Annotated in this window: 54 protein-coding genes and 1 riboswitch; of the genes, 35 read left to right on the top strand and 19 right to left on the bottom strand. The window is 56.7% G+C overall.

What is annotated here, in order from left to right:
- Positions 1-348 precede the first annotated feature (348 nt).
- The 3 genes from ACIQT8_RS24420 to ACIQT8_RS24410 all read right to left on the bottom strand — a co-directional run bounded on the left by ACIQT8_RS24420 (position 349) and on the right by ACIQT8_RS24410 (position 2,657).
- Positions 349-561 carry a DUF2945 domain-containing protein gene (locus tag ACIQT8_RS24420; RefSeq protein WP_400970903.1) on the bottom strand — a complete coding sequence of 71 codons (213 nt, stop codon included), beginning with the start codon at positions 559-561 and terminating at the stop codon, positions 349-351.
- 156 nt (positions 562-717) lie between these two features.
- Positions 718-2,412, bottom strand: a complete 1,695-nt coding sequence (locus ACIQT8_RS24415; protein ID WP_400970900.1) for a dihydroxyacetone kinase family protein — start codon at positions 2,410-2,412, stop codon at positions 718-720.
- Entirely contained in the window at positions 2,409-2,657 is a 249-nt protein-coding gene (locus ACIQT8_RS24410; protein ID WP_400970898.1) for a hypothetical protein, read from the bottom strand. The genes ACIQT8_RS24415 and ACIQT8_RS24410 overlap by 4 nt, the downstream gene beginning before the upstream one ends.
- Between ACIQT8_RS24410 and ACIQT8_RS24405 the strand changes: the two genes are divergently transcribed.
- Positions 2,643-3,584 carry an aldo/keto reductase gene (locus ACIQT8_RS24405; RefSeq protein ID WP_400970895.1) on the top strand — a complete coding sequence of 314 codons (942 nt, stop codon included), beginning with the start codon at positions 2,643-2,645 and terminating at the stop codon, positions 3,582-3,584. The two genes, ACIQT8_RS24410 and ACIQT8_RS24405, sit on opposite strands and share 15 nt — an antisense overlap.
- 169 nt (positions 3,585-3,753) lie before the next feature.
- Positions 3,754-3,899, top strand: a riboswitch (FMN riboswitch).
- 116 nt (positions 3,900-4,015) lie between these two features.
- The gene (ribB, locus tag ACIQT8_RS24400) at positions 4,016-4,645 is read left to right on the top strand and encodes a 3,4-dihydroxy-2-butanone-4-phosphate synthase (RefSeq protein WP_400970892.1); all 630 of its coding nucleotides are present in this window, start codon (positions 4,016-4,018) and stop codon (positions 4,643-4,645) included.
- 144 nt (positions 4,646-4,789) lie between these two features.
- Here the strand turns inward: ribB and ACIQT8_RS24395 are convergent, their stop codons facing one another.
- The gene (locus ACIQT8_RS24395; RefSeq protein ID WP_262527140.1) at positions 4,790-5,317 is read right to left on the bottom strand and encodes an Lrp/AsnC family transcriptional regulator; all 528 of its coding nucleotides are present in this window, start codon (positions 5,315-5,317) and stop codon (positions 4,790-4,792) included.
- A gap of 125 nt (positions 5,318-5,442) precedes the next feature.
- Here ACIQT8_RS24395 and ACIQT8_RS24390 point away from each other — a divergent pair, with 125 nt between their 5' ends.
- Positions 5,443-6,381: a DMT family transporter gene (locus tag ACIQT8_RS24390; protein ID WP_400970888.1), complete on the top strand. Its 939-nt coding sequence runs from the start codon at positions 5,443-5,445 to the stop codon at positions 6,379-6,381.
- Between the two features lie 139 nt (positions 6,382-6,520).
- Here the strand turns inward: ACIQT8_RS24390 and ACIQT8_RS24385 are convergent, their stop codons facing one another.
- The 3 genes from ACIQT8_RS24385 to ACIQT8_RS24375 are packed head-to-tail and all read right to left on the bottom strand — an operon-like array spanning position 6,521 to position 8,873.
- On the bottom strand, positions 6,521-7,894 hold the full coding sequence (locus ACIQT8_RS24385) for a sensor histidine kinase (RefSeq protein WP_400970886.1): 1,374 nt from the start codon (positions 7,892-7,894) through the stop codon (positions 6,521-6,523).
- Positions 7,891-8,550 (bottom strand): response regulator transcription factor, encoded by a 660-nt coding sequence (locus ACIQT8_RS24380; RefSeq protein WP_400970883.1) that lies wholly within the window; start codon positions 8,548-8,550, stop codon positions 7,891-7,893. Before ACIQT8_RS24380 ends, ACIQT8_RS24385 begins: the two co-directional genes overlap by 4 nt.
- Before the next feature lie 5 nt (positions 8,551-8,555).
- Positions 8,556-8,873 carry a PepSY domain-containing protein gene (locus ACIQT8_RS24375; protein ID WP_400970880.1) on the bottom strand — a complete coding sequence of 106 codons (318 nt, stop codon included), beginning with the start codon at positions 8,871-8,873 and terminating at the stop codon, positions 8,556-8,558.
- 139 nt (positions 8,874-9,012) lie between these two features.
- Here ACIQT8_RS24375 and ACIQT8_RS24370 point away from each other — a divergent pair, with 139 nt between their 5' ends.
- Positions 9,013-9,300 (top strand): PepSY domain-containing protein, encoded by a 288-nt coding sequence (locus ACIQT8_RS24370; protein WP_400970877.1) that lies wholly within the window; start codon positions 9,013-9,015, stop codon positions 9,298-9,300.
- A gap of 76 nt (positions 9,301-9,376) precedes the next feature.
- Here ACIQT8_RS24370 and ACIQT8_RS24365 read toward each other — a convergent pair whose 3' ends face one another.
- Positions 9,377-11,446 carry an ATP-binding protein gene (locus ACIQT8_RS24365; protein WP_400970874.1) on the bottom strand — a complete coding sequence of 690 codons (2,070 nt, stop codon included), beginning with the start codon at positions 11,444-11,446 and terminating at the stop codon, positions 9,377-9,379.
- 229 nt (positions 11,447-11,675) lie between these two features.
- Positions 11,676-12,449: an SDR family oxidoreductase gene (locus tag ACIQT8_RS24360; protein WP_262527152.1), complete on the bottom strand. Its 774-nt coding sequence runs from the start codon at positions 12,447-12,449 to the stop codon at positions 11,676-11,678.
- An 87-nt stretch (positions 12,450-12,536) separates the two neighbouring features.
- Here ACIQT8_RS24360 and ACIQT8_RS24355 point away from each other — a divergent pair, with 87 nt between their 5' ends.
- From ACIQT8_RS24355 to ACIQT8_RS24305, 11 genes are all read left to right on the top strand, one after another.
- Positions 12,537-13,166 (top strand): TetR/AcrR family transcriptional regulator, encoded by a 630-nt coding sequence (locus ACIQT8_RS24355; protein ID WP_400970871.1) that lies wholly within the window; start codon positions 12,537-12,539, stop codon positions 13,164-13,166.
- Between the two features lie 101 nt (positions 13,167-13,267).
- A complete protein-coding gene (locus tag ACIQT8_RS24350) occupies positions 13,268-13,525 on the top strand; it encodes an acylphosphatase (RefSeq protein WP_138791610.1) in 258 nt (85 codons plus the stop codon).
- Between the two features lie 169 nt (positions 13,526-13,694).
- Positions 13,695-14,342 (top strand): Rieske 2Fe-2S domain-containing protein, encoded by a 648-nt coding sequence (locus ACIQT8_RS24345; RefSeq protein WP_400970869.1) that lies wholly within the window; start codon positions 13,695-13,697, stop codon positions 14,340-14,342.
- Positions 14,339-15,184 (top strand): aromatic ring-hydroxylating dioxygenase subunit alpha, encoded by an 846-nt coding sequence (locus ACIQT8_RS24340; protein WP_400970867.1) that lies wholly within the window; start codon positions 14,339-14,341, stop codon positions 15,182-15,184. The genes ACIQT8_RS24345 and ACIQT8_RS24340 overlap by 4 nt, the downstream gene beginning before the upstream one ends.
- The gene (locus tag ACIQT8_RS24335; RefSeq protein WP_400970865.1) at positions 15,181-15,840 is read left to right on the top strand and encodes a glutathione S-transferase family protein; all 660 of its coding nucleotides are present in this window, start codon (positions 15,181-15,183) and stop codon (positions 15,838-15,840) included. The genes ACIQT8_RS24340 and ACIQT8_RS24335 overlap by 4 nt, the downstream gene beginning before the upstream one ends.
- A 1-nt stretch (position 15,841) precedes the next feature.
- Complete coding sequence (locus ACIQT8_RS24330) at positions 15,842-17,221, top strand: amidohydrolase (RefSeq protein WP_400970863.1); 1,380 nt, start codon at positions 15,842-15,844, stop codon at positions 17,219-17,221.
- A gap of 23 nt (positions 17,222-17,244) precedes the next feature.
- Complete coding sequence (locus ACIQT8_RS24325; RefSeq protein WP_400970860.1) at positions 17,245-18,342, top strand: BMP family ABC transporter substrate-binding protein; 1,098 nt, start codon at positions 17,245-17,247, stop codon at positions 18,340-18,342.
- Positions 18,343-18,346: 4 nt separating this feature from the next.
- Positions 18,347-19,870, top strand: a complete 1,524-nt coding sequence (locus ACIQT8_RS24320) for an ABC transporter ATP-binding protein (protein WP_400970857.1) — start codon at positions 18,347-18,349, stop codon at positions 19,868-19,870.
- Positions 19,867-20,967, top strand: coding sequence for an ABC transporter permease (locus ACIQT8_RS24315; protein ID WP_400970854.1), 1,101 nt, complete (start codon positions 19,867-19,869; stop codon positions 20,965-20,967). The genes ACIQT8_RS24320 and ACIQT8_RS24315 overlap by 4 nt, the downstream gene beginning before the upstream one ends.
- 13 nt (positions 20,968-20,980) lie before the next feature.
- Positions 20,981-21,892: an ABC transporter permease gene (locus ACIQT8_RS24310; protein WP_400970851.1), complete on the top strand. Its 912-nt coding sequence runs from the start codon at positions 20,981-20,983 to the stop codon at positions 21,890-21,892.
- A 113-nt stretch (positions 21,893-22,005) separates the two neighbouring features.
- Positions 22,006-22,506: a cupin domain-containing protein gene (locus ACIQT8_RS24305; RefSeq protein WP_400970848.1), complete on the top strand. Its 501-nt coding sequence runs from the start codon at positions 22,006-22,008 to the stop codon at positions 22,504-22,506.
- Between the two features lie 157 nt (positions 22,507-22,663).
- On the opposite strand, the gene ACIQT8_RS24300 is transcribed toward ACIQT8_RS24305, so the two are convergent.
- Both ACIQT8_RS24300 and ACIQT8_RS24295 read right to left on the bottom strand, forming a co-directional pair.
- A complete protein-coding gene (locus ACIQT8_RS24300) occupies positions 22,664-23,206 on the bottom strand; it encodes a PAS domain-containing protein (RefSeq protein WP_400970845.1) in 543 nt (180 codons plus the stop codon).
- A gap of 254 nt (positions 23,207-23,460) precedes the next feature.
- On the bottom strand, positions 23,461-24,795 hold the full coding sequence (locus ACIQT8_RS24295; RefSeq protein WP_400970843.1) for a solute carrier family 23 protein: 1,335 nt from the start codon (positions 24,793-24,795) through the stop codon (positions 23,461-23,463).
- Positions 24,796-25,258: 463 nt separating this feature from the next.
- Between ACIQT8_RS24295 and ACIQT8_RS24290 the strand changes: the two genes are divergently transcribed.
- Both ACIQT8_RS24290 and ACIQT8_RS24285 read left to right on the top strand, forming a co-directional pair.
- Positions 25,259-25,540: a hypothetical protein gene (locus ACIQT8_RS24290; protein ID WP_400970840.1), complete on the top strand. Its 282-nt coding sequence runs from the start codon at positions 25,259-25,261 to the stop codon at positions 25,538-25,540.
- 284 nt (positions 25,541-25,824) lie between these two features.
- A complete protein-coding gene (locus ACIQT8_RS24285; protein ID WP_400970837.1) occupies positions 25,825-27,819 on the top strand; it encodes a hypothetical protein in 1,995 nt (664 codons plus the stop codon).
- Positions 27,820-27,940: 121 nt separating this feature from the next.
- On the opposite strand, the gene ACIQT8_RS24280 is transcribed toward ACIQT8_RS24285, so the two are convergent.
- Positions 27,941-29,101, bottom strand: coding sequence for an AAA family ATPase (locus tag ACIQT8_RS24280; RefSeq protein ID WP_400970835.1), 1,161 nt, complete (start codon positions 29,099-29,101; stop codon positions 27,941-27,943).
- A 440-nt stretch (positions 29,102-29,541) separates the two neighbouring features.
- Between ACIQT8_RS24280 and ligD the strand changes: the two genes are divergently transcribed.
- The 18 genes from ligD to ACIQT8_RS24190 all read left to right on the top strand — a co-directional run bounded on the left by ligD (position 29,542) and on the right by ACIQT8_RS24190 (position 50,287).
- Entirely contained in the window at positions 29,542-30,594 is a 1,053-nt protein-coding gene (ligD, locus tag ACIQT8_RS24275; RefSeq protein ID WP_400970832.1) for a non-homologous end-joining DNA ligase, read from the top strand.
- A 130-nt stretch (positions 30,595-30,724) separates the two neighbouring features.
- On the top strand, positions 30,725-30,964 hold the full coding sequence (locus tag ACIQT8_RS24270) for a tautomerase family protein (protein WP_400970829.1): 240 nt from the start codon (positions 30,725-30,727) through the stop codon (positions 30,962-30,964).
- 454 nt (positions 30,965-31,418) lie between these two features.
- Positions 31,419-33,602 carry a TonB-dependent hemoglobin/transferrin/lactoferrin family receptor gene (locus tag ACIQT8_RS24265; protein WP_400970826.1) on the top strand — a complete coding sequence of 728 codons (2,184 nt, stop codon included), beginning with the start codon at positions 31,419-31,421 and terminating at the stop codon, positions 33,600-33,602.
- A gap of 243 nt (positions 33,603-33,845) precedes the next feature.
- Positions 33,846-34,391 (top strand): RNA polymerase sigma factor, encoded by a 546-nt coding sequence (locus ACIQT8_RS24260; RefSeq protein WP_262527177.1) that lies wholly within the window; start codon positions 33,846-33,848, stop codon positions 34,389-34,391.
- Between the two features lie 98 nt (positions 34,392-34,489).
- On the top strand, positions 34,490-35,485 hold the full coding sequence (locus ACIQT8_RS24255; protein ID WP_400970822.1) for a FecR family protein: 996 nt from the start codon (positions 34,490-34,492) through the stop codon (positions 35,483-35,485).
- Positions 35,486-35,617: 132 nt separating this feature from the next.
- On the top strand, positions 35,618-37,900 hold the full coding sequence (locus ACIQT8_RS24250) for a TonB-dependent receptor domain-containing protein (RefSeq protein WP_400970819.1): 2,283 nt from the start codon (positions 35,618-35,620) through the stop codon (positions 37,898-37,900).
- Between the two features lie 17 nt (positions 37,901-37,917).
- A complete protein-coding gene (locus ACIQT8_RS24245; RefSeq protein ID WP_400970816.1) occupies positions 37,918-38,226 on the top strand; it encodes a DUF2218 domain-containing protein in 309 nt (102 codons plus the stop codon).
- A gap of 120 nt (positions 38,227-38,346) precedes the next feature.
- Positions 38,347-40,527 carry a TonB-dependent receptor gene (locus ACIQT8_RS24240; RefSeq protein ID WP_400971049.1) on the top strand — a complete coding sequence of 727 codons (2,181 nt, stop codon included), beginning with the start codon at positions 38,347-38,349 and terminating at the stop codon, positions 40,525-40,527.
- Positions 40,528-40,703: 176 nt separating this feature from the next.
- Positions 40,704-41,234, top strand: coding sequence for a 2'-5' RNA ligase family protein (locus tag ACIQT8_RS24235; RefSeq protein WP_400970813.1), 531 nt, complete (start codon positions 40,704-40,706; stop codon positions 41,232-41,234).
- 559 nt (positions 41,235-41,793) lie between these two features.
- Positions 41,794-42,783, top strand: a complete 990-nt coding sequence (locus ACIQT8_RS24230; RefSeq protein WP_400970810.1) for an ABC transporter substrate-binding protein — start codon at positions 41,794-41,796, stop codon at positions 42,781-42,783.
- 4 nt (positions 42,784-42,787) lie between these two features.
- Positions 42,788-43,561, top strand: coding sequence for an ABC transporter ATP-binding protein (locus tag ACIQT8_RS24225; RefSeq protein ID WP_138791588.1), 774 nt, complete (start codon positions 42,788-42,790; stop codon positions 43,559-43,561).
- Between the two features lie 4 nt (positions 43,562-43,565).
- Positions 43,566-44,360 (top strand): ABC transporter permease, encoded by a 795-nt coding sequence (locus ACIQT8_RS24220; RefSeq protein ID WP_400971046.1) that lies wholly within the window; start codon positions 43,566-43,568, stop codon positions 44,358-44,360.
- An 87-nt stretch (positions 44,361-44,447) separates the two neighbouring features.
- On the top strand, positions 44,448-45,443 hold the full coding sequence (locus ACIQT8_RS24215) for an isopenicillin N synthase family dioxygenase (RefSeq protein WP_400970807.1): 996 nt from the start codon (positions 44,448-44,450) through the stop codon (positions 45,441-45,443).
- Between the two features lie 2 nt (positions 45,444-45,445).
- Positions 45,446-46,417, top strand: a complete 972-nt coding sequence (locus ACIQT8_RS24210; protein ID WP_400971043.1) for a LysR family transcriptional regulator — start codon at positions 45,446-45,448, stop codon at positions 46,415-46,417.
- Positions 46,418-46,451: 34 nt separating this feature from the next.
- Positions 46,452-47,804: a cytosine deaminase gene (locus ACIQT8_RS24205; protein WP_400970804.1), complete on the top strand. Its 1,353-nt coding sequence runs from the start codon at positions 46,452-46,454 to the stop codon at positions 47,802-47,804.
- Between the two features lie 98 nt (positions 47,805-47,902).
- Positions 47,903-48,712, top strand: coding sequence for a cyclase family protein (locus ACIQT8_RS24200; protein WP_400970801.1), 810 nt, complete (start codon positions 47,903-47,905; stop codon positions 48,710-48,712).
- Between the two features lie 324 nt (positions 48,713-49,036).
- Positions 49,037-49,369, top strand: a complete 333-nt coding sequence (gene fdxA, locus ACIQT8_RS24195; RefSeq protein ID WP_138791582.1) for a ferredoxin — start codon at positions 49,037-49,039, stop codon at positions 49,367-49,369.
- A gap of 27 nt (positions 49,370-49,396) precedes the next feature.
- Entirely contained in the window at positions 49,397-50,287 is an 891-nt protein-coding gene (locus tag ACIQT8_RS24190) for a dihydrodipicolinate synthase family protein (protein WP_400970798.1), read from the top strand.
- Between the two features lie 84 nt (positions 50,288-50,371).
- On the opposite strand, the gene ACIQT8_RS24185 is transcribed toward ACIQT8_RS24190, so the two are convergent.
- The 7 genes from ACIQT8_RS24185 to ACIQT8_RS24155 are packed head-to-tail and all read right to left on the bottom strand — an operon-like array spanning position 50,372 to position 57,339.
- Complete coding sequence (locus ACIQT8_RS24185) at positions 50,372-51,295, bottom strand: LysR family transcriptional regulator (protein ID WP_400970795.1); 924 nt, start codon at positions 51,293-51,295, stop codon at positions 50,372-50,374.
- A 48-nt stretch (positions 51,296-51,343) separates the two neighbouring features.
- Entirely contained in the window at positions 51,344-52,120 is a 777-nt protein-coding gene (locus ACIQT8_RS24180) for an enoyl-CoA hydratase-related protein (protein WP_400970793.1), read from the bottom strand.
- Positions 52,117-53,274 carry a CaiB/BaiF CoA transferase family protein gene (locus tag ACIQT8_RS24175; protein ID WP_400970790.1) on the bottom strand — a complete coding sequence of 386 codons (1,158 nt, stop codon included), beginning with the start codon at positions 53,272-53,274 and terminating at the stop codon, positions 52,117-52,119. The genes ACIQT8_RS24180 and ACIQT8_RS24175 overlap by 4 nt, the downstream gene beginning before the upstream one ends.
- Entirely contained in the window at positions 53,271-54,629 is a 1,359-nt protein-coding gene (locus ACIQT8_RS24170) for an FAD-dependent oxidoreductase (RefSeq protein WP_400970787.1), read from the bottom strand. The genes ACIQT8_RS24175 and ACIQT8_RS24170 overlap by 4 nt, the downstream gene beginning before the upstream one ends.
- 24 nt (positions 54,630-54,653) lie before the next feature.
- Positions 54,654-55,490: an ABC transporter permease gene (locus ACIQT8_RS24165; protein ID WP_138791576.1), complete on the bottom strand. Its 837-nt coding sequence runs from the start codon at positions 55,488-55,490 to the stop codon at positions 54,654-54,656.
- Positions 55,487-56,299 carry an ABC transporter ATP-binding protein gene (locus ACIQT8_RS24160; protein WP_400970783.1) on the bottom strand — a complete coding sequence of 271 codons (813 nt, stop codon included), beginning with the start codon at positions 56,297-56,299 and terminating at the stop codon, positions 55,487-55,489. Before ACIQT8_RS24160 ends, ACIQT8_RS24165 begins: the two co-directional genes overlap by 4 nt.
- A 5-nt stretch (positions 56,300-56,304) precedes the next feature.
- Positions 56,305-57,339, bottom strand: coding sequence for an ABC transporter substrate-binding protein (locus ACIQT8_RS24155; RefSeq protein ID WP_400970781.1), 1,035 nt, complete (start codon positions 57,337-57,339; stop codon positions 56,305-56,307).
- Between the last annotated feature and the right edge of the window lie 332 nt (positions 57,340-57,671).

Genomic DNA, 57,671 nt, shown 5'->3' with positions numbered 1-57,671 from the left:
TCCATCTTGTGGCCCGCCATAAAGCGTAAGTTCTCAATGCCTGCGTTTATCGTGCCACCATTGGTCAAGTTCGCGTTCAAGCGTGACGTGATCCACCACTCCCTTAATATCCTGATCAATCAGAAACCGAGCGGCCAGAATCGCTTCCTGGCCTTCGATCCTTAGCCCATTCTCCGAGCAAAACCTGTTGAGGATACGTCTCATATGGAGCATAGCATTCGCCTCCGGTGTTAAAGCATAACGTTCGGCAGGCGTGATATTGGCGCTATGTCGCTGCAATGTGTTGAGACTGGCGAATATTGTAACAGACTGTGGCAAATGGCCGGCTCGTTACAAAAGCGCGCACTATCATCGCGTTTTTCTGAGCTGGTCCGGTTTATGGGCCGCGCGTTTGCCCGACTTTTCACTTTCGACAATGTATTGCGGCTCATCCTTCGTCGCCTTGACCTCGTGTCCCTTGATTTTCGTTGGAGAGGTCTGCTTGCGGACGACCTTGCCCGTCGTTTCACCCTGACTGGTGTTCCAGGCAACCTTGTCACCCTTGCTGAGGTGTTTTGGCATAAACCTTCTCCAGAAAAACGGCGGGATACATCTCGATCAGGGGCTCGGCGGCAACCGTGAAGCCTGAACGTGAGCTCGACGAGGTTTGTTCCCGATCAACGACAAGTCAGCGCTACCGTCGACCTCTCCATCGAGCGCACGGAACTGTCCCTGATGTCAGGGAATATCCGCCCTGATCGCTTCAAGCCAGACACCAACGGCGGCTGCGCCAGCGTCCGGATGCCCCAGGGCCCGATCCCCCAGGTAGCTTGCACGGCCAAGTCTCGGCTTCATTGATTTCGTAGCCTCCACTCCCCGAAGTCCGGCATCGACTGCGGAACTCCATGCTTCTGCAACCGAGGCACCGGCAGCAATTCTGTCGCTGAAGGTCTTAGCCGCCGGGTAGAGTGCATCGATCATCGTCCTGTCACCAGGCTTTGCACCACCGAGATCCGATATCGCCTGCACTGCCGCCACGAAGGCATCAGCCATCTGCCTGGCCGTCGGTTCATCAAAACCGGCAAGGTTGCGCGACGCGCACAAGAGACCGGTTGCATAGAAGGGCCCTGAACTTCCTCCGATGGCTTTGCGCATGGCGTTGCCCATGGCCTGCAATCCACCAGAAACATTCGCGAAGCTTTGAGCGTCAAGGTTTAGTACCGCCTGTCCGCCGCGAACCATGCTCGCGCCGAGGTCTCCATCGCCGGTAACGCTGTCGAGTTCCGTCAAGCTCGGCTCTGCCGCAATCAATGCCTCTGCGACCGATCGGGAAGTCTTCCACAATCGCTCACCTGCGGCAGTACGATCCAAGGAAACGACGGCCTGCTTTTCAGTTTTCACCGAAGGCATCACCCTTTGGCGGTTCACCTTGCCGCCACGTGGCCAGGCGCTGGCGTCCGTCGGCTCATCTATGAGGGCAAGAGTAGCGTCGTCCACCTGCACGAGGGAGAGAGAAAAGCCCGGCATATCAAGCGCGGAAAGGAATGTTCCCGCCCATGCTCTTTCCACCACAACGCCGTCCCTTTCCAGAAAAGCGATGGCTGATCGGGCAACGATTGCCAGTTCCATTGGCGGAGTTGCACCCAGACCGTTGACCAAGAGTGCTACGCGGTCACCTGTCTTCAGTCGACCATCCGCCTTGACCGTTTCCAGGACGAGAGCTGTCAATTCGTCTGCGGTACCGATCGGCATTCTGCGAACACCCTGCTCTCCATGAATGCCGAGACCAATCTCGATTTCCGTGTCTGCGAGAACAAAGCCTGGCTTTCCGACTGCAGGCAGCGTGCAGGAGCCAAGTGAGACCCCCATTGAGGAGAGGTTGCCCGCCGCTGCACGCGCGATACTGGCAACGTCGGCGAGATCAAGCCCCTGCTCCGCAGCAGCCCCCGCAATCTTGTGAACCAGAACAGTTCCGGCGATCCCCCGTCTGCGATCTGCGGGGACAGTGTCTTTCAGCGCAACATCATCAGCAACGACCACGATCTCGACAGGAATACCATCTGCACGTGCAAGTTCGGCTGCAAGACCGAAGTTCAGTCTGTCGCCCGTATAGTTTTTGACAATGATCAGGGCGCCTGCCGGTCCGGCGACCGCCTTGATTCCAGCGAGAACGGCATCTGTACTGGGTGACGTAAAGACATCACCGGCCACGGCGGCGGTCAGCATTCCGACACCGACATATCCCGCATGAGCGGGCTCGTGGCCACTTCCTCCCCCGGAAAGAACGGCAATTTTCCGCTCTCTTGCCTCGGGAAGGCCAGATCGTATGACAACGTTCTCATCAGCAAGCAGAGTAGAAGAAGGACTAAGCGCTACAACTCCCTCCAGCATGTCACGGACAACAGTGGACGGATCGTTGATAAGCTTTTTCATGCCTGGTTTTCCTCCATGCGCAAGCGGGAACACTTTTTCGCACTCTCGCGCGCTTCTGTCCAATTTTTACAACCATCAATCAAGAAGACGGTCATCCCCAAAGATGAGGTGCTACCGTCGGAGTGGTCGTCAACAGGATTGAATTCACCCTTGATTTCGCCTTCGGCTTCAGGATTCTGGAAAACAACATTAAGTTGATTGCTTCGATAACGACCCTGGATCTCTAGTGCATGGAATATCGTCAACTCGGCGCCCTACCGATCAGCCTTACTCGCGTCGGATACGGTACCGCCCGTATCCGCGATCCTCTCCGGGTGCCGGACTACAATTCTGCTCTTGAAGCTGCCTGGGGCTCGGATATCCGCTATTTCGATACGGCTCCTGGCTACGGCGTCGGGTTGTCCGAGCGATGCGTGGGCGACTTCCTGCGCAGGAAGGATCGCCAATCCTATGTTCTTTCGACAAAAATCGGCAAGATCCTGAAACCTGTGCAGGGCTGTCCGCCAGACGTGATGCCGTTCGAAATCTCTTATGATTATTCATATGACGGAGTAATGCGCTCCTTCGAATTCAGCCTCGCAAGGTTGGGGCTGTCCTCGATCGATCTGCTCCTCGCTGACGATATCGAGGTCTCTACGCTCGGCATCGCAGAATATCGCCGGCATTTGCCACGTTTCCTTGAGGGCGGAATTAGGGCGCTTGAAGAACTTAAAGCCAATGGCAACATCACCGGCTTCGGCATTGGCGTGAACGACGTTGGCGTTTGCCTTGACATCATGCATCGCGTGAAACTCGACTGCGTCATGCTTTCCGGGAAATACACCCTGATTGATCGCACTGCCGGAACACGGCTGCTCGACATATGCGAGAGAACCTCGACCCCGCTGATCATCGGTGGCATCTTTAACGGCGGTACTTTGCTGGAACAAAACCTGCCTGATCATGAGCAGGACCCGATCGCACCCTATGCAAAGCTGGCGCAAGGTATCGCACAAGAGGAAAAAATCAGCCTCGAAAGTGCCGCCCTGCAATTTCCCCTCCAGAACGCGTCAGTCGTATCGGCAATCCTCGGCACAACCAGTTCAGAGAGACTGCGCCGTATCGTCGCCTCCATGAATGATCCGATTCCCGATCATGCATGGTCCCGGTTCAATTCTGTCGCGCTGAATTGATCTATAGGTTTGGTGCATCAGAACGCACTAGCAGCCGCAACTGCGGACCGCTGCCTCATCGGGTAGATCGCCTTTTCAAAGGGAATTTTTGCGCGCCTCGCCTGCGTATTTTGGAATAACATTGCCTGCATGCAGGCTTGCCTTTTGCTGCGGCGCAAACCTATACTCGAAGTGTTCTCAGGGCGGGGTGTAATTCCCCACCGGCGGTATCGGAAGCAATTCCGGAGCCCGCGAGCGCTCCCGGGTAACCGGGAGGTCAGCAGATCCGGTGAAAGGCCGGAGCCGACGGTATAGTCCGGATGGAAGAGAGCAACGTGGCAGACACCCCTTCACGGGGTGTGTGGCGCTTGTTCGCCCAAGGGATGTTTGCGCCTGTTTTCGGACAGTCGTGAGTTTGATGCCAACTGGCATAACCCTTGAAAGGCATGGAAATGACAGTTTCGAAAATTGAAGATGCGATTGAAGCCATTCGCCGCGGTGAAATGGTTGTGGTCGTGGACGATCAGGATCGGGAAAACGAAGGCGACGTCGTGATTGCAGCCGATGCTGCTACGCCAAAAGACATCGCCTTCATGATGAACAATGCCCGTGGTCTGATCTGCGCGGCGATGGAAGGGGAGCGGCTGGATACGCTCGACATTCCGCTGATGGTGGCACGCAACACGGAATCGCTGAAGACTGCTTTCACAGTTTCGGTAGATTACATCCCGGGCACGACCACCGGCATTTCGGCTGCCGACCGTGCAGCAACGGTGCGGGCACTTGCACAGGGCGACGCGAGACCCGATGACTTCGCCCGCCCGGGCCATGTTTTCCCGCTACGTGCACATCCACAGGGTGTTCGTGCGCGTCCCGGCCACACGGAGGCCGCTGTCGAGCTTGCCCGCCTCGCGGGACGCGCGCCCGCCGGCGTGATCTGCGAAGTTGCCAACGACGACGGAACGATGGCTCGCCTGCCTCAACTGGAAGTCTTTGCCAAAAAGCACGGTCTGCTCGTCGTGACGATCGAGGATCTGATCGCTTTCCTTGACCGGAACGATGGCATGACCATCGCCGCCTGAAGTCACTTTGGCGTGGTCCCAGACGCACAATTGACCATCTGGGCCTACGTTCCCAATCCGGTTGGCCAGCGAAAGACGAACGTCATCGAGAGCCGGAAAGGATTCGATAAACGGCCCCGTGTCTTTGGACACGGGACGCGCCTTTCAAGCAGATTTTCCACGCAACGCTGCCTGCTGCGTTGCACCTTCACGCAAGTGTCCTGTCGGGAGTGCCGTCGTGTACTTGACCTGATTGAGAGCAAAGCTTGACCGGATGCTCGAGACGCCGGGGATCTGCGTCAGGCATTCCAGCACGAAGGTCTGGTACTTCAGGAGATCCTCGATAACCACCCTCAACAGGAAATCCGCTTCCCCCGTCATAAGGTAGCATTCCATCACCTCCGGCCTTCCACTGACAGCGTTGGTGAAGGTCTCCAAGGAATCCTTGTCCTGCTTCGTCAGCGAGACATGAACGAAAACGTTGACCGCTAGCCCGAGCTTCAACGGGTCGACCAGCGCAACAGCTCCACGAATGACACCGGCCGAGCGCATTTCGGACACACGCCGCCAGCAAGGTGAAGCCGATAGTCCGACCTTGTCGGCAAGCTCCGCGTTGCTGATCTCGGAGTTGCGCTGGAGTTCATCCAGAATGCGCAACGTGGCCTCATCCAGCACTATGCTTCCAATAGACATATTTAACCTACATAACGACTAAAACAGGTAAACCTATCCGATTTATACTGACGCAACGCGAAATGAGAAGAGATATTCCGCCATAAACCGGGATAAATTTCGGCAGCATTGAAGAGGTTGCCGAGATGAGCCCGAGCCAGAGAACTGTGATCACCCGAACCCTGGAGAACAGGTTTGGAGGGCATGCAGCAACTTATTTATGGCTGGGTGTCATGGTTCTCCTCTGGGGTCTGAGCTGGCCCGCAACCAAGCTGGCTCTCGGCACAGTTCCACCGCTGTGGCTCGCCTCCCTCAGGTTCGGTAGTGCCGGCATATGCCTTTTCGTTTTCGTTGCGTTTCGCGGAATGCTGCGGTTCCCACCCAAAAAAGACTGGCCCATCGTTGCTAGCATGGGCTTTCTGCAGATGATGGCTTTCACAGGTCTGGGTATGATCGCAATGACACATACAGACACGAGCCGTGCCGTCCTTTTGGCTTATACAACACCGCTCTGGGCAGTCTTACTGGGGTGGCTCCTTTTCAAGCAGGAGCCCTCTCGCCGCCAGTTGACCGCGCTTGGCGTTGGCCTTGCCGGCGTCGTGATCATCTGCTCTCCACTTGAACTTGACTGGACCAATTCGAAAACGATCGTAGGCAGTGCCTTCCTGTTAACGGGTGCTGTTTGCTGGTCGCTCGTCATCCTGCATATCAGGCGCCATTCGTGGACCGCCTCGCCTCTTTCGCTTGCCCCCTGGCAGATGCTGATTGCGACGGTCCCACTCAGTGCGTTTGCCTATTTCCTGGAGGGCGCCCCGACCGGTATCGCACTTGATCGCCGTGTCATTGAACTGCTGTTCTTCATCGGCCCTGTCGCGACCTCTGCCTGCTTCGTCATTTCGGCTGAATACGGGCGCAGGATAACGGCCTTTGCGATGTCTAATTTCACCCTTGGGGTTCCCTTGATCGGAATCTTGTCTTCGATTGCAATCCTGGGCAGCAGCATTACGCCACCCTTTGTTCTCGGCCTTGTTCTGGTAACTGCAGGCATGGTCCTTGCGGCGAAGGCGACGAGAAAGCCTGCCTGACACGATGGCTGCGACTGCACGCCGAACTTCAGATGATCGGTGCACGTCAACAAAGCCAAGAGACGGGTTACAGCATTGGCAGTGATCACGGGGCACTTTAGGCCACCTATCCTGTTCCCGGCTCCTCAGGGATTGATCCTCAAAAACCGACGGTCACCTGAAGGCCGGAGCCCTGGCAGTTTTCAATCGACAGCTCCAGGCCATAGACCGAGCAGATTTCCTTGACGATCGACAGCCCAAACCCGCTTCCAGGCACGTCAGTATCCAGTCGCACACCGCGCTCTGTCATCTGGCGTATCCTGTCAGGCGGGACGCCAGGTCCGTCATCTGCCACTGTCAGGCGGCGATCAGACCATGCCACTACAACAGTGGCCGATGCCCATTTTACGGCGTTCTCAAGGATATTGCCGATCAGCTCGCGTAGATCGTTAGGATCGACCGGAACCTCAACCGAGCTTTCCTCGACAGATATCCTCCAGTAGAGCGTTTCCCCCGCGGGAGTACGTTTCAATGTCCGCACGACCTGCCCGACAATCTTGCCGATATCTGCGTCTGACTGGCGCATTTCGGCGTCGATAACAATACGGCTTCTGGCAAGTTCGGCGTCGACATGGCCGCGCATCAAGATTACCAGGCGTTCAATCTCATCCGCAATTTCACTTTCACCCTTTTGCCGGAGGGTGAGAGCGTCATTGGCGAGTACCGTCAGCGGCGTCTTCAGACCGTGAGCGAGGTCGCCAGCCCTCGTGCGTGCTTTTGCAAGCGACTGCGCCTGGACATCCAGCAACCGGTCAACGGCTTTTTCCACCGGCTCGAATTCTACTGGCAACACGCCGTCAAGACGACCACTGCGCCGCTCACGGATGCGGTCCAGCCTTGTGGTCAGCGTTGCCAGCGGTTTCAATCCGAATACGACCTGCGCCACGGATGCACCGATCAGAAAAATTGCGAGACCAGCGATGTAAGGCAAAATATCAAAGGAAAAACGCCTGCTTGCGTCTTCAAGCGGCTGGCGGTCGGCTGCAACATTAATCAGCAAGCTTCGCAGCCCGCCAGGCGAAGGCACGAAAATCTGCCGCTGCTGTGCTGTCAGCATCGTGTTATCTGGGCCGGGGATAGCAAATCGCTGGAGGGAGCCATCGCCAGCCGGTTCGACCGGCACGGCAAGCGTGAAATCCCAAAGCGATTGCGAACGCATCGCTGTGGAAGTGCTACCTTCACTGATCTGCCAGTAAAGACCGCCGTAAGCCTCGGTAAAGCGCTTGTCGAAAAAACCGGACGGACGCTCAACGTGACCTTCGGCCGAAAACTGCAATGAAGCAGCGATGTTGTTGAGATGTCCGCTCAGCTCGGCATCAAGCCGCCGTTCGAGATTGGCCTTGAACAGAGAAATCATGAAGAGAGACGCAAGCGAAAGCGCCAGAGGCACCGTCACCAGCGAAACCAGCAGAAACCGGACTCTGATAGAAAGCGGACGCCCTCCAGATTCCCTCTTCGGTAAGCCAACTGTCATGCCGAGCCGATCCTGTAACCATAACCTCGGCGGGTGACGATGATGTCCTTGCCAAATTTCTTGCGCAGCCGTCCAACGAGCACCTCTACCGAATTGCTCTCCCGTTCGAAATCCTGCGAATAGAGCTGTTCGGTCAACTCCATTTGCGAGACGTGCCGTTCAGGATTTGCCAGAAGATAGTGCAGGCATCGGTATTCAAGCGGCGTGAGTTCTGCTGGCTCCCCATCAAGGGAAACGCTTCTGGTGCGCGGGTCAAGTTTCATTCGTCCAGCGGTCATCGCCGGAACCGCCTTGCCTTGCGAACGCCGGATGATCGCCCTGAGACGAGCCAGGAGCTCAGGCATCTGGAACGGTTTTGCCAGATAGTCATCGGCTCCCGCATCAATGCCCTCGACGCGCTCCTCCCAGTTGCCCCGCGCCGTAAGGATCAGAACCGGCATCTCCCTGTCGGCCTGCCGCCAGCGTCTGAGCACGGACAGGCCGTCAAGCTCCGGAAGCCCCAGATCAAGAACGACGGCCGCAAAAATCTCGCTGTCACCCCGATACCAGCCACTTTCGCCGTCACGTTCGTGCTCGACGATATAACCGCCCTGCTGGAGATTTCGTGTCACGTCGCGGGCAATCAGCGGGTCATCTTCAATCAGGAGAATGCGCATCGCGATCAATCATCATCATCGTCGTCATCAACATCAAGAACCCGACCGTCTCCGGCATCCATTTCTATCTCGACAAGGCGACCATTGGTCTTCAAGACCTTGAACTCATAGATGAAGCGACCGTCATCCTCGTCAAGCTTGACGCCAATGATTTCGCCGGGAAATGCCTTTCTGACACTTGCCTGCAACTGCGAAAGCGGAATGACCTCGCCGCGCCGGACAGCATCGCGCAGCCGATCGAGGTCACCATCTCCGGCAATTGCAGGAAACACACCGAGCATTGCGACAGAGACAAGAAGGAGTGGCAGAAGGCGCTTAATCATCCCTCCCCATAGCATGCTCTTTCTGAAATTTAGCTGACAAAGGCTGTCAGTTATCGATCAGCATTGGTTTCGTAAGGTTCTGCCATCGACCCGGCAATCGCGTTTCTCCTCGGTCGAATGAATTTGAAAGGAAACTGACATGAAGAACATTATACTCGCAACATCCCTGCTGGCCCTGACAGGACTGTCGAGTGTCGCTCACGCCGACAATGATCACCGCCGCTGCGGCAATGTCCCGATCGCCGACTGGATGAGCGAGGCCGAGCTTCGCAACCGGATCGCACCACTTGGCCTCGAAATCCGCAATGTCGACATCGATGACGGTTGCTATGAGGTGGAAGCCCGCAACAGGGATGGTAGAAAGATTGAAATAGGATTCAATCCGCAGACGGGTGAGCAGGTGTGGATCGACGGCGATGACGACTGACAGATAACCAGCAAGTGAACGTCTTAGCGATGCTGTCCGCTCTCTCATGATAGCAGACAGGACATCGATATGGCTGCTATTCTTCCAAGAGCGACTGGATGCGTCGTCCCAGCACGGACATATCGAAAGGCTTTGTCAGCACCTGCATTCCGGCACCCAACTGGTCCGGTGCAAGGACGGCATTTTCCGCATAACCGGTGATGAACATGACTTTCAATCCCGGTCTCAACTCCCTGGCAGCATCCGCCACCTGGCGACCATTCATGCCGTTCGGCAGGCCCACATCGGTAATCAAAAGATCGATCGGCGTCGGCGAACGAAGAACCTCGAGCGCCTGCGGTCCGTCACCGGCCTCGAGCGACTGAAGCCCAAGATCCTCGACGGCATCAACGACCAGCATTCTCACAAGCGGTTCGTCGTCGACGACCAGAACTCGTTTTTGCGTCGCCATCGCGGGCACAGGATCGAGTTCGCAAACGCTCTCTATTTCTTCCCGCTCATCGTGCCGCGGCAGGAACACGCTGACCCTGGCGCCATGTCCGAACTGCGACTGTATCTTTACCTGGCCGCCGGATTGGCGGGTAAAGCCATAAATCATCGACAGCCCGAGACCAGTGCCGACACCGATCGGCTTTGTCGTGAAAAATGGGTCAAACGCCTTCTCAAGCACGTCCGGCGTCATTCCGGTCCCTGTATCTGACACCTGCATCACCACGTAGTCGCCGACGACAAGCCCAAGTTCGACCGCATCGGCTTGGCCAATATGCCGGTTGTGCGTCTCAATCGTGATCCGCCCGCCATCGGGCATCGCGTCGCGGGCGTTCAGACAGAGATTGAGCAGTGCATTTTCGAGCTGGTTCGGATCAACAAGCGTCGGCCAGAGTTCCTTGCCGATGCGCGTTTCAACATAGATTTGCGGACCTACCGTGCGCTGGATAAGTTCCTGCATCCCCGCTACCAGACGATCGACATTGGTAGGCTTGGGATCAAGGGTCTGACGCCTCGAAAAGGCAAGCAGACGATGGGTCAATGCGGCAGCTCGCTTTACCGCCCCCTGCGCGCCCTCCAGATAACGATCCAGCTCGCCGATACGGCCTTGCTGAAGCCGCGTTCTTATCATGTCGAGCGAACCGGAAACGCCCGCAAGCAGGTTGTTGAAGTCATGGGCAAGACCACCGGTCAGTTGCCCCACAGCCTCCATCTTCTGGGATTGCCGAAGCGCTTCTTCCTTGGCCATCAGTTCAGCGGTCTGCTCAGCTACCCTCGTTTCCAGGGTCTCGTTCAGTTCGCGCAACATGGATGTAACCCGGTCGCGCTCCGCCTCGATCGCACGACGGCCTTCGATATCGATCAGCACGCCCGGGAAACTCAGTGGTGTTCCGTCCGCCGCGATATCAACGCGGCCATTTGCCTCGAGCCAGTAGTATTTGCCGTCAGCGCGCTTTGTCCGGTACTGATGCGCAAAAGGCCCGCCAACCTTTATGGCCTGATCGATGACCGCGGCAAGTCGGGCCTGATCGTCAGGATGAACAGTTTCGACGATCTGCGTGAGTCGCAAATTGCTGCGTTCAAGGGCTGGATCAAGCCCGAACGCATTTGCAAATGCATCATCAATGGTGAAGCGATCGTTGGGCAGGTCCCAGAACCATGTCCCAATGATTGCTCCTGCAGAAAGCGCCAACTGGACGCGTTCACCATTCTCCCGCGCAACGGCCTCGCTTTTGCGCAGTGCCGCCTCGGCGCATTTGCGCCCGGTAATATCACGAAAAAGGACCGCGACCTGATTGAGCGTCGCCGGTTCGATCCTTGACGCGGAAACCTCGATGTGGCGTCCGGCGTCCTTGAACTCGCGTTCGAAATGAATGGACTGGCCCGTTGTGAGAACCTTGCCGTAGAGATCGACCCATTCCTTCGCCTCGCTGGCAGCAATCTCGTAGACAGACTTGCCAACAATATCGGGAATACCCGTATGCCGCTCATAACCGCTGTTGGCTTCTACATGCAGGTAGTCGCTCAATGGACCCAGGGGGCCGTCCTGAAACTCGATGATGCAAAATCCGTCATCGACAGCCTCGAACAATGCACGGTAGCGCGCCTCACTCTGGTTTGAAGATCCGCTCGCATTCGATAGCTCTGTCTGGGTCACGTGGGGCTCGGAATCTGCAGCTTTGCGGATTTGGGCGTCATTCGACCATATCCGCTTTGGCCGATGCGTGCTGCATAACGCTTTGCCCTTAAAATTGTTCCCGAGATTTTTCCACTACGATCGAGTGGAAGGAATTTGCTGCGATCATTGCATGAAGGAACCCGCGTTTCAGTGGCCTGCAGGCCCTCCTGCAAGCCACCCATCGGGATTAAAGATTGCTGCTGTCCTTTCAGAGCCGCGCGCCACCCGTCGCATCAATTCTTTGCCCTGTTGTCCAGCGCGCGTCATTCGACGCGATAAAGGTTATGACATCGGCAACATCGTCGGCACGACCGACGCGATTAAAGACAGACATTGCCTCGGCACCCGAACGTGCCTCAGGAACAGAAAGCCATTCGGCGTTCATATCCGTCTCCGTCACACCCGGCAGCACCGAATTGACGGTGATCCCGCGTGGGCCGAATTGCGGGGCGAGCGCCAGTGTCAGCGTTTCAAGTGCACCCTTTGACGCTGCATAAGCTGGATGAGTTGGCGCAGCGACACGTGTGAACCCGGTCGAGATATTGATGATACGGCCGTTGTCCCGGATATGATCCGCAACGGCCTGGATGAGGAAGAACGGTGCCTTGAAATTGATCGTCATCAACTCGTCGAAGGCCGCCTCACTCATGTCCCCCAACGGTGTTGCCGGAGCAATACCCGCGTTGTTGACGAGAATATCAAGCGAAGGTGAGCCTGCGAACGATTGAGCTGCTTCGCGAAACTCCCCCCATAGGCTGTCCGCCGCGTCCTTACCTCTTCGAAGATCTGCATTGATGGCGACTGCCTTCGTTCCAAGCGCCTCGATTTCGCGGACCGTCGCCTGCGCCGCCTCGGCGTTTGCAGCGTAATGGACGCCGATAAGACCCGCCCCTTCTTTGGCAAAGGCAAGGGCTGCGGCGCGGCCGATACCGCGGGAACTTCCCGTAATCAGGGCGACTTTATTTGTCAGTCTGGAAGACATGGATCACTCCGTTGCGATTTAACTAGCGATCGATATAATAAAAGCCGAGCACCACCTGTCAATATTTTTATAGTGATCGATACAATAATGAATGAGACAACGACGCGGAAACGAGGACGACCACGCCTGCTTGACCGGCAGGCAGGCCTTGATGTGGCTGCACAGCTTTTCTGGGAACGGGGTTACGAAGGAACGTCGATTTCAGACCTCACCCAGGCGATGGGGATCACACCACCCTCGCTTTACGCAACCTTCGGTTCGAAAGAGGAACTGTTCGGCACGGCGCTCAACCACGCCATCCAGCAGGCCAACAAGGGTCGCACGGAAAGGCTTGAGGCTGATATCCCGGCTTTTGAGGCGCTGAAGGCACATCTCTACGATATCGCCGATGGCGACACGCAGCCGGACAAACCGCGCGGGTGCATCGTGTCGACTGCAGTGCTCCAGCACTCGGAAGAAAATGCGTCCGTGGCGCGCATGACCGCATCCCTGCGTGAGGTGTCAATGCAGGCTCTCAAGGCACGGTTTGATCGCGCTGTAAGAGACGGCGAACTGCCCGGACACACAGATACCGATACGCTGGCGCGTTTTTACGGAGCCGTGATCCAGGGCATGTCCGCGCAGGCGTGTGACGGTGCATGCAGGGAAAGACTGAAGGCACTCGTCGATATCGCACTTACCGCATGGCCTGGAACACGGTCGATTTCCGCCGGATGAATGTGACGCATTAACGTCGTTGAAAAATCTCCGGCACAGGGCGCTGACTTCACGCCGGCCTTTGGTTAGGATGCGATGCAACAAGCAAATGCAGACGACAGATGTCACACGAACAGCAAAAACACGCGACCGAGCGAATGACGATATCGGGCGATCTCGTACCAGCAGCATTTCTGCCGTGGATCGATCGCCACGCCGCCAAACTCGGCCTCGATAAAACGGTATCTCACGCCTCCGATGAGCAGATTGTCATGGACCTCTCCGGCCCGGAGGAGCTCATCGATATGATGGAAATGGGCTGCTCCCTCGGCCCGATTGACGTCTGGGTCGAGACAATCGAGCGCCGGCACCTACCCTGACATGACATCATCCGTATCTGGCAGCACAAAACACCTGTGCATCTTATTTGACCCAACATTGCCATTGAGCAATATTTGTGCAAACCTCGTCTCCATGACACATCCTGCCCGAAGTGCGAGGTCTTCGGGAACACCGATAAATTACTGACCTATCTGAGAAAGTTTGATCATGTCTTGCGATACGACAGGCTGTTGGGCGCCGGTCGCCCTGTCTTCCGACCTTCCTCCCCTCGCCGTCATGCCGGCCCGACTTGGGACCGAAACAGTTGCCCTATGGCGCAGCGCGTCCGGTCGTGTATCGGCATCTGCGGATCGATGTCCTCATCGCGGCATGCGTTTGTCTCACGGTTTCGTCCGTGGGGAATCTTTATCCTGCATCTATCACGGCTGGAGTTACGGTCAGGAAGGAAACTGTCTCAAGATTCCGGCTCATCCAGGCCTTGTGCCACCCGACAGCATACGGGTTGCGACCTTCACGGTCACAGAGCAGGATGGTGTCATATGGGCCGCAACCGTAAAGCCTCCGGCTGATCCACCGCGTCTTCAGGGCCTCGTCCCACTCCGTTCGATCTCTGTCGCTGCCGACCTCGAGGCGATACAAACAGCAACTGGAGCGAAGATTGATGCAGACGGCGTGCTTTCCACGCAAGATGGCAGCCTCTGTCTATTGCTCTCCGACCAGGGCAATGGCGAAACGCTGATGCATGTGCTGGTCGCAGGCGACGCTGGTCCCGCCTCGCGAATAGGCGCATCGCGCACCGCCGAAACACTCCGCCGTCAGGCAGAAGCGCTGGCCAGCCAGGGAGTTGCGGCATGACAAAGATGGGTATGCTCGACGAATGGTATCCCGTAGGCCTTTTCAGTCAGACGACCAACGGCGGCCGTGCCACAATGCTGATGGGCGAACCGATCACCATTGCGCTTGATAGCAAGGGGGATGCGCTTGTTACGGACAGTACAGGCCGCAACCTTCCTGTCTGTGTCCGCTATGGACATATCTGGGCATCGCTTGGAAAACCAACCCATGAGTTATTTCCGATCCCCGAGGCAGATCAGCCGGGTCGGAGACTGGTTGAGGTTGGTGTCGTACGCGTGCGCTGCTCACCGCTTCGGGCAGTCGAGAACTTTCTCGACATCGCCCACTTTCCCTTTGTTCACACCGACATTCTAGGTTCCGAACCCCACACGGAGGTCGAGAACTACAAGGTCGAAATCCGCGAAGATGCAGACGAAGTTTGGGCCACACAGGTGAAGTTCTATCAGCCGCAGGCCGCGAAATCAGCAAGCGGCGGCATCACCACTGAATACATGTACCGTGTACCTGCACCAACCTGCTCGGTCCTTTACAAGACCTGCCCACCACGACCGACGGAGTGGGACGTCATTACACTTTTCGTACAGCCGCTTGCAGAGGATGTCTGCGACGTCTGGCCGTGGATGGCGCTCTTTGATGACGATACTCCGATGACGGATCTCATCCACTTCCAGCAGACCATCTTCCTGCAGGACCGGTCAATCCTCGAAAATCAGATCCCAACCCTGCTGCCGCTTGATCCAGGTAAGGAAATCCCGACACGGGCCGACCTTACTTCGGTCGCCTATCGGCGCTGGTTGAAGCGCCACAACTATACCTACGGCGCGCAATTGGTGGCGCAATGAAGCTTTACGACTACATTCTTTCTCCGAGCTGCTACAAGGTCCGCCTGATGGCGGCACTTGCTGGTGTCAAACTCGACATCAGTCCGGTGGACTTTCATCCGGGCGCCGAGCACCGCAGCCCGGCAATGCTGGCGATCAATCCGGCTGGTACGATCCCGATCCTTGCAGACGATGATCTGCTTTTGACGGAATCGTCCGCCATGCTTGCCTACATTGCTACATCCGCTGCACCGGAATGGTTGGGTAACGGCAGCGCAGAAGAGACTTCGCGTACCCAGCAATGGCTCGCATTTTCTGCCAGGCTGACATCGAGCCTTGGTGGCGCGCGCCTTCATCAGATGCTCCTCGTCCCCGGCAACATCGATGCATTGCAGAAGGCAGGGATCACAGCCCTTCGTGAGCTTGAGGCCGGGCTTGCTGAACAGGCCATCCGAGGCCATCGCTTTCTTGCTGGTGACCGGCCGACGATCGCTGACATCGCCTGCTTTCCCTACGTGGCGCTCGCACCAGACGGCAATGTCTCGCTCGATCCCTACCCCACGATCCGGCTCTGGTCGCGCGCGCTTCGCTCACTTCCCGGATTTATTGAAATGCCTGGCATTCACCGGCTGCATGAACTGAAGCCAGAGCCGGAAATCCAGTCGGAGACGGCGTAATATGGCCGGATATCTTTTCAAGAATTGCGCAGCCGTCGTCGTTGATGACGGAACTGGCCCTGTCGTGCACCGCGATGTCGATCTTTTGACCGAAGGACCGGCTATCAAAGCGATTGGTCCGGACCTCGGGCTCAAGGGCCTCCCCGAAGACACGCTCATTCACGACGCCACAGGTTGGTTCGTCTACCCGGGGCTCATCAACACGCATCACCACTTCTTCCAGTGCTTCGTTCGCAACCGTGCCGATCTCGACTGGACGAAACTCTCGGTCATCGAATGGCTCGACCGCATCTACCCTGTCTTTTCCCGCCTGACAGAAGACTGCTTCTATCATTCTTCGGTGACGGCAATGGCGGAGCTGATCAAGCACGGCTGTACAACGGCATTTGATCACCAGTACAACTTCCCACGCCACGCTGGCCGGCGGCTCATTGATCGGCAATTCGAAGCAGCGGATATGTTCGGCATGCGGTTTCATGCCGGCCGTGGCGGCAATACCCTTCCAAAGTCGGAAGGCTCGACCATTCCCGACGAGATGCTTGAAACGACCGACGAATTCATTGGTGATTGCGCACGGTTGATCGACACCTATCACGACGCAAATCCATTCAGCATGCGTCAGGTGGTCGTATCCCCATGCCAGCCGGTCAACTCCTATCGCGAGACCTTCGTGGAATCGGTCGCACTTGCGCGCGATCGAGGCGTTTTTCTTCACACCCATGTCGGTGAAGGCGAAAGCGAAGTCATCAAGGCACGCCACGGACTGCGCACCGTCGATTATCTCGAGAAAATCGGCTTCGCCGGCCCCGATGCCTTCTACGCCCATTGCTGGGAGCTTACCCATGATGAGCTGAAGACAATGGCGGCAAGCGGCACGGGTGTCGCCCATTGCCCTGAACCCGTCTATCTCGTGGGTGCAGAAGTGACCGACATTCCCGCAATGGCAGCGTTCGGCCTGCGTGTCGGACTTGGCTGCGATGGTGCCGCATCCAACGACAATTCAAACCTGATGCACTGCCTGCACTCCGCCTACATGCTGCAGTGCCTCGTCTCATCAACGCGCCAGCATCCGGTCCCGGCGCCTGTCGATTTTCTTGGATACGGCACGACAGGGGGCGCGAGCCTGCTTGGCCGCAAGGACATCGGTCGTCTGGCCCCTGGAATGGCTGCCGATCTTTTTGCCCTCGACACCCGCCGCTTGGATTATGTCGGCACACGACATGACCCGCTCAGCCTCATTCCTCGTGTCGGCATCGGCGCGACGACGGACATGACAATGATCAACGGCAAGATCGTCTGGCAGAAAGGCGAATTTATCGGTCTCGACGAACAAAAACTGTCGGCGGATGCCGAAGCCGCACTTGCCACCATCGAATTCTAAGAACCAAAAGAGGGAAGAACAGAATGACCACTTTGACCCGCAGAAACCTGATGCAGGCTGCCGCCGCCACTGGTCTGGCTGGCGCTTTCGGCGGCCGCGCCGCATTTGCGGCTGACGAGCCGCTCGGCATTACACTCGTCGTCCCCTCTCCGGTCGGCGATGTCGGCTGGGGCCACGCTCTTGCAGCCGGCCTCGAGCCAGTCAAAACTGCGTTTGGCGACAAGGTGAAAGTCACCGTCATCGAAAACATCGCCGAAGGCCCGGATGCCGATCGCATCATGACCAAGACCGTGGCCGACGGGAACAAGTTCCTGATCGCCGGTTCCTTTGGTTATCAGAATGGAGCGTTGCAGGTCGCACGCCGTGATAAGAAAGTCACCGTTCTGCATGCGTCCGGCTTCCAGGTTGCGCCGAACTTCTCGCCGTTTGCAGCCAAGTATTTCCAGGGGACCTATCTCCTCGGCATGGCGGCAGCCGCAGTTTCCAAAACCGGCAAAATCGGTTCTGTCTCGGCCTTCGCCATTCCGGAGCTGATCACGTCGATCAACGCCTTCACCCTAGGCGCCCAGGCGGTCAAGCCGGACATTGAAGTGTCGGTTGTCTGGGTCAATTCATGGTTCGACCCGGCCAAGGAGCAGGAAGCAGCGAAAGCGCTGATGGCGCAAAAATGTGATGTGATCTTCTCCAATGCCCAGGATACGCCGTCTGTGGTCGCGGCCTGCGAAGAAGCGGGCGTCTATTCCTTCAACCTCAATTCCTCGATGAAGAAATACGCGCCGAAAACATATCTCGGCTGTGTCGCAACCGACTGGTCGCCGTTCTTCAAGGCGTCGGTCGAAGCCCATTTTGCCGGGACATTCAAGGGTGCAAATGCGTTCCTCGGCGTTGCCGACAAGGTTGTCGAAGTTGTTGACTGGAATCCGGATATCCCTGCCGACACGATGGCCAAGATCAAGGAACTCGAAGCAAAGATCGCCGATGGCAGCTTCTCGCCCTTCACCGGTCCGATTACCAAGGCCGATGGCAGTGAGGGCGTCAAAGCCGGCACGGCACTGTCGGATGGCGAGATCGTCGCGATGAACTGGCACGTCAAGGGCGTTACCACGCCGCTTCCGAAGTGATGCAATGACAACACCACTCCTGTCGCTTCGCAGCGTCTCGAAGAGCTACGGACAGATCAGTGCCAACAAAGCGATCGATCTCGATGTCGCTCCCCAGTCGATCCACGCAATCCTCGGTGAAAACGGGGCTGGCAAATCGACTTTGATGAAACTGATCTACGGCGTCGAGCAGCCGGACGACGGGAGCCTTTCATGGAACGGCGAGGCAATCACGATTGCCTCGCCGGCTGAAGCAAGACGCCGTGGAATCGGCATGGTTTTCCAGCATTTTTCGCTGTTTGAAACGCTGACGGTTGTGGAAAACATCCAGCTCGTCATGCCCAGGAAAAAAGCAGACCTTGCCGAGCGTATGCGCGAACTCGGCCGCGATTTCGGGCTGGAGGTCGATCCTCTGGCGCATGTGCACGCGCTGTCGGTTGGAGAGCGGCAACGCGTCGAAATCATTCGCTGCCTGATGACCGACCCGAAGCTCCTGATCCTTGATGAGCCGACCTCGGTGCTGCCCCCGCAGGCGGTTGAAAAACTCTTCGAAACCCTGCGCCGCCTGCGCGACCGAGGCGTTTCAATCCTCTTCATCTCCCACAAACTTGAAGAAATCCGCTCGCTTTGCGACCGGGCGACAATCCTGCGCGCCGGCGAGGTCACCGGCAATGTCGATCCGCGCCAGCACGATGCCCATGAGTTAGCCCTCATGATGATCGGGCGCGACATGCCGGAACCGACGCCTGCCGCGCCCAACTCGGTTGGCGAGACACGCCTAGAGTTGATCGGGCTCGATTACACGCCCGATGATCCCTTCGCCGTCCCGCTTTCGAAAATAAGCCTTAGCCTTCGCGCAGGAGAAATTCTCGGCATTGCCGGGATTTCCGGAAATGGTCAAAGCGAACTTGCAGCCCTGATCTCCGGCGAGACACGGCTTGGCAGGCATGATCACGACCGGATCTTCATGATGGGTCGTGATGTCGGCCAGCTTGGCGCCGCTGCTCGCCGAAAACTTGGCTTTGCATTTGTCCCGGAAGACCGCCTCGGCCGCGGAGCAGTCCCGGAAATGTCCCTGACCTCAAACGGCCTTCTGACGGCTCATCCACTGAAACTGCTTCGTAGCGGGCTCGTTGTCAGACAGAACGCCAAGGCGTTTGCGGAGATCTGCATTCGCGACTACGACGTCAGAACTTCCGGACCGGGGGCTGAAGCCGGTGCATTGTCTGGAGGCAACCTTCAGAAATTCATCGTCGGCCGCGAAATCATGCTGGCACCAAAAGTGCTTTTCGTCGCCCAGCCTACCTGGGGTGTCGATATTGGTGCCGCATCCGCCATTCGCCAGAAGCTCGTCCGTCTTCGCAATGAAGGCATGGCAATCCTGGTGATTTCAGAAGAACTGGAAGAACTCTTCGAACTGTCCGACAAGATCCAAGTTCTCCATCACGGAACCCTCAGTCCACCGCTCGTCACCAGCGAGACCAAACCCGAGGAAGTCGGTCGTTACATGATCGGCGCGCAAACTCCCTCCGAAAAAATCGCCTCATGAGCAAATCGGCTTTCCAGCTTCTCCCCTCTTTCGTTCGTCGCGAGCGTGCTTCCCTCACGGCGACCGTCCTTTCTCCAGTCATTGCACTTGCAACCGCGATCGTGCTGAACATCGGGCTTTACGTAACGATGGGGCGAGACCCCGTTGCCGTCATGCACGCCATGTTGCTGGAACCCTTTATTTCGTGGTCCTCGTTCTCTGAAGTTCTCTTGAAAATGGGACCGCTTCTGTTCATCGCGCAGGGGCTCGCCATCGGCTTTCGCGCCAAGGTCTTTAATATCGGTGCTGAGGGACAATTCATCCTCGGCGCAATCTTCGCGTCCGCAATCCCGATCTGGTATCCGGATGCGGAAGGCGCCTGGATCTGGCCGACGATGCTTCTTTGCGGCGCAATCGGCGGCGCGCTTTGGGCCTCGATCACGGCATTCTGGCGCGCGAGGCTGAATGCAAACGAGATTCTGGTGTCGCTGATGCTGAGCCTCGTCGCAGCACAATTGCTCTATTATTTGCTGCTTGGGCCGTGGAAAGACCCGAACGGCTTCAATTTTCCCCAATCGGTGATGTTCCAGTACGACGCCATGGTTCCAACACTGATAGAGGGAACGCGTGTCAACGTCTCCTTGATCATTGCACTGGCGCTCTCGCTTGCCGCCTGGATCTTCATGCAAAGGAGTTTCATGGGGTTCAAGCTGCAGGTTGGGGGACTTGCCCCACGGGCGGCAGGATACGCCGGCTTTTCCGAAAAGCGCGCGATCTGGCTGTCACTACTGATTGGCGGGTTTGCGGCGGGCCTTGCAGGTGCTGCAGAAGTCGCAGGTCCGATTGGCCAGCTCCAGCGCTCGATCGCAACCGGGTACGGTTACGCAGCGATTATTGTCGCCTATCTCGGTGGCCTCCATCCAATCGGCATCATCTTCTCCTCGCTCTTCATGGCAGCCTTTTATATCGGCGGTGACAACGCCATGGTTTCCGCAGATCTGCCTGTCGCGGCCGTCCGCGTCTTTCAGGGGTCTTTATTGCTTGCCTATCTGATCGCCGTTGCCTTTGTCCGCTACCGGCTGGAATGGCCTCACCCGACCCGTCGGAGAGCCTCATGACCTGGAGACCATCATGAACGGTATCGAATTCATTGTGGCAGGCATGCTGGCGGCAGCAACACCGTTTCTCCTAGCCGCACTTGGCGAACTGGTCGTTGAACGGGCCGGCGTGCTCAATCTTGGCGTCGAAGGATTGATGGCACTCGGCGCCGTGATCGCATTCATCGTCGTTTATCATGGCGGCGGGCATCTGCTTGGCTTTATAGCCGGTGGGCTGGGCGCAGCCCTCCTGTCGCTCATCTTTGCCTTTGTCGTACTTGGCATTCGGGCCAATCAGGTAGCGACGGGCCTTGCTATCGGCATTCTCGGTCAGGGTCTTTCAGCCCTGTTTGGCAAAAGCTACGAAAGCCTGACCGTCAGGGGCCTGCCCAAGCTTGCGTTCCCGGGGCTTTCGGACCTTCCTGTCATCGGTGGACTTTTTGTCCAGGACATTGCCGTTTGGGCAGCATTGCTGGCGACCTTGGGCGTCTGGTTTGTGCTTTCAAAAACGAAAGCCGGACTGGTGATCCGTGCAGTCGGCGAAAATCCCAAAGCCGCGCATGCAATCGGTTACTCCGTCATCTCCGTGCGTCTTGCTGCAATCGTCTTCGGGGGTCTGATGGCAGGTTTTGCCGGTGCCTACGCTGCGGTCGTCTACACCCCGCTCTGGGCGGACGGAATGATTGCCGGCCGCGGCTGGATCGCGATTGCACTTGTCGTGTTCGGCACGTGGCTGACCGGGCGCGTCTTCCTCGGCGCATGCCTCTTCGGCGCTGTCTCGTTGACAGGACTGGCGGCACAGGCGACCGGTGTGGATCTGCCTTCACAACTGCTCTCCAGCCTGCCCTATCTCGTCACAATTATCGTGCTCGGCATCATCTCGGCAGACCGGCGCCTTCTCAAACTGAACGGGGTTGCATCGCTCGGAGAACCGTTTGATCGATGAATGAAACAGCCGAGATATTGGAACTTCAAAAGCATGGTATCGTTCGAAAGACATATGAGCACGGTCATTTTCGTGACAGTCTCTTGGACCATTGATGCGGAGGAGCAACGACGATGACCGATCACCATGATCATGACCACCACCACGATGAACCGAGCTGGAAGCATGATGGAGTTCAGGTCATCAAGGGCGATCGCCTGGACCCGAACACGGCCCAGACACCGGGCATGTTTCGTCAGGCCGCCATCAACCATGCCCGGGTCGGCGCGCAAAAGATATGGGCTGGCACGGTGGCCATTGAGCCCAACGCCAAGACAGGCGTTCATCACCACGGCGCGTTGGAAAGCGTCATCTTCGTTGTGCGTGGCAAGGCAAGGATGCGCTGGGGCGAGAAGCTCGAATTCACGGCAGAAGCAGGCCCCGGGGATTTCATCTTTGTGCCGCCCTATGTTCCACATCAGGAAATCAACGCCGATCCGGAAAATGTTCTGGAATGCGTTCTGGTACGGTCTGACAACGAAGCCGTCGTCGTAAACATCACGGATATCGACCCGGTTGAAAAACCGGAAACCGTCTACTGGGTCGATCCCATTCACAAACATCCGCACGACTGAAGCAGGTGAACTGATTACGCGGCAGCGGGTACTCGAACGGCGAAACGCGTCCCAAGTGATCCCGGCACTTTTGGAAGCCAACTCCCGGGACCCTGGCCATTTTCAGCGCGCACTATCCGGCTCCATATCAAAACTCAGAGCCCAATCGCTCTTGTTTTCAATGTAAAATCCTTCGATCGGAATCCTCTGGGAATACCTCTTCAACAGCTGCAAGCGCCAGCCTGAGCGCGTCCTTCTTTGACAGATGATCGCCAAGAGACTGAGAGAGGTCAATAAGATCCAGGCATTGGAGTTTGAGAGTTTCGTAGTCTGAGAAACTGTCCCGGTGCGGGTACATACACCCGATATATTCAACCGGTTCTCCCGTTTCTTCACGGAAACACCGCGCCACGGCAGAAACCTCAACCCTGGACCCATCCTTTCGCCATATCTCATAGTCTTGAGCACATGGTTCACTCGTCACCAGCGAGTGGTGGACTGATTTGGCAACACGGGGGCGTTCAGCGGGATTGACGCGATCGAGGAACTCCTCGATCGGTAGTCCGGCAGCCACCTTTGCCTTGTCCATGCCAAATATCTTCGCAAAGTTTTCGTCACCGCAAAAACGGTTTTCCTGCACAATCCAGCTAAAGACCGCCGCTTCCTCCAGAACAGTCCTCGGCACACTCAGCAACTCTGCACGAACCAGATGATTTCGCATGTCATCCCCCAAGCGCATCAATGTTTATGTTTGAGTTATCCAAGTATCGTAGCAATCAAGAGCTGATTTGTAATGTAGGCGATTGACGGAAAGTTGAAAAAGCGCAATGCGCCATGATCATCGCCGTTTCCAGCTCGAAACGGCGATGATCTAAGAGCGGGCGACCATACCCGACCGGAAAGGTCGCAAGGCTTTCCCGGGCCGATGTAAAACCGCACTCCCCGGCATATCAACAGGGAGTGCGCATTGCTCAATCAGGCAATACGGTCGTTGCTGTCGCGCGAACCGGCAAAACCAAGTGCATGGTAAAGAACGATCGCGCCAATCGTTGCCGTACCAATGCCATCGAGCGTAAAGCCCGCAATATCGAGCTTGAAATTGCCAGCACCAAGGACCAGAGCAACGCCAACGGTGATGAGGTTGCGAGGCTCTGCAAAATCAACCTTGTTTTCCACCCAGATACGGCCGGCCGTTGCGGCGATAAGACCGAAAACGACGATGGAAAGACCACCGAGGACAGGGCCCGGAATGGTCTGGATCAGTGCACCGAACTTCGGCGAAAAACCGAGCAGGATGGCTACAGCCGCAGCAACGAGGAAGACGAGCGTCGAGAAAATGCGGGTGACGGCCATCACACCCATGTTCTCCGCATAGGTCGTCATACCGGTTGCACCGAATGCGCCCGACACCATGGTCGCGACACCATCACCAATGAAGGCACGACCGAGATAGGGATCAAGATTGCGACCCGTCATGGCGCCAATCGCCTTGATATGACCGAGGTTTTCCGCCACGAGAATGATAACAACAGGAGCGATCAGTGTGATCGCCGAAGCGGTGAACACTGGCGCGGTGAATGTCGGCATGCCGAACCATGAGGCCGCTGCAACACCTGAAAAATCAACCGCTGCGCCATATCCCATGCCGTTTGCAAACACCAGGTAGGCAATGTAACCGATCGCGCCGCCAATCAGGATCGGCAAGCGACGTGTCATGCCCGGCGCATAGACGGCGACGAGACCCACAGCCGCGAAGGTGATGATGGCGATCCAGCGCGAGAACTGATTGCCATCAGGCGTTGCCGGCCCCACACCCGATGCGCTGGAAATGGCGATCGGCGCAAGCACCAGACCGATGGCCGCGACAATCGCGCCTGTCAGCACCGGCGGCATTAGCCGTTCGATCCAGCGATGACCGGCAACCATGACGATCACACCGATCAGCGCGTAGAGCGCCCCGGCAGCAATGATCCCTCCAAGCGCAACTCCGATGTTGGGATTGGCAACGCCGACCGCAGCGCCTGTCGCCACGAGAACGGGACCGATAAAGCCGAAAGACGAACCAAGATAGCTCGGTACACGACCGCCGACAGCAACGAAGAAGATCAGCGTGGCGATGCCGGAAAACAGGATCGACACATTCGGGTCAAAGCCCATCAGGATCGGCGCCAGAACGGTCGAGCCGAACATAGCGACGACATGCTGCAAACCCAGCACGATTGTCTGTCCTGCCGGCAAACGCTCATCAGGCAGGATGCGCCCTTCCGTCTTCAGCCGCCACCGCGGAAAATACCCGCCCGTCTCGCTCATGTGTCTACCCCCTGATGTTTGTCCGCCCGAAGCTTTTTATGATGATGTCCGGATCGGAAGATAAGATGATTGGCCATACCGAAGCGCAGGTCACCAACCCCTCAGCGCAAGCTTTGAGGTGTGAATCGTACGAAAGTATTTGCCAAAGCCTCCGATACGCCAATCGGGCGGCAATGTCATTGGGAAGCCGATGCTTACCCACAACGGCGTTGCCAGGACGTTGAGATTGCCTTGAGCGTAAACAAAACACACGACATTGCCATCTGATAGCCAACAGCTCTGTCGCGCGACCCGCGCCAAGCTCACGTCGTCTTGACTTACGTCCGGCCAATCGACGCGCGGTCCGTTCCCGCCGATGAGTTATAGAAACTTTTGCTATGACCCACGAACACCACCCGGGATGAGTTATAAAAAAGCATCCCGGTGATACCTTAAAGCAGGCGGATCAAATGCAGGCATACCAATGGGAAAATTTGTGATATCCGGCCAGTTTGAACAAAGAGAGGATACCACCGTGAGCGAACCAACCGTCGCCGAAACAGTTGAGAAAATTTACGCATCGATCCAATCGGACAATGCCGGCATCGATGAACATATTGCCGCCCTCAAGTCGGCAATGGCACGCGAAGGCGCCAAGGAAGCCATCTTCGACCCGGCAAGGCTCGCCCATAACAATCGCTCTGGACGCAAGCTGATGCAGGCGTATTTCCGTCAGCGCGGCGTGACCGTCAAGTTTTCGGCCTGAAAGCTTCCTGCGGTTTTGTGCGTTGACGCAAAACCGCAGCCTCGCCTGCGATTGACCCACCAGCGTGCAGTCAACACATGTACGGAGACTTTTATTCCGCAGCGTCAGCGGCTGTCAGCATCGCTCTTGTCAGGCCGGCACCCGGCTGACGAAACTGGTTGAAAAACAACCGTTTTCCCACGGTAGAATGTAATCCAACTTTCGCCGTCCAACAGGCTTGCGAAGCAACCTGGGCGTGCCTAAAAGACGCACAGTCTCAATTCACGTCGAAAAAGGGCAGTTGCGTGGAACAGGTAAACAACCAGGCCGGCAAGCGCCGGCGCAAGGCACTATGGGCAGCCGTCGCAGTCGTCGCGATCGCTGCTGCGGGCGTTGTCGGAGCAAAGACCATCTACGAAGGCAAGGTCAGCGAATTTGTTGCCCTCAATGGCGGCAGAGCCGATTCCGTCGAGGTTGATTTCCTTGGAAGAGTTCATCTGCGCAACCTAAAGTTTTCGCTTCCCGATCACACCATTGTTCGTATTGCAGCGGTCGATGGCCAGCACAAAATCCCCTTCCTGAAAAGCGAGCTGGAGCTGAAGGGCGTAGAAATCTTGAAACCGTTCATCTCCGTGTCGATGCCTCAAGTGCGGGTAGAAGAAGCAAGTTTTGATCATGCACGTCTAACCGATAGCAACGTCCCAATTTCAAAGCGTATGGAAAGCTTTGAAGCAAAAAGCATCTCTACTCCCGAGATGATCATTGCAGGGTTCAACAACCCGCCAATCAAGAACGCCTTATACAAGAATGTCGTTCTCTCTGACATCGCCAATGGCAAGATTGCACAATACTCTGCCGATAGCGTAAGTTTCGACACATCGACAAACATCCCGACAGACAATGATGCAGCAAAGACAAAGCGCTTGTCCGTCTCGACGGGCACGATATTGGGCAATGATTTCGATTTTGCCTATATTGCTCGGATACGCACGGAAAAAGCCGGAACTGATGACGTGGCGAAACGTGTCTGGGGCGCGCTCTCCGTCAAGAAAATTGAGGTCTCGGACGGTGAAAACCAAATCAGCTATGACGAAATACGCAGCAACGGCTTGACTATGCGTATGCCGTCCGAACCGCTTGAAGACATGCTAAAGTCGTTGCCAGAAACAACAAGTCTTAAAGAGTTGCCTCCGCGGGAGCGTCAGGCAATCTTCGCCAAGGGCCAATCCGTCATCGATATGTTTGTCAAAAACGATATCGAGCTAGTCGGTTTCAAGGTTGACGGCCCTGATAAACAGGAAGCCGGCAAAAGAGCCAAATATTCCATTGCACGCACGGTGTTACAAACGGACGGCCGCAAGCTGAACATCGTCTCGAACGGCATGTCGTTAGGGACTGGCGAAGACAAACTCGAAATCGCCGAGGCAAGTCTTAGCGGCTTCGATTGGAGTTCGACAGTTGAGGGTCTGTACAAACTCGTCGGCCTCAATGAACAGGAGATCGAAAATTTTCCCTACAACGAACTGATGCCTGAGCTGGGCACTATTCGCGTTGCAGGCATTGACGCAGATTTCACCACTCCGAAAACAGAGGGAGATGAAGCCACGGTCGCCGTTCCCGAGCGCGTTAAATTCACGCTCAAGAACTATGAGATGGCACTGACCAAACCTCATAATGGTATTCCAAGCGACATTCTGATCAAGCAGGAAAATCTCACTCTCCCCATTCCCGAAGACACAACGGATGAGGCATTTGTCCAGTTACGTAAACTCGGCCTGGAAACGCTGACCCTTTCCTACGCGCTTTCCGCAGGCTGGGACGAAGCGAACAAAAATCTGGTGATCCGGGAAATATCTCTTGATGGCAAGGATATCGGCAGCGTCAATTTTTCCGGCCTGGTCAGCGGTTTTACCGAGGAGTTTTTCACGCTTGATACCAACCGCATACAGGCAGCTCTTTTCGGTCTCGCCGGTCGCGAAGCAAAGTTGACTGTGAAGGATGAAGGGCTGATTGCCAAGGGTATCAAGCTCTTTGCTGCAGAAAATGGCATGACGGAAGAACAGGCGCGGGGAGCCCTGACGATGGTCGCCACTATAGGATTGCAGCAAGCTGCAAGCGAGCGACCAAACCTGCAGGGTGTTACCGAGGCCGTTCTGCGCTTCATCGGCACCCCTGGAACCCTGAACATGACAGCCCGCGCGAAGGGCCCCAATGGCCTTGGCGTGTTTGACCTGGTTGCAGCATCTCAGGACCCCATGCTCCTTCTCGACAAGGTCGAGATCGAGGCGACAGCCAACTAAATCGTCTCTTTAAAAAAATGTCGGGCCGGTCAATCGAAGCCGGCCCACTTTGAGATTTGGTGCTCGCGCCGAAGGATCGTTTTTTCCGGAGCACAATTACGGGCGTGACATGGACAGGTCCTCAGCGCGCCGGCCATGCCCATGCCGGCGCCTCGACATCCACTGCCACCGTTTCACCAAGCACCTTGGTCAGCCTTATCATCGAGGCGCTTCCCTCATCACCGAGTTGCGATACCAGTTCGTCAGCGTGGGATACGACAACGATCTGCGACCGCTGACACGCGAGCATAATCAGGCGGGCAAGCGGCGCAAGCAGGCTTGGATGCAGGCTGGTTTCAGGCTCGTTCAGCACCATCAATGTCGGCGGGCGCGGTGTCATGAGCGCAGCAACGAGCAAGAGATATCTCAAAGTGCCGTCTGACAGTTCGGCAGTCGACAATGGCCGCAACAAACCTCGCTGCCCCATCATGAGCTCGAAGCGCCCGCGCTCTTCTTTGATCTCGATCGAGCTACCAGGAAATGCGTCTTCAATCGCGGCATGGAAGCCTTGCGCATCCCCGATCTCCAGGATGGTGGCAACGGCAGCAGCCAGATCGGCTCCGTCGGATGACAGAACAGGGGTTCTGGTTCCAATCTGCATTTGCCGGACAGGCGCATGCGGATCGGTGCGGAAATGGTCATAAAAACGCCAGCCACTCATCCTGGCACGCAGGTAAAGCAGCTCAGGAAGGTTCTTCGGGTCTGCTGACTGCGTCATCATGCTTTCGAATGAAGAGAGATCGTGCAACAGCACCTGGCGCTTACCACTCGTTGAAAGCACAGAAACAACCGGCCCTGTACGTTCGGCGAAAACATTCCGACGGCTTAAAACCTCCCCTGCCCAGACCGCCTCCGCCTTGATGGCAGGATCGAGTGAAAAATAGCTCGGCGGCGGTGGCGGCACCGGCAAGCCAAGATCGATCGCATAACCGTAGTCGTCAGAAGCAAATCCGAGTTTCAGGGCGACGGGATTTTTACGGACCGTTCCCTGCAGGGGCACGCTGCCATCCTTCATGCCGCGGGAAAACACCTCCGGCCCGGCCCAGAGCGTTGATTGCAGCCCGCCTTCTGCAGCAAGCGACGCAATCGCCCTGCCCTGTGCAACATCGGCAAGCAACTTCAGTGCACGATAGAAACTCGACTTGCCCGAACCGTTGGCACCCGTCACGACGGTAAGCTTTTCGAGCGGCAAGATGAGATTGCGAAGCGAACGATAACCCGCAATGGCAATGGTCAAAATCATGGGCGCGAACCTCTCATGGTTCGCGTTGCGAAGGCAAGAGATGTCTGCCGAGGCAACAGCGGGACTTCGAGCGCCAGTTGGACTGATACAGACTTTGTATGGATGGTTCACTCCCTCCCACAGCCGCCACGCGAATGAAATTGGCCAAAACGTAAAGAGGCACGGCGTTTACAAAGCCGTGCCTCTTTCTCAGCCAAGCATCTGAGGGGGGACGGGGGAATTGCTTGGCTGCAAAATGAACGCAGATCCACACATTTGGTTCCGAAGCAAAAAACGGAAGCTGAACAAGGGTGGATTGAGGGTCCCGCGCGGCACCTGCGATAGTCTCCCTCAAAAGAAAACCTAGCACCCAAGCTGGTTCTTTGATGTGCATGGCTGAAAAAAAGGGTAAATTGCGAAGCGTCACATTGTTCTTAAGATTTGTCTGTTGAAATCACCGCATGACGAAGTCTCCGAGATCCAAACCGCTCCTTCGTGATACCGACGCCTCGGTCCGTTCACGGCCGCGCAAGAAGCGCAATCCAGCCCAATCCCAGTTTCCTTTCGAACCAATGCCTGATCGCGTTGAGCCGGCGCTTGCGCAGTTGAAAGATCGCCCTCCCAAAGGATCAGAATGGTCGTGGGAAGTGAAATGGGACGGCTATCGCCTGATGGTCCATATTGATGCGCAGCGTGTACGGATCCTGACACGCAATGGCCATGACTGGACGCACCGTTTTCCAGCCATTCAAGAAGCAGCAAAGGCGCTTGGACCGGCATCGATGATCATTGATGGCGAGGCGGTTCTCCTGGACGATGACGGGCGCTCAGACTTCGGCCTGTTGCAGCAGTCGCTTGGCGCCTCGGGCAAACGGCCCGGCAACCGCGCTTCCAACGCCACTCTTTACGTCTTCGATCTGCTCTATCTCGACGGCCATGACCTGCGAAACACGGAATATCGCTCGCGCAGGCATCTGCTGGAAGAAGCTTTGAAAGGTCACGGTGGTGCCATCCGCCTTTCAGAAACCATCGACGCCGATCCTGTCGCACTGCTCGAACATGCCGGTCGCCTCGGACTTGAAGGCATTGTCGGCAAGCGTAACGATCAGCCCTATCGCTCAGGCCGGACCGGTGACTGGATAAAGCTCAAGTGTATCGAGAGCGAAGCATTTTTCATCGTCGGCTATCAGGCTTCGGCAGCCTCCCCTGCCGGCTTTGCGTCGCTGGCACTTGCGGCCTACCGTGACGATGAACTCGTTTACGTCGGCAGCGTCGGAACAGGCTTCAACCAGGCGCAGGCCGTCAAACTGCGCAAGATGCTCGACATCCTGCGCTGGAAAGGCAAGCAGCCGCCTGTGGCCTTGTCCGAAGAGACAGACATCATCTGGGTCGAGCCGACGCTGATCGCCGAGATCGAGTTCCGGGCCTGGACTGAAGACGGAAAACTTCGCCATGCATCCTACAAGGGGTTGCGGGAACACCAGGACAACGCCCAGGTCTTCCACATCGGCTGAAGACCGCCGGAGCACGCCACTTGCCATCTTATCACTGCGGGTCCAGGTCTACGTTGACGTCGATTGTCGATGACCCCGTTCTTGCGTATTCAATCACTCAGTCACCAAGCACCAGACGATTGGAATCAAAATGCCGCATATCGCCGTAAAAATGTTTCCTGGCCGGACAGAGAAACAGAAACAGGAGTTCGCTGCAAAGGTGGTTGAAGCCGCCAAGACGGTGTTCGGCTCAAGTGATGCGTCCCTGTCGATTGCCATCACTGAAGTTAAGCCAGCAGACTGGGACGCCGACGTCTACTCACCAGAGATCGCCGCGAACGAAGACGCCCTATACAAGCGCCCCGGATACGGCACATTGGCAAAGTCCTGAGGTCGTCGGAGGACTGCAATCCTCTCCAGCCTTATTGGGCCTCCTGACAAAATCCGCTGATCATACTGCGCGCTCGTTGGGAACGGCTAAATTTCCGCGCGAAAGTGAGGCGAGCCTGACTCCCACATGCCAAATCCGGATACCAAAAAACGCCGCGATCACACATCGCGGCTTTTTCTTTGTCCCTTTCTAGACCGAGCATTCTCGAAACGATGCTTCATAAAACCGGCCAATATCGATCCTGATGGGCAGGCTGTTGCTGCATCGCAACAGGTTGATCAGAGAAATATTTCCTAATTTTTCTCGTGAAGAATCTATCTTGAGTGATTTACTCAGATTTTAATAGGTGTGCGGCAGGCGAGCATTCTCGACCGTCTCCGCATTCCCGGAATGTGCCGGCGTCGCAAATGAAGCCTCTGAAAAATTTCAGGCCCAGACGCTCGAAAGGAATAAAATGGCCATTCCCAAATACCGCTCCCGTTTGCAGGCGTGCACTGCAATTGCACTGCTTGCTGTCGTTGGAACAGCCGGTGCGCAGGAGCCGGCAACCCCAGACAATGCGACCACGCTCGAAAAGATCGTGGTAAAAGGCAAGCGGGTGAAAGGCACCGTCGCCGACACACCTCTTGCGACAGAGACTGACAGAGCGACCATCGCGAAAAAAGATATCCAGAACCTCGATAACCTGGGCGATACGACAGAACCCGGCGTCAGCCTTGTGTCTGCATCCAAGAGCGTCAACATCAGAGGCCTGGAAGACGACCGTGTCCTTACCACGATCGATGGCATCGCCGTTCCATATCTCTCAGACTTCGTGTGGAGTGCCTATGGAGGAGCGGCGGACAGCTATGACTTCACCTCCCTCGCCTCCGTCTCCATCCTGCGTGGCTCTGATTCCAGCCGTGCCGGTTCGGGGGCAATGGGCGGCGCAGTCCTGCTGCGCACACTGGAGCCCGAAGACCTGATCGAGCCTGGGAAAGACTGGGGAGGCTTCGCCAAAACGATTTATGACGGCTCCGACAACTCGATCATCGGCTCGCTCGGCGTGGCCCGCAAGATCGGCAACACGTCAGTTCTTTTCCAGGGCAGCTACAAGAAAGGCCACGAGAAAGAAACGAATGGCTCAAACGATGTCACGGGTAGCGCGCGCACGGTCGCCGATCCGGCGGACTACCACAACACCAATCTTCTCTTCAAACTGCGTCACGAACTCGAAGGCGGGCACCAGATCGGCATAACGGCGGAGCGCTTCACCACCGACAAGGACACCGATGCCAAGAGCTCCTACACCAGCAACTACACGAGATATGACACGCTGGCCGAGACGAGGCGCAACCGTATCTCGCTTGACTATAAATATGACGCCATTGCTGAAGACGCCCTTATCCAAAGCGCATGGGCGTCACTTTATTATCAGAAACTGGAACGCCTCGAAGGCTACAACGCCTACCGCAGCACGACAGCACCGCTTGGCGATTACAGCCGCATCAGTGAAACGACCAACAATTCTGTCGGGTTCGTCGGCGCAATCACCGGCAACTTCGATACCGGCGCGCTGAAACACGAGGTAACGCTCGGTACCGATATTTCCGTATTCTCGACGGAACAATACCTCAACGGCGTCGATAGCTGCGCGACGACATACGTGTCCGCATGCGCCTATTACCACACCAATCAGGCCAACACGCCCGATGTCGATGGCACGAAGTTCGGTGTTTTCATCGACGACCGTATCGAGATCGGCAATAGCAACGTTTCGTTGACGCCCGGCATTCGCTTCGACTACTTCAATTACAAACCGCAATCCTCGTCGCAGTATGAAGCAAATTCCGGATATGACGGATTACCTGATACCGTCAGTGATTCCGCGTTCTCGCCAAAGCTGCGGGCAGAATGGGAAATCCAGCCACAGGTGACCCTGTTTGCGCAGTGGGCGATGAGCTTCAAGGCACCGACGACCGACCAGCTTTATGGCAACTATGATAATGCCCCTCTCTACCGACAGGTCGGCAACGCAGATCTCGAATCGGAGTTCGGCAACGGCTTCGAGATTGGAGCAAATCTCGGCGACGAGAGCTTCGGTGGCAGGATCACCGGCTTCTACAACAAATACCGCAATTTCATCGACACAGAAACCATTGCGGAAACCGGCTACAGGATTGGAACCTACCGATATTACAATCGCGACCGGGTAAGGATTTACGGCCTCGAAGCACGTGGCCACAAGGCTTTCGACAATGGTTTTGAGATCCATTCATCGATCGCCTACGCCAAGGGTGAGGATCTCGAAACCGGTGAACAACTCGCCTCGGTAGCACCGCTCAAAGCCATCATTGGTGTCGGATATTCGCAGGAAACATGGGGCACCAATCTCGACTGGATCGGCGTCAAGGGCGTTTCGGAAAACTCGACGGCGAACTTCAAGGCTCCCGGCTACGGCATCTTTAATCTCACCGGATGGTGGGCACCTGAAAAGCTGAACGGCTTGCGCATTCAGGCCGGCGTCTACAATCTCTTCGACAAGGAATACTACGACGCGCTGGAAACCAAGGATGTCACTTCGGTAACCTCGACAAACCGGTCTTATTATTCCGAGCCTGGCCGTTACTTCAAACTGTCGATCACCAAAACGTTTTAAGGCATTTCCCAGAAACGAGGCGGCAAGAACGCCGCCTCGGTGTCACAATCACGTTGGCAGAGCCTGGCGTCGACAGACGCCGACGCCAGGCTTTTCGAACAGTACAACAGGAGAGGACTTCACAATTGCTGCAGGCAAGCTGAATATGACTTTCTAAGTCATGTTTTTGCTGTTAGATAAGCCGACCTTGCAAATACCTATCCAAATCAATGCAGTTCAATCGGAAAGCTTTCGGAAGACAGCGTGCACGATAGACAGCCGGAGCAACAGGAACGCCTCGACATGAGCCTCGAAGCTGAAAAATTGTTCCGGGGGCATCGAGCCGCACTGATAAGCTATTCTGCGCGGATACTTGGATCGAGGGATGCCGCAGAAGATGTGGTTCAGGAAGCCTATCTGCGCTTCGCGCCCGAGGTCTCTGCAGGTGAAACGGCGCGTCAGGGATTGACCTATCTCTACCGGATCGTTCGTAATCTTTCCCTCGACATTGTCAAACGCCGCAAGATCGAACAGCGTGCACAATCGCAAGATCCACCATTCTGGATCGTTCCGCGTCCATCCGAAACGCCGGAGCAGACGACGATGTTCTGTGATGAAGTGCGCATTGCCCAGGACGTGCTCGCCTCCCTCCCCGAAGACATCCAGATTGCCGTCGAAATGCACCGTCATGGCGGACAGACTTTGGAAGTGGTCGCCCAGCATCTCGGTGTGTCTGTTGCCACGGCACACCGGCACGTCAAAACAGCGATGGTAAAAATTGCGATCGCGCTCGATAGAAAAAATGCCTGAACTGCCCATTCTCAACGAAAAATATCCCCGCGCTAATCGTTTCTACTGTCAGCAGGAAAATTCGGTTAAAACCTCTCGACATTCGAAGCAGGTATGATGTGACGCGGGAAGAGCAGACAAGTGAAGAGCGGCTGGAAGAGGCGATGGATTGGTTCCTACGCCTCAACGAACCTGCACGCACCGCTGATGACGAAAAAGCTTTCGTCCTCTGGCTGAACGGCTCTGCCGAGAACCGGCAGGCCTGGGCAAAGGCCAACAGGACCTGGGAGGTTATGGGTGCCACGGCACCGTCCCACCCATCGCTCATGCAGAACGCGCCTCCCTTTGAGCGCCGCCGCTCGCCCGACACCGGACGTGTGCGCAAAACAGCGCGCGCACGAAACATTTCAATCGCAGTCGCAGCGCTCGCCGCCTGTCTTGTTGCGGTGGTGACGACACCCGAGATCCTGACACGAAGCAATGCCGATTACACGACGGCGACGGCAGAGGTCCGAAAGATCACGCTCGAAGACGGATCGACGGTCGAGCTTTCGGCTGCGAGTGCTCTGGCTGTGGATTTTTCGTCAGGAAGACGTCAGGTCAGGCTTCTTTCAGGACAGGCCTTTTTCGATGTTCGTCCCGATGCCAGTCGCCCTTTCACAGTCAAGACCGACGAACTTGATGTAACGGTTGTTGGCACAGCGTTCGACGTCAACATCACGTCTGAAACTGAGACGGTGCAGCTCGCGCACGGAGCGGTCAATCTGTCCGACGCCAAGGGCACGGAGACACTCAGGATGACGGCCGGCGACACCGTATCGCTTGATCGCTCAAGCGGACGCCTCAAGCGTGCGACTGTTGACGTGGATGCCATAGCGTCCTGGCGCGACCGCAAGCTCTTTGTGCAGGACGTTCCGATATCTGCCGTGATTGCCGAGTTACAGAGATACCACCAGTCCTGGATCCAGCTCGCGAGCCTTGAGCTTGGTGATCGACGCGTGACCGGCCTCTACGACCTGTCAGACCCTGATCGGGCCCTTGAAGCGCTCGTCAGCCCCTTTGGCGGCAAAGTGCACCGCATTTCGCCTTATCTGCGCGTCCTTGCACTTTTCTAGGCCGCTTGCGTTCCAACGCATTTTCAAAAAATTTTTCACATTGCGCTGAAAAATGCTCCGACCCTGATCGTCTTTACCCCTGAACACAGGCAAGCGGCCTATCGATAAAAGACGAATTGGAGTTGGAGCGTCATGACGCTTCTGGTGAATGGGAAACGGCAGAAAGGCCCGGCTTGCGCACAGGCATACGCGCTTCGGCTGCTGGCATCGGTGGCGATCGCAACTCTCCCGTTTTTCACCCCGACGTCCACTGTGGCACAGACCACGCAGCACCGCTTCAACATTGCTGCCCAACCGCTCGCATCCGCTCTGAATGCTTTTGGACGGCAATCCGGCCTTCAGGTCACGCTGGCTGCTACCACCTCGCAAGGTGTCACATCACGTTCCGTTTCCGGTTTGATGTCGCCGCAGGACGCCTTGGGTCAATTGCTCGAAGGCACGGGGATTTCCTACAGCATATCCAACGGCACCGCGATCATTGGCATAAAGAGCGGTCTTAATGAGACAGGCGACGAAGGTCATGTTCTGGCGCCGATCGTCGTTCAATCTCAGAATATTGGACAGGGTGATGTCGCTGAAACCGTGATTGGTCCGGATCAACTGGAGCAACTCAATCCGATCAGCATTGCCGACGTATTTCGGCAGCAGGCCGGCGTACAGGTGGGAAGCTCACTGCCGATGTCGCAGAAGGTCTATGTCAACGGCATCGAGGAAACCAATCTGGCAATCAGCATCGACGGTGCCCGCCAGAACAACAAGGTCTTCCACCACAACGCAACCACTCTCATCGACCCTTCGATCCTGAGCGCAATTGACGTGGATTCCGGTATCGCGCCTGCAGATGCGGGACCCGGTGCACTTGCCGGATCGATCCGTTACGAGACCAAGAAAGTGTCTGATCTTCTCGAGGACGGCAGGAGTTTTGGTGGTCTTGTAACATCTACTTACGACTTCAACAGCCGAACGACGATCTCCGGGATCTCCGGCTACGGCCGGAAGGACAGGCTGGATTTCCTCGGCTACGTCACTCTGGGCAGAGGCAACGAGTTCGATGACGGCAACGGACAACGGGTCGAGGGTACAAAGACCAATCTCTTGAGCGGTCTTGGCAAGATCGGTTACGAGTTCGAAAGCGGCGATAGGATTGAACTCAGTCATGATCGCATCATCGATGATGCACCGCGCCCATACCGGGCCAATTCCGGTTTTGTTGCAACTCCGCGCCCTTGGGAGCCACGCCTGCGCGACTACCGGCTCGACCGGCAAAATACGGTCCTGACCTATACCGACGAGACGCCGGAGGAATGGTGGGACCCGAAGCTGCTGCTGGCTTATGGCGCGACCGACGTGACCATCCCGATCTATGGTGCACCGGGCCGGCTTTATGACGACACTGGCAAGACCTCGAGCCTCAACGGCAAGTTCGAAAACAGGTTTTCATTCGATTTCGGCAATGTCGTTTCCGGCATCGATTTTTACAGCGACAAGGCAGAACTCGACGACCCCTATGAGGCTGGCGCGGAAAAGGCCTTTAACACAGGGATCTACACCCAGGCTCGCCTTGAGCCATTCGACAGCACAAGACTGTCCGTCGGAGGTCGGGTTGACCGCCAGCGTTTCACCGGTGTCGATGGCCGCAGTTTCAACACCACGGGCTTCAGCGGGAATGTCTCAGGCGAATATGATCTCACCGATATCATCACCGCCAAAGCGGGTTTTTCCCGCATTTCGGCGGGCGTGCCACTGACGGAAAACTTTATCATCAATCCAAAATGGGATTACGGCAGAGATGGGCCAAGGCCAGTTACATCCAGAAACTATATGATTGGCCTGACGGCCGAGGTTGACGGGTTTATCGCTGAGGCCAGCCTGTTTGGAACGGATATCTCCAATGCCCGCGTACCTCTCTACAGCCTAGCCGCAGGCGGGGCGCTGCGGCAGCGCGACCTTCGCTCCCGGGGCTTCGAGATCGGTCTCGGCTACGAGACGGCGAGTGGTTATGTGAAGGCAAAATACGTCCATATCGACGTGGATGTGGATGGACGCCCTGCAAGCTCTGACAGTGGCAACTACCTTGCGAGCCCAGTCGGCGACATCGTCACGATCACAGCAGCACGCACCCTTGACGAGCTGAACCTGACGATCGGCGGGGATATAGAAATCGCCCCCGAATACGATCACGTAGTCGAGAATGCAGCAGGGGTCCGTACGCCCTACGCAGCCTATACGGTCGTCAATGCTTTCGCCGAGTGGAAGCCGGAAAAGCTAAACAACATCACGTTACGGGCCGAGGTCAGAAACCTCTTCAATGAGACCTACGCACAACGCGCAACCTACGGCCAGGAATTCGGCAATGTCACGCCACTTCTGGAAGCTGGACGCTCCTTCCTGATCGCGGCCAGGGCAACGTTTTAAACGGGAACGGGGGAATCATGAAGGAAGCACTGGCAATTGTTAAGACGGAGCATGCGGGCAAGTACCTGACGCAGCTTTGCAAGCATTTTGCTCACAAGGTCGACGTCTCTGTTGATGGCAATCACGGCGAATGCCGCTTCATCTGCGGGACCGCCATCCTGGACGCCGACGACCGCGAACTGCGGATCAGCGTCATGTCGCCTGACGAGGCGCAACTGCGCGAAACGAAGTCGGTGGTCGAACGACATCTTATCCAGTTCGCGTTTCGAGAAGCCATCGATGCCTTGCGATGGCAATCGCTGACAGAGGCATCCGCTCAATCCTGAAACTCAACACGATCCATTCCATCTAACAGGGGGTTAATACCAAATATGCTGAGGGGCAATTTCAACAAGGGCTTGCGTAGACGCAGCCTGGCCATTCTGTCGGGCGTATCAATGCTGACAATGTCGTCGGTTCTCGCGCATGGCCAGGAAACAGGCAGCACCGCACGAGCGGCTAACGGTTCCGATACCAGGCTTGAAACCATCGTTGTTACCGGTACATCCGAGGGCCGTCCGCCAGCGACTGGCACGATCGGCCAGCCCGCTGAGCCTTATGCCGGAAACCAGGTTGCTAAAGGTGCACGCCTTGGCGCACTGGGCAATCGATCCATCATGAAAACACCCTTCAGCGTCACCGCCTACACGGCGAGGCTGATCCGCGATCAGCAGGCGAAAACGGTTGCCGATCTGACACTCAACGATCCGTCCGTGCGCCAGGATGCGCCTGTTTACAGTGAACGCGATTCCTTCTTCATTCGCGGCTTCTCGGTGGTCAATCTCGACGTCCTCTATGATGGCCTGCCCTATATCGCCAATCCGCGTCGTAGCTTCCTTGAAGGGATCGAGCGGGTCGAGATTCTCAAAGGACCGACAGCGTTCGTGAACGGCGGCATGGGCCGCGTCGGCGGTACGATCAACCTCATTCCAAAGCGCGCAGCCGACGAACCGCTGACACGACTGACCACCAGCTACATCAGCGATAGTCAACTCTGGAACCACGCCGATATCGGTCGCCGTTTCGGCCCGGCTGGCGAGTGGGGCATCCGCGCCAATGGTTCCTACCGGTTCGGCGACACCGGGATGGATCACAATGAGATCAAGGTGGGTGTCGCATCGCTCGGGATCGATTATCGCGGAGAAGACGTGCGAGCATCGCTCGACCTCAACCATTCGACGCAGAATATCGATGCACCAACATCACTCTTTAACGCTGCGGCTGCCGGTATTGCAATCCCGAGTGCCCCGGACGGCAAGATCAATGCCGCCAGCCCGTTCGAATATCATGACAGCACCCACAATATGGCGGCTGCCCGCATCGAATATGATATCCTCGACAATACGACGATCTATGCCGCCGCTGGCGCCAGCCGCTACCGCGAGGACTTTCTTACCTCGTCCTACACCATTCTGAACTCCAACGGCGATGCGACATCGACACTCGCAATTCAACCACAACAGATCCAGGGCTTCTCGGGTGAAATCGGTTTCCGGTCGGAATTTGATACAGGCCCGGTTGGCCACCAGCTCAATGTATCGCTGCAGAAGAGCCTGAATGAAAACTATAGAGGCGGCTTCCTTCCCGGCGCACTCGGTCTTCCGGGCTCTTATGCAACCAATATCTACAATCCGGTTTTCCTGCCCGATGGCTCGGTCAACACCGGCGCTTTGCCGCGCTCCAACAACCTGCCGCTATTTGCCGATCTTCTTTCTACCAGCGTGGCGATCTCCGATACACTTTCCTTCTTCGACGATCGCCTCGACCTGACGGTCGGTGGCCGCTATCAGGAAGTGCGCTCACGCGGCTTCAACACACGCCCCGGTGCTACGCCGATCGGTCAGCAGAACTACTTCTACGAAGAGTCACGGTTCAGCCCTGCTGTCGCCGCCAACTTCAGCGTCACGGATAATTTCTCGGTCTACGCCAACTATGTCGAAGCGCTGTCCGAGGGAGCCATCGCACCGGCAACTGTGGCAAATGCCAACGAAATTTTCCCTCCTTTCGTCCACGATCAGAAGGAGATAGGCGCAAAATACGATCTTGGCTCATTTGCCGTCAGTGCGGCACTTTTCGAGATCAGGCAGGAAAGCGCCTACACCAATCCGGCTACGAATACCTATTCGGTTGACGGTCGCCAGATCAACCGTGGTCTTGAACTCTCGATATTCGGCGAGCCAGTCGATGGTCTCCGATTGCTGGGCGGTGTAACCTTCATGGATGCAGAGCTTGCACGGACGAGAGCCGGGACATTTGATGGCAACCGCGTGCCGGGTGTTCCGAAGACGACGATCAGCCTCTACGGCGAATATGACCTGCCCTGGGTCGAGGGTCTCACGATGACGGGTCGGGTTCTCTATAGCGGAAGCACACTCTACGATCAGGCCAACACGCAAAAGATCGATGACTGGACGCGTGTCGACCTTGGCGGTCGCTACAAGTTCACCCGTGAAAACGGCAAGGCCGTTGAAATCCGGGCAAACATCGAGAATGTTTTCAACGAGAACTATTGGGCCTCGTCAGCACGCGGTTTCCTTGCTGCGGGAGCTCCTCGAACCTTCATGCTCTCGGCATCGTTCGATTTTTGACGAGAACGTCCCCACCGGCAATCGTGACATCATGGCCGCACCGATCAGGTGCGGCCATTTTTTGATGAGAGACGAACAGATCAGTGCGTTTTATAGTTTGCTTGTGGCTACCCCTGCACGGCGAAATTCACGGCTCCGCAACACGTCCTATGGATCGGGCATGAAAGGACATTTACTTGAAGACACGCTCTCCCCTGATCGTCACGGCACGAATTGCGGAAAGCGACCTCGAACCCTTTGATCTCCTGCGAAAACGACATTTCCCGCCAAACAGGAACTTCCTGAGTGCACACCTGACGATGTTTTATCGTCTGCCCGGAGAGCATCACGACATCATTCTTGCTGCCCTCGAAACCATCACCGCAGTACACCACACGATTACCGCCGACATAACCGGTGTTCGACATCTCGGTGCCGGTGTCGCATTCTCGTTGGAGAGCGCACCGCTTGCGGTAGCCCGAAACGAGCTCAAATCCCTCTTCATCCAGTGGCTCGGTTCGCAGGACATGCAGCCCTGGCGCCCCCACATCACCATCCAGAACCGTGCACCAAAGGCTTCCGCAGACGCACTGTACAAGGAATTGCGCGCCGGCTTTTGCCCGCGCAGCATCGAGATCACCGGTATTGATCTCTGGAAATACCTCGATGGCCCATGGGAGAAGGACGCGACATTTCCATTTTCCGAGACTGTCGCCGCCAGAATTTGAACACGCGTCATAGGCCAAACTCCGCTCTGTGCGCGTCGCAAATGCCATAGAATTATGGATGTTGCGTTCTAATTATTAGAGCGCGTAAAATTCAGGCGCCACGTCTCCCAAAAACTTCAGTCTTTTATTATTATAAATCATGGCACTAAGACCTTTAGCCTCAGAAACCTCAGTGCGCCACCATTACAAATGCCTGTTTTTCCATCACGCTCATTTTCGAACTAAAAAACTTGCAAGAAAGCAATTTCTCGTGCGACAAAAAAGCACCGAGTAGAAGCGGTCTGAACCCTGAGTTCTGGACATTGCTCGACGGATAATTCTGTCGGGGAGGCGTCTAAGTGCAGGGAAATAATCACAATAATTCGCCAGCATCCATTCAAGTTGATCATGAGCTCGAGCAGCTTCGCGACCATCCATGCTTTGCGTGCCTGATCGGGAAAAGTGTCTCAAAGCGCGCCTGTGCTCTTGCCAGGCTCGCTGAAGGCGGACTGGCACCTGGCCCGATTGACTTCCTCCATCCGTCCTTAAAATCCGAACACCTGTTGTGAAAGGCAGTCCCATGTCCCGCACCAAGCTTGCTATCTATGCGCTTTCCGCAGCCCTTGCCGCCGGCACCGCAACGGCCGCTGACAAGGTTGTCTTTCAGCTCGACTGGCTTCCAGGCGGAGACAAGGCGCCGATTTACGTATGCGTCCAGGACGGCTTCTGTTCTGAGGCTGGCATCGAGGTCGAGATCGCCTCGGGCCGCGGTTCTACAGACGCCATCTCCCGCCTTGCAGCCGCATCGTCAGACATCGGGATCTCCGATATCGGCGCACTGATGGCCGCCCGTGCCAACGAAGGCGTCAAGGTGACCGCTGTCATGTCCCTTTTCAACAAGGGCCCACATGCATTTTATGTTGCCAAGGGCGGATCGATCGCAAGCGTCGCTGACGTCAAGGGAAAAACGATCGCAACTTCGCCATTCACATCATCCAACGTCTATCTCCCGCTCGTCCTCAAGGACGCCGGCATCGACATGGCTGATATCAAACTTGTCAAAGCTGATCCCGGTGCGCTCGGTCCGATGCTGATGACGGGCAACGCCGACGGGATCATCGCCTGGATGACCGACCTGACGCGCTACAGCAACCAGGGCAAGGAAGCAGGCAAGGACATCATTGCATTGCCCTGGTCATCGGCCGGTCTAGAGCTCTACTCCGCGTCGCTGATAGCAAGCGATGATTTCCTTGCCAAACGTCCCCAGGTCGCCGCACGCTTTGTCGCCGCCTACAGAAAGTCAATAGAGTTCTCCAGGCTGAACCCGCAGAAGGCCGCAGCAGCCGTAACGGCCATGGTGGCCGAACTCGGTGCCGAGGATGTCGAGGGATCACTGAAAGACGCACTGCCACTGATCTTCAACGAGGTGACGGAGAAGGATGGTCTCGGCGTTTTTGAAAAGGCTCGTCTGGCGGAAACCTGGCGCCGTGTCTCACAAGCGCAGGCAATTGATCCGGCGAAACTCGATCCGGAAACCATCGTCAACCGTACCTTCGCCGTGACGGAGTAATTTCATGACGACGCCAGCAATCTGTTTCAGGAGATTGGGCCAGGTGTTTGAAACTGCTTCCGGACGGACCGAAGCCCTCCGCGATGTCAGTTTCGAGGTCGGGCGGCACGAATTCGTCTCCATTCTTGGCCCGTCAGGATGCGGAAAGTCGACCCTTCTCAGGATGATTGCAGGTCTGCTCAAACCGACATCCGGCTCAGTCGACGTCTTCGGTCTGCCTGTCGAGGGACCTCGTGATGACATCGGCATCGTGTTTCAAAAACCGACTCTGCTTCCGTGGGCGACCGTTTTAGACAACGTGCTTTTTCCCGCACGCCATAAGAGCGGCCGCATAACCGCTCAAGAGCGAGAACGCGCAGGCGAGCTTCTGGCCATGGTCGGACTTTCAGGCTTTGAACAACGGCTGCCGGACGAACTGTCCGGCGGTATGCAGCAGCGCGTCGGAATTGCTCGTGCACTGCTGATGGACCCGGACATCCTGCTGATGGACGAACCTTTCTCAGCCCTCGATGCCCTGACACGCGAGGTGATGGGTTTTGATCTGCTCCGCATTTTTGCCGAGCGGCCCAAGACCGTCGTGTTCATCACCCACTCGGTGAGCGAGGCGGCAATCCTGTCCGACCGCGTCCTGGTGATGACCGGAAGGCCGGGCTCCATCTTGACCGAAGTTGACGTTCCCGTCGGGCGCCCGCGCAACCCCGAAACTGTAAAGGACAAGGCGATCCATGAGCTCTCCGACTACCTCCGCGATCTCCTCCTCAAACGCCACGCGGCATAAGACCATGGCCTCCTCCACCGGTGTCTCTCGTATCAAGGCGGCTCTTGGCAGACCGGGCGTCACCACGGCCGCGGCCTTGATTGGAGCAATGCTGGTCTGGGAAGCGTTCGCCCGGGTTTTGTCGATCCCGGCCTATCTTCTTCCGCCGCCCAGCGCGATCCTAGGATCGTTTTCCTCTATCGGTTTCGAGCGCTGGACAGGGCACATCGTTGCGACACTGCGGGTGGCATTGAGCGGTTACGCCCTGTCGATCGTCATTGCCATTCCGCTCGCCGTTGTCATGATGCGCTCGCCGTTCCTCTCCAAAACACTCTATCCCTTGCTGATCGTCGTGCAGTCAACGCCGGTCGTGGCGATCGCACCGATCATCATCGTTGTACTGGGTGCAGGCGATGCGCCACGTATCGTCATCACCTGTCTCATCACGTTCTTTCCCCTCGTGGTATCAACCGCCACCGGGCTTGCGGCAGCGCCGCCGGAACTGATCGAGCTGTCACGCAGCTTACGCGCCTCCGGCTTTCGGGAAATCACCCAGATCCGTCTGCCATTTGCCGTCCCGTACATCTTCTCGGCATTGAAAATCTCGATCACGCTGGCCGTTATCGGGGCCGTGGTGGCGGAATTTTGCGCCTCTGAAGCGGGCGTTGGCTTTTTCATTCAGTTATCGACCTCGCTCTTCAAGCTTCCGCAGGCCTGGGCCGGGCTTTTTGTCCTCGCAGCCATGTCCCTCCTGCTCTTCCAGATCGTGGTCTGGACCCAGAGGTTCCTGTTTCCCTGGAGCCTGCCGAAAAACCACTAAAATCCTTCCGGAGTAGAAGCAGTCGGGCCAAGCCCGGACATTGCTCCTCAACCGCCGGTGAGCCGGCCTTCATCAAGGAGAATGCCAATGAATATGAAAGCAGATAACCTTGCCGAACTCGCCAAGGAAGCGACGATCGGTGGTATGGGAACAACCATCGACAGGGAAATCCCCGTGATCGATCTGTCCGACTTCGAAAATCGCAAGCATGAGATTGCAGACGCGCTGTGGCAGGCCTCTGTCGATATCGGCTTTTTCCAGGTCTACAATCACGGTATCGCCCAGGACGATATCGACGCGGCTTTCGACACGACCTGGACGTTCTTCGAACTTCCGGCCGAGGTTAAAGCAAAAACTCCGATGCCGAAGGGCACCAATGCCGGTTGGGAATTCAAGGCGCAGGTAAGGCCCTCGACCGGTACACCGGATAACAAGGAAAGTTTCCAGATCACCCGTCCGGACATGATCCGCCTTGATCTTTGGCCGAGCGAAGAAGACCTCCCAGGTTTTCGCGAGAAGATGTTGCGGTTCGAGCGGCAGAACTGGGAACTCGGCATGCGTATTCTCTCGTGCTTCGCTTTGAAGATGGGGTTTGCTGAAGACTTCTTCACAACAGCCCATGACCCATCGTCAGATCAGTATCAGTCGACACTTCGACTGATCCACTACATGTCGATGGAGGATGCCAAACCGGAAGACTTCCAGTCCTGGCGCGCCGGAGCCCATTCGGATTTTGATTGCCTGACGATCCTCCACCAGAAAGAAGGAGAAGGCGGACTCCAGGTCTGCCCGGGCAAGGATGCGGCCCTGAAGGAGTGGACCGATGTTCCTCCGCGCAACGGTTACATTACCTGCAACATTGGCGACATGCTGATGCGCTGGTCGGACGACCAGTTGCAATCGACGCTGCACCGCGTGCGTATGCCGAACGCGGGCGAATATATGGGACGCAGGCTTTCGCTGCCGTTCTTCTGCCAGGCAAACCGCGACGCGGTCATGCAAGGCCCGCTTGGAAAATATGAAGCGATCACCGCCGGCGAGTATCTCACACGCCGCATCAACGCCAACTTCGCCAAAAAGTGACGTTGAAGATGGTCCGTTGGGGTGACAATTTGGAACAGACAACCCGAATCCCGTCAGGCAACGGACCCATCATGCTTCATGGCCGCGCATTGCGCTACATCGACGAAGTGGCCCGGCAGGGCTCCATCCGCAAGGCGGCAAAGACACTGCATGTCGCCGCCTCCGCGGTAAACCGCTACATACTTGAGCTGGAAGAGGAATTGCAGGCGCCGATATTCGAGCGCCTGCCCCGTGGTCTGAAACTGACGAGCTCGGGCGAAATCCTGATCCAGCACATTCGCGAAACCTTGCAGGCACACCAGCGAATGCGTGCACAGATCCAGTCCCTGAAGGGTTTGCATCGAGGTGAGGTGGTGCTTGCAACCATGGCAACTCTTGCCGCCGGCTGCATTGCCGATATCGTTTCCGCCTATCGTGAAAAACACCCACAGGTGCGACTGCGGATCATGGTTGGCGACAGGGCGGGCGTGACCGAAATGGTCGCCCTCGGGCAGGCAGATATGGCTATCGCCTACAATCTGCCTGATGATTCCCGCCTTCAGCGTGCAGCCGAATTCCGCCATGTGTTTGGAGCCGTTGTCGCGCTCGATCATCCGCTTTCTGTTCGAAAGAGCGTACGAATGTCGGAATGCCTGCTTTATCCTCTGGTGCTGGCAGACCGGTCGCTTTCACTTCGAGAGGTGGTCGAAGCAACGGTCCCGGCCCGCGCCACACTCTCCCCTGTCGTCGAAACCAACTCGATGGAACTGATGAAGCGGCTTGCTCGAACGGCGCCGCATATCACTTTCCTCAACCGATTGGACATCGATCGCGAAATGGCAACCGGTGATCTTGTCTTCATCCCGTTGACCGGCACCGGTTCGCTTCAGAAACTCAACATACTCCACCGCGCACGCGGCTCACTTTCTCCTGCAGGAAGCCATTTCATGCAATTCGCACAGGAGCGTCTGGCCACCTCACTTGGTGAGCAGTGACTTCATCCCGACCATTCGTCAGAGACCATCATCCATGAACGATTTCCCCCTGTTAAACGGCCTTGCCGCCCGTCTGGCGAGACCGGGTCGATTTACGCTAGCCGAGGCCCGCGTACCGCAATCACTCCTGGGAGGCTCGACGCCTGCTTTCGCCGAAATTGACCGGGACGGTTCGGTCCTTGTCGATATCATGATCGAGGGCAGCAGGATCGCCGCTGTCACACCTTCCTCGTCAGGCAGGAACGACGATGCGATTTCACTGGATGGGCGCCATGTGTGGCCGCTGCTGGTCGACGTGCATGCTCACCTCGACAAGGGGCATACGATGGGACGCGCGCCGGAGTCGGGGGGTACACATCCGGGCGCCCGGGCGGCAACAACTGCCGATCGCCTTGCCCACTGGAATAAGCACGACCTTTTGCGGCGTATGGAGTTCGCGCTTTCGACGGCGGATGCCCATGGTGTTGCAGCTATCCGCACCCACCTCGACAGTCACGACGGACAGGCGGAAATCACCTGGAACGCGTTTGCACAAATGAAGGAACGCTGGAAAGATCGCATCACGCTGCAGGCCGCCGGCCTTGTTCCGCTTGACGCCTACCGCGAAGAGTACGGGACACGCCTCGCGGACATTATTGCCGGCCACGGTGGCCTTCTCGGAGGCGTCACCCGTGCCTCTGGCGGCACCCATGGTTCCGGTCTTGATGATATCGATGCACTGCTTGACCGGATGTTCGTTCTCGCCGGCGAACGGGGGCTCGATATCGATCTTCATGTCGATGAAGCGGCGCAAGCAGACGCCTTGCCGCATGTGGCACGTGCCACGATCCGCCATGGATACGAAGGGCGCGTTACCTGCGGCCATTGCTGCTCGCTCGCACTTTTGAGCGACGACGTCCTGCGCGACCGGATCGCGTTGATCGCCGATGCAGGTATTTCGATCATCACATTGCCGACGGTCAATATGTATCTTCAGGACCGCGAACCGGGACGGACACCTCGCTGGCGCGGCGTCACACCGGTCAAGGAGTTGCGGGCGGCAGGGATCACCGTTGCAACGGCGGGAGACAACTGTCGCGACCCGTTTTTTGCATACGGTGATCACGACATGCTGGACACATGGCGTCAATCTGTCCGCATCCTGCATCTCGATCACCCTTACGGTGACGCTGCAGCTCTTGCCGCGCCGGGACCTGCAAGAATCATGGGTATCGAGGCCGGTATCATCGGCGTCGGACGACCGGCAGATCTGATGATCCTGGAGGCCTGGAGCATCGACCAGGTCATCGCCCGCCCCCACGCTGACAGGCTGATCCTGCGCCGTGGCGTGTTTGCAAATCGCACCCTTCCCTCCTACAGCCTGCTAGGAGGCCAGATAACGCAATGAAGCGCCCGAGCCGTTGACGGTCATACACCGTACGCACTTGCGCGATTTCAGCTTTAGGTTACGGTTGGCCGAGGGATTTCAACGGAGGGACGGCAGGCATGTGCAATCACTGCGTGATGGAAGGCGTCAAGCGCAATATGCTGTCACGGCGTCTGCTGTTCAAAGGCGCTGCTGCGGCAGGCGTCGCGTTGGCAGCCGTGGGGTTGATAACACCCGTTCTCGCCCAGACGGCAAAACAGGTCGTTGATCTTACCCATGCTTACGATTCCACCTTTCCAACCTTTGATGGCAAGCCAGGGATCGAATTCGAGTGGGCGGCAGAAATCGCCAAGGATGGCTATCAGCTTCACAAGCTGACCATCTTTGAACATACGGGAACCCATATCGACGCGCCGCTCCACTTCAGCGCCGACGGGGCAAGTGTCGACGAACTCGAGCCGCAAAAGCTTGTGGCACCGCTTGTTATCATCGACATCACTGACCGCGCCAAGGAGGAAGCAAACGCAACGATCGAAGCGGCCGACATCGAAGGCTGGATCAGTGCGAATGGCGATATTCCGGCAGGCGCGGTGGTCGCTCTGCGATCCGGTTGGGCGACGAAGGTCAAAGAACCGGCTTTCAGGAATGACGCCGCCGGAAAATTTGCGTTTCCCGGTTTCGGGAAGTCGGCGACCGATTTGCTGCTCAAGCTTGATACCGTTGCGATCGGTGTCGATACTCTGTCGCTCGATCCGGGCAACTCTGCCGATTTTGCAGTCCATAATTCCTGGCTGCCCGCAGGCCGCTACGGGATCGAAGGTTTGAATAATCTTGAAGCCCTGCCAGTCAAGGGGGCAACGATTATCGTCGGCGCTCCGAAACACCGTGGCGGAACAGGTGGGCCTGCACGCGTTCTGGCGCTGGTCTGATCGCAACTATCCCAAGCTATTTGTGGGGCCAGATCGAGGCTCTCACACCGACAAAACAGCGACAATCTATTGCGCCTGTCCTCATGCGCGACGCTGGCGACACTCGCCAGCGCACCGGTTTCGCACGTTTCTGGCGGATAAACAGATTGCGATTGAACGTCATCAAGCTCGCACACATCCGCCTTGGAAACTTCCCGCCAGACTAGCCGTTCTTGCGGCTCCATTGCGTTGCCAAAACGGCAATTGATAAAGCGAAAATCGGTACTTTATTCGAACAACAGCCGTAGACATTATGGTCCCGTCAACAAGCACGGGAAACCGCCGATGGCCTATATCATTACCGATCCCTGCATCGACGTTAAGGATGGCGCCTGCACTGTCGCCTGCCCGGTTGACTGTATCTACGAGGGTGGCCGGATGTTTTACATTCATCCTGACGAGTGCATCAACTGCGGGCTTTGCCTGTCGATCTGTCCCGTCGATGCAATCATGTGGGACCAGGAAGTGCCCGATGAAAAGTCTTCGTATCTCGCTGTCAACCGCGACTTTTTTGGCGTTGCGGTAACCGGGCTCGGTTCGCCGGGTGGATGGGATAAGTCGCAGAGCCTGGCGAACGACCACCCCTATGTGGCTGCCTATCAGAAGATGCCGTCCTGAATGCCGATCAACAACGGGAGGAACCCAATGAAAAGCACAGATATCTATGGCGTCATAGCCGCCGTTCCGACACCCTTGGATTTTAAAGGCGCAATCGATCTCGAGGCCTTCGTCGAGCATTGCACGTTCTGTCTGTCGAACGGCTGTGATTTCCTCAATGTCCTGGGGACGACAGGGGAAGCGAACGGGTTCTCAGCCGATGATCGCGTCACCTTAATGCAGCAGGCGGCAAGCCGCCTTGATCCACACAAGCTGATGGTGGGAACGGGTACGCCGGATATCGAGACAACCGTCAGACTGACGACACTCGCTCATACTCTCGGTTATGCTGCAGCTCTTATCCTTCCGCCGTTTTATTACAAGCCGGTCGAGGAGGACGGGTTGTTTGCCTATTTTGAGCAGGTTGTCACGCGGACCGCTGCGAGCCCGATTGCGATTTACCTTTACAACTTCCCCCAACTCACCGGCATCGAATTCTCGCCGGCGCTGGCCAAACGGCTGATTGAAGCTTTCCCAGACCGCATCAAGGGGGCCAAGGACAGCAGCGGCAACCTCGCCTATGCTCGCCAACTGGCGCAGATTGATAATTTCGCCGTATTTCCGAGCAGCGAGGCCTCTCTTGCCGACGCTGCACGCGACAATTTCGCCGGGTGTATCTCCGCGACCGTCAACATCGATCCAGCCGCCTCCCAATACCTTTGGAACCATCAGAAGGATGCGGCTGCTCTTGCGCATGTCACTCGCCTGAGGAGCGCCATAACCGCCCATCCATTGATCTCGGCTGTAAAATATCTCGTTGGCCTGCGATCTGGAAATGAGCGCTGGAACCGGGTTTTGGCACCAAATCTGGCAATTACCGATAAACACCGCCAGACACAGTTAAAGGACATTGCGCCCGTCTCGGTCGCTGCGGCCTGATACATCACCGCTTCTCGCAGCCTGCGAAAGCGGGCCGCGACCAGATTAGAGCCTTCCGTACGTTGGGAGGCTTGATATCTTCTGTCACCTATCCAGGATAGAGCGGATTTTTTGCTCGAAGCGCTGCAAGTCCGATACCAGTGCCTCAACGACCACTTCGGTGGCACGCGTCAATTTGCGATATCGCGGCACCACGATGCCGACCTGAAGGTTCTGGAGCTGCGAGCCGGCCAGAGGGATTGCAGCGATTTCACCCGATTCCAGTTCGCGGACCAGTCCCAGCGGCGTGAAGAAGGCCACGCCTTCGCCTGCCATAATCAGCGGCTTCAGCATCATCTGGTTGTTCGTGGCGACCATGGTTCGGGCAAATTTGTTCAGAGCGGCGAGCTCGACGGCAATCATCGAGCTGATCACTTCATTGTCCAGTTGCAGCAACAGGTTGAACTGGGCGCATTCCTGAAGCGTGACCGATTTCTGGCGTGCCAGTGGATGGCTGCCAGCGACGATCGCCATCAGCGGCATGTGAATGCCGGAGACCAGCCTGATGTCATGCGGTCGCGACAGATCGAAGGTGATACCGACATCGACGTCGCCATCGTTGAGAAGCCGGAAAATATTGGTGTAGCTGTCGTTGCGGATGCGGAAATCGACGCCGGGATGCTTCCTGTGAAAGCCCATCACGAAATCCGGCATGAACTGGATCGACAGGCTGTCAAGCATCGCTATGTGGACACGGCCAATGCTCTTGCCTTTCAGATCCCCGATATCCGATCGCATGATCTCGAACTGTTGCAGCGTGCCCACGGCATGTCGCAGCACGATCTCACCGGACGGAGTGAGCCGCAATCCATTCGAAAACCTCTCGAAAAGCGGCGTCCCGAGTTCATCTTCGAGCTTCTTGATCTGACGGCTGACAGCAGAGGTCGCGACATGTAGCTCTTCCGAGGCACGACGGATAGAGCCATAACGCGCGACTTCTGTGAAATACCTCAGAATATTTGCATGCACGCCGCACCTCCAGCCATTGATCCGGTCAATGCTGATGGCATAGCACGGTCAACGGCCCTGCCAAACAGGAGCACGCTTTTCTCGGAAAGCGACGACACCTTCTTGCGCATCCTCGCTCTGCAATGCCCGTATAAGCGCCGGGGTGCGGAGTGCCTGCGCTTCCGCTACATTGAGATGCCCAGTCCGGTTGACCGTCTGCTTGATCGCCTTGAGAGACAGCGGGGCGCAGGCAACGATTTCCGCCACCCAGCGATCGACGGCAGCATCGAGCTCCTCGACCGGAACAATCTCGTTGACGATACCAAAATCCAGCATCTCGGCAGCACTGAACCGGCGTCCCGTCAGCATGACGCCCATGGCCTGATTGAAAGGGATCTTGCGCTGTAACAGCACCATACCCCCGTCAAGAGGCATGCGTCCGACCCGCGCTTCAGGCAGACCGAAACTGGCCGTCTCAGCTGCGATGACGATATCGCAGCCAAGCACCATTTCGAAACCACCCCCCAGTGCATAACCGTTCACCCTTGCGATAACAGGGACATCAAGTGTCTTTCGAAACGCCAGGCCACCGAACCCGTTTGTTCGGGTTTGGGCCCAATATTCCAGTCCGGAGGCCCCACTTCCGCCTTTGAGATCGGCGCCGGCACAAAATGCCTTTTCACCTGCCCCCGTGACGACAACACAACTGATGTCGTCCCTCCGCTCAATGTCCGACCAAATGGCATCGAGGGTACTTTCTGTCTCGGCATCGACCGCGTTCAGCCGGTCGGGCCTGTTGAGGGTGATCCGCGCGACGCGGTTTTCGACAGAAAATAGAACGGTCACGCCGCATCTCCCTGCAACTCGTCAATTGACCGCAATATCTCTTCGTTGTGCTGACCAAGCGTCGGAGGCTTCAGACGAACCGAAACAGGAGCCTTCGACATCTCGATCGGCGATCCGATGACACGGACCGGGCCAGCAGGCGTTTCACCTGCATCAAGTATGAGATTGTTGATGATCGTCTGCTCATCTTCCAGCGCTTCGGGCAACGAGCGGACAGGTGCGCACAGGATGTCCACCCCCTCCAGACGTCCCAACCAGTATGCCGTGGTATTGGTGAGGTAACGCGATCGGAAGACCTCGTGGAGCTGTGGCCGGGTGGCAGCCTGCGCGTCAAAGTCAGCGTGTTCCGCCTTTGCTGAAAGGTCTTCAATCTCGAGGGCGGTGCAGATGTCGCGCAGCGGGTTGGCCTTGAAGGCCCCGACCATGACCAGCGCGCCATCAGAGGTGTCAAACACCCCGCTCAGCGGGAAGGACGACCAGTTCAGCTCCTTGCCACGCATCATATGCATGGTGCCTTCCTGCATCTGGGCGGCGATCAGGGAACTGTACAGACTGACAGCAACTTCCTGTCCTTCCCCCGTCTTCTGGCGATGCAGCAGTGCCAGAAGGATACCCTGGACCAGATGCATGCCGGCGGAGTAGTCGGCTATCGTTGTGGAATAGATTGCCGTTGGATGCGTGTAGTCGGATTTTCTTTGCATCACGCCGGTCATCGCCTGCGCGAGTGTATCCTGCCCGCCCTTGTGGCGATAAGGACCCTCAACACCGAACCCCGTTCCGACAGCATAGATGATGCGCGGGTTGATTTTTTTGAGGTCCTCATAACCGAAGCCCATGCGCTCCATCACGCCGGGGCGGAAATTGTTGACGACGACATCGGCATTGCGCAGAAGTTCCCGCACCGCGCTGCACGCATCCTTGTCCTTCAGATCAAGAGCCAGGCTACGCTTATTGCGATTGAGTGAGGTAAATACCGGATTATTGAGGCCGTCGGGGTCAGAACCGACGGACCAGCGCGAAAGATCGCCAATCCTGGTTTTTTCGATCTTGATAACATCAGCACCGTAATCAGCCAGCATCTGCGTGCAGCAGGGTCCGAGCATCACCTGAGTAAAGTCGATGACGCGTACGCCATCCAGTGGAAGACTTGTCATTCTGCGGCCTCCAGATAGGTTGCATTGGCGGAGGGGATGTCACCTGGATCAGCGCCCTGCGAACGTAGTGTTTTTTGAATGGTGGCGATATCCGCCTTTCGCGCAACGACACCGGCGTTAAGGGCGACGGTTGCCGCGACACCTGCGGCCTCCCCCATTGCCATGCAAGGCGGGATTTCCCGGCTCGATTTCTGAGCCTGTGGAGTGGCTGAGTAATGGCGCCCGGCGACGATAAGATTGTCCACTTCCCTTGGAAGCATCGCCCGATAGGGTGTGTAATAGTCGCGACCGCGGCAAACCGTATCGAAGAAGTGGCGGCGATCCATGACGTCGTCCTTTGTCACGACATAGGAGCCTTCCAGGAGACGGGTCTGCCGCACGCCGGTCTGCGGTGCGAAATCCACTACATAGGCATTTTCGAAGCCAGGCATTTTCTCGCGCGCAAAATCGAGGAGCCTTGCGATACGGCTGCGGCCTTCTATTTCTGCCTTGGTCAGGTCTTCGACTTTAAGGCCGCTGAGTGTGGGCATATGCGGGCAATTGAGCCAAATCACACCGGGTAGCGGCGTTTTCAGCCACCAGAAGGACCAGCATCCTCCAATCAGGCGCTTGGCCTCGTGGTCGAGACGCTTGAAGGTCTCCGGGTCTTCCTGCTCGAAACGCTCGGCAGCATCTGTGTCAACGCCACCCCAGCGAGACACCGTCGTGAGGATGAAGTCAGACTTGACGTGTGAGGCCCCGGCACTTGCTGCCACGTCGAGATCACCCGTCGTATCGATGATGACGTCGCCCATGATGGCCTGCATGCCATCTTTGGTCTGGCAAACGACCCCGGTGATCTTGCCGTCCTCGACGATCGCCGAAGAAAACCAGCTATGCAGGCGAAGCTTCACTTTGGCCTCAGCCATCATGTCATAGGCAGCACGTTTAAACCCATCAGGATCGAAGGCTGCTGAATAGCAGATGGGATGCGGCATCGACTGGGTATGAAAATCAAAGAGACCCCAGCGCGCCCAGCGTTGCCATGCCTCCGGTGTATCGCGAAATTCAATCAAGCGGTCCCGGTCCGTGGGCGTAACGCAGAGGTCCCAACGTTTCATCCGCTCGATCATTTCGAAGCAGATGCCTTTGACGGTAATCTCAAGCTCGTTGACCATGTCGTCCAGCACCAGCACCATGCCGCCAGATGCCAGCCCACCAAGATAGGGATAACGTTCAATGAGCGTGACTGTGGCGCCATTGCGTGCAGCCGAGACGGCTGCGGAAATGCCGGCAGGCCCGCCACCAACCACGACAACGTCCGAACGATCGACAACGGCTATCGTGCGCGCAGGCACGTTAATGACCTGGTTCATAATCATTTTCCTTTTTTGAAAAGCCTAGTGCTGTCCGGCCGGTTTCCAACGGATGACTTTCGCCTCAATCACCGAGACGATGGAAAACAGGACAACTGCGAGCAAGGCAGCAATCACGACCGTGGCGTAGAGCAACGGCGAGCGGAAATTATAGGTCGCCTCGATGATCAGCGCGCCGAGGCCGAATGTTGAGCCGATCCACTCTGCAACGATCGCTCCCATCACGCTGCTTGTCGCGGCAATCTTGAGGGCAGCAAACAGAAACGGCAGCGAACTTGGAATACGAACCTTCCAGAGAATTTCCGTATTGCTCGCAGACAGAACCCGCATCAGATCCAGCATAGCAGGACTTGCGGACCTCAAACCCTGCACCATGTTGACCAGTGTCGGAAAGAAGCAGATCAAACCTGCAATGATGATCTTGGGCGCAATGCCGTTTCCGAAGATCAGAACGAGGATCGGTGCAAGCGCGATGATCGGAATAGCCTTGATGAAGACCGCGATCGGGTAGAACGCCTTTTCGGCCATCGAGCTGTGCACGAACCAAATGGCAAGCAGAACCGCGACCAGGTTGCCGAAGATGAAGCCCAGCAAGGCTTCCATCAGTGTCGGCAACAGATTTTTCATAAGGATCGGTGCGTTTTCACCGAAAGCGTGAAACACGTCGACCGGGCTTGGAGCCATGAACGTCGGTACTTCGAAAAACCAGACGACAAGTTGCCAGACCGCGATGCAGGCCGCGCCCGCAAGAATGGCCGGCAAACGGGAAGAAATTCCGTCAGCCACTCCATCTAGAACGGCCAGACGCCGCTGGGAGGCAGATGCGCGGTCTTGTCTTTGAGACTGGGCTACGTCGCTCATAGGCACTCCTCCAGCATTGCACGCAAATGCGCTGTGACCTTGATGAACTCCACTGTGTCGCGCATCGCCAGCGAACGAGGATATGGAATGTCGATGTTGATGAATTCCTTGACGCGGCCCGGATGCGCCTGAAGCATCAGGACTTTCTGGCCCAGGAAAGCGGCTTCCGGAATGGAGTGTGTTACGAACAGGACCGTCGTGCCGGTTTCCTGCCAGACCCGCAAAAGCTCTTCGTTGAGCTTGTCGCGCGTGATTTCATCAAGCGCACCAAACGGCTCGTCCATCAACAGGATGCGTGGTCGAGTGACAAGTGCTCGGGCAATTGCGACGCGCTGACGCATTCCGCCGGAGAGCTCATGCGGCATGGCATTTTCACGCCCTTTCAAACCCACCAGTGCCAACAGCTCGGCCGGGTCGGCATAGGACGATTTGTCGTGCTTGCCGACCTCGATCGGCAGCCTGACATTGTCGATTGCATTGCGCCAGGGAAGGAGCGTTGCGTCCTGAAACACGAAGGCGAAATCGCGGTTTTCACGCGCCTCTTTCGGAGTCCGGCCAAGAACCGATATCGACCCGGAACTGATGTGCACAAGGTCCGCGATGCAGCGCAGAAGAGTGGATTTTCCACACCCTGAAGGACCGAGCATCGTTACGAATGCCCCTTCAGGAATGTCGAGTGTAACATTCGAAAGGGCTGTAAATTCGTTGTTCCTGTCTCCAAATCGGATATCGAGGTTCTTGATGGAAACCGCAGCCTCGGCCCCGCTTTCAAGCGGGTCCGGCGGCAAAATTTTTGCTGCGTTGATCATGACCGTCATCCAACCTGTTTGCGAGCAGCAGCGCTGGCCTCAAGAATGTCGAAGGAAACGACTTCGTCAACGGTCGGAACCTTGTCTTTGAATTGTCCGAGATCGGCATAGGCCTTGATCTGGGCTTCCCAGTTCTCACGGGTCATCCCGCCCCAGCCGTTTTGCCTGGTCGCATCTCCGAACGAGAATTCGATCGCTGGCTTGACCGCCTCAAGTTCGCTCGCCTTGTCGAAATTGGGGTATTCCTCGACAAGGATATCGACGGCTTCCTGCGGATTATCCTTCACACAACCCCAGCCTTTTGCAGCTGCATTGGTGAAACGCGTGAGCACATCCGCCTGTTCGCCCAGCGCCTTGTCGGTGGCGTAATAGACGTTTGCGTAAAGCTGCAAACCTGCGTCCCAGAGCATCAGATCAACACGGTCGGCACCCAGAACCTTCAGGGCGTTCACATTTGTGGACCAGCCCGTTACGGCATCCGCCTGCCCGGTCAGAAGCTGGTTCATGTCCGACCCCATGTTGACCATTTTTACCTGGTCTTCCGGAATGCCATTCTTGGCAAGAAGCGCGCGCAGGAGAATGAACGCTGTCGGCTGGGTAGCAATCGTCTTGCCGATCATATCCTTCGGCTCTCGGATCGGAGACTTGTTGAGTGAATAGTAGGTGAAGGGGTGTTTGTGATAACCGGCCAGGAATGCCTTAATTGGCGCACCGGCCCCTCGCGCCAGCATGACCGATGGGCTTGAGGACGTCTGTCCGATGAGGGATTGGCCTGCGGCAACCCCGGTCACGCCGTCAACACTCGGGCCACCTGGAACAACGGTCAGTTCGATACCCTGCTCCTGAAAGAAACCCTTCTTCCTGGCGACAATCTCTCCGAGAAGTCCGTTGGAGGCGAGCCAACCCAATTGCATGCGGACCTCGGCAATATCCGAAGCTTTCCCGGCTCTGATGTCAATAAAGCTCGATGTTGAAGCAAGGCCGCCGACGATGGCGGTATTCTTCATGAATGAGCGACGGCTCATCGTAAAATCCGGCATGGTAGTTCCCCTTATTGAATGACGATCGTCATTTCTATTTTGATTAAGGGGATGTTGACCGAAACATGCGTTCTAATAAAGAACAATAATTCGTGATTTGAATTGCCAAAACGGCAACACCGAGACCCGTCAGGCCGCAGAACCGAGGCTGTATCGGGCGCTCGCCATCGTCATATCTGAGGATGTGAGCACTCCGGCGCCTTGGACTTGACGTTGCCGCCCTCTGCCGTTCGGCCAAAAACCTATATTTCGATATTAATCACCAACCGAGCCCGTATTATTCGAGGCCGCTTGCGGTTGATTTGGTGTTTTGTTTACGTCTTTTGACTTGG

This window comes from Agrobacterium sp. NPDC090273 (genome assembly GCF_044772305.1).
In the GTDB taxonomy this organism is placed as follows: Bacteria; Pseudomonadota; Alphaproteobacteria; order Rhizobiales; family Rhizobiaceae; genus Agrobacterium.
This window is presented reverse-complemented; position numbering and strand designations above follow the sequence as displayed.

Bases quoted from the DNA above. Each gene is read 5' to 3' on its own strand.
- ACIQT8_RS24205 (WP_400970804.1), top strand. From the start codon at position 46,452: ATGAACGATTTCCCCCTGTTAAACGGCCTTGCCGCCCGTCTGGCGAGA.
- ACIQT8_RS24230 (WP_400970810.1), top strand. From the start codon at position 41,794: ATGTCCCGCACCAAGCTTGCTATCTATGCGCTTTCCGCAGCCCTTGCC.
- ACIQT8_RS24355 (WP_400970871.1), top strand. From the start codon at position 12,537: ATGAATGAGACAACGACGCGGAAACGAGGACGACCACGCCTGCTTGAC.
- ACIQT8_RS24415 (WP_400970900.1), bottom strand. From the start codon at position 2,412: ATGAAAAAGCTTATCAACGATCCGTCCACTGTTGTCCGTGACATGCTG.
- ACIQT8_RS24420 (WP_400970903.1), bottom strand. From the start codon at position 561: ATGCCAAAACACCTCAGCAAGGGTGACAAGGTTGCCTGGAACACCAGT.
- ACIQT8_RS24265 (WP_400970826.1), top strand. From the start codon at position 31,419: ATGGCCATTCCCAAATACCGCTCCCGTTTGCAGGCGTGCACTGCAATT.
- ACIQT8_RS24295 (WP_400970843.1), bottom strand. From the start codon at position 24,795: ATGAGCGAGACGGGCGGGTATTTTCCGCGGTGGCGGCTGAAGACGGAA.
- ACIQT8_RS24270 (WP_400970829.1), top strand. From the start codon at position 30,725: ATGCCGCATATCGCCGTAAAAATGTTTCCTGGCCGGACAGAGAAACAG.
- fdxA (WP_138791582.1), top strand. From the start codon at position 49,037: ATGGCCTATATCATTACCGATCCCTGCATCGACGTTAAGGATGGCGCC.
- ACIQT8_RS24320 (WP_400970857.1), top strand. From the start codon at position 18,347: ATGACAACACCACTCCTGTCGCTTCGCAGCGTCTCGAAGAGCTACGGA.
- ACIQT8_RS24280 (WP_400970835.1), bottom strand. From the start codon at position 29,101: ATGATTTTGACCATTGCCATTGCGGGTTATCGTTCGCTTCGCAATCTC.
- ACIQT8_RS24165 (WP_138791576.1), bottom strand. From the start codon at position 55,490: ATGAGCGACGTAGCCCAGTCTCAAAGACAAGACCGCGCATCTGCCTCC.
- ACIQT8_RS24310 (WP_400970851.1), top strand. From the start codon at position 20,981: ATGAACGGTATCGAATTCATTGTGGCAGGCATGCTGGCGGCAGCAACA.
- ACIQT8_RS24225 (WP_138791588.1), top strand. From the start codon at position 42,788: ATGACGACGCCAGCAATCTGTTTCAGGAGATTGGGCCAGGTGTTTGAA.
- ligD (WP_400970832.1), top strand. From the start codon at position 29,542: ATGACGAAGTCTCCGAGATCCAAACCGCTCCTTCGTGATACCGACGCC.
- ACIQT8_RS24385 (WP_400970886.1), bottom strand. From the start codon at position 7,894: ATGACAGTTGGCTTACCGAAGAGGGAATCTGGAGGGCGTCCGCTTTCT.
- ribB (WP_400970892.1), top strand. From the start codon at position 4,016: ATGACAGTTTCGAAAATTGAAGATGCGATTGAAGCCATTCGCCGCGGT.
- ACIQT8_RS24175 (WP_400970790.1), bottom strand. From the start codon at position 53,274: ATGACAAGTCTTCCACTGGATGGCGTACGCGTCATCGACTTTACTCAG.
- ACIQT8_RS24335 (WP_400970865.1), top strand. From the start codon at position 15,181: ATGAAGCTTTACGACTACATTCTTTCTCCGAGCTGCTACAAGGTCCGC.
- ACIQT8_RS24300 (WP_400970845.1), bottom strand. From the start codon at position 23,206: ATGCGAAATCATCTGGTTCGTGCAGAGTTGCTGAGTGTGCCGAGGACT.
- ACIQT8_RS24325 (WP_400970860.1), top strand. From the start codon at position 17,245: ATGACCACTTTGACCCGCAGAAACCTGATGCAGGCTGCCGCCGCCACT.
- ACIQT8_RS24360 (WP_262527152.1), bottom strand. From the start codon at position 12,449: ATGTCTTCCAGACTGACAAATAAAGTCGCCCTGATTACGGGAAGTTCC.
- ACIQT8_RS24200 (WP_400970801.1), top strand. From the start codon at position 47,903: ATGTGCAATCACTGCGTGATGGAAGGCGTCAAGCGCAATATGCTGTCA.
- ACIQT8_RS24220 (WP_400971046.1), top strand. From the start codon at position 43,566: ATGGCCTCCTCCACCGGTGTCTCTCGTATCAAGGCGGCTCTTGGCAGA.
- ACIQT8_RS24215 (WP_400970807.1), top strand. From the start codon at position 44,448: ATGAATATGAAAGCAGATAACCTTGCCGAACTCGCCAAGGAAGCGACG.
- ACIQT8_RS24160 (WP_400970783.1), bottom strand. From the start codon at position 56,299: ATGATCAACGCAGCAAAAATTTTGCCGCCGGACCCGCTTGAAAGCGGG.
- ACIQT8_RS24155 (WP_400970781.1), bottom strand. From the start codon at position 57,339: ATGCCGGATTTTACGATGAGCCGTCGCTCATTCATGAAGAATACCGCC.
- ACIQT8_RS24305 (WP_400970848.1), top strand. From the start codon at position 22,006: ATGACCGATCACCATGATCATGACCACCACCACGATGAACCGAGCTGG.
- ACIQT8_RS24405 (WP_400970895.1), top strand. From the start codon at position 2,643: ATGGAATATCGTCAACTCGGCGCCCTACCGATCAGCCTTACTCGCGTC.
- ACIQT8_RS24345 (WP_400970869.1), top strand. From the start codon at position 13,695: ATGTCTTGCGATACGACAGGCTGTTGGGCGCCGGTCGCCCTGTCTTCC.
- ACIQT8_RS24245 (WP_400970816.1), top strand. From the start codon at position 37,918: ATGAAGGAAGCACTGGCAATTGTTAAGACGGAGCATGCGGGCAAGTAC.
- ACIQT8_RS24290 (WP_400970840.1), top strand. From the start codon at position 25,259: ATGGGAAAATTTGTGATATCCGGCCAGTTTGAACAAAGAGAGGATACC.
- ACIQT8_RS24370 (WP_400970877.1), top strand. From the start codon at position 9,013: ATGAAGAACATTATACTCGCAACATCCCTGCTGGCCCTGACAGGACTG.
- ACIQT8_RS24170 (WP_400970787.1), bottom strand. From the start codon at position 54,629: ATGAACCAGGTCATTAACGTGCCTGCGCGCACGATAGCCGTTGTCGAT.
- ACIQT8_RS24240 (WP_400971049.1), top strand. From the start codon at position 38,347: ATGTCGTCGGTTCTCGCGCATGGCCAGGAAACAGGCAGCACCGCACGA.
- ACIQT8_RS24390 (WP_400970888.1), top strand. From the start codon at position 5,443: ATGAGCCCGAGCCAGAGAACTGTGATCACCCGAACCCTGGAGAACAGG.
- ACIQT8_RS24250 (WP_400970819.1), top strand. From the start codon at position 35,618: ATGACGCTTCTGGTGAATGGGAAACGGCAGAAAGGCCCGGCTTGCGCA.
- ACIQT8_RS24395 (WP_262527140.1), bottom strand. From the start codon at position 5,317: ATGTCTATTGGAAGCATAGTGCTGGATGAGGCCACGTTGCGCATTCTG.
- ACIQT8_RS24340 (WP_400970867.1), top strand. From the start codon at position 14,339: ATGACAAAGATGGGTATGCTCGACGAATGGTATCCCGTAGGCCTTTTC.
- ACIQT8_RS24330 (WP_400970863.1), top strand. From the start codon at position 15,842: ATGGCCGGATATCTTTTCAAGAATTGCGCAGCCGTCGTCGTTGATGAC.
- ACIQT8_RS24315 (WP_400970854.1), top strand. From the start codon at position 19,867: ATGAGCAAATCGGCTTTCCAGCTTCTCCCCTCTTTCGTTCGTCGCGAG.
- ACIQT8_RS24375 (WP_400970880.1), bottom strand. From the start codon at position 8,873: ATGATTAAGCGCCTTCTGCCACTCCTTCTTGTCTCTGTCGCAATGCTC.
- ACIQT8_RS24380 (WP_400970883.1), bottom strand. From the start codon at position 8,550: ATGCGCATTCTCCTGATTGAAGATGACCCGCTGATTGCCCGCGACGTG.
- ACIQT8_RS24190 (WP_400970798.1), top strand. From the start codon at position 49,397: ATGAAAAGCACAGATATCTATGGCGTCATAGCCGCCGTTCCGACACCC.
- ACIQT8_RS24350 (WP_138791610.1), top strand. From the start codon at position 13,268: ATGTCACACGAACAGCAAAAACACGCGACCGAGCGAATGACGATATCG.